This window comes from Lentzea sp. NEAU-D7 (genome assembly GCF_026242055.1).
In the GTDB taxonomy this organism is placed as follows: domain Bacteria; phylum Actinomycetota; class Actinomycetes; order Mycobacteriales; family Pseudonocardiaceae; genus Lentzea.
The window spans coordinates 1-56,321 of the sequence record NZ_JAPJDL010000027.1; the positions used below are offsets into that span (position 1 = coordinate 1).

53 protein-coding genes and 1 riboswitch (1 of these 54 running past the window's edge) are annotated in these 56,321 nt (G+C 70.2%); of the genes, 22 read left to right on the forward strand and 31 right to left on the reverse strand.

Annotated elements, in window-relative coordinates:
• The first annotated feature begins 244 nt into the window (after window positions 1-244).
• Both ORI60_RS37840 and ORI60_RS37845 read left to right on the forward strand, forming a co-directional pair.
• The gene (locus ORI60_RS37840; protein ID WP_266042834.1) at window positions 245-1,792 is read left to right on the forward strand and encodes a DEAD/DEAH box helicase; all 1,548 of its coding nucleotides are present in this window, start codon (window positions 245-247) and stop codon (window positions 1,790-1,792) included.
• Window positions 1,793-2,411: 619 nt separating this feature from the next.
• A complete protein-coding gene (locus tag ORI60_RS37845) occupies window positions 2,412-3,590 on the forward strand; it encodes an MFS transporter (RefSeq protein WP_266042835.1) in 1,179 nt (392 codons plus the stop codon).
• A 34-nt stretch (window positions 3,591-3,624) separates the two neighbouring features.
• On the opposite strand, the gene cobA is transcribed toward ORI60_RS37845, so the two are convergent.
• The 12 genes from cobA to ORI60_RS37905 form a co-directional block, all read right to left on the reverse strand.
• The gene (gene cobA / locus ORI60_RS37850) at window positions 3,625-4,833 is read right to left on the reverse strand and encodes a uroporphyrinogen-III C-methyltransferase (RefSeq protein ID WP_266042836.1); all 1,209 of its coding nucleotides are present in this window, start codon (window positions 4,831-4,833) and stop codon (window positions 3,625-3,627) included.
• A 51-nt stretch (window positions 4,834-4,884) separates the two neighbouring features.
• Window positions 4,885-5,598 carry a PIG-L deacetylase family protein gene (locus tag ORI60_RS37855; protein ID WP_266042837.1) on the reverse strand — a complete coding sequence of 238 codons (714 nt, stop codon included), beginning with the start codon at window positions 5,596-5,598 and terminating at the stop codon, window positions 4,885-4,887.
• Window positions 5,599-5,646: 48 nt separating this feature from the next.
• Window positions 5,647-6,423 carry a S1 family peptidase gene (locus ORI60_RS37860; RefSeq protein ID WP_266042838.1) on the reverse strand — a complete coding sequence of 259 codons (777 nt, stop codon included), beginning with the start codon at window positions 6,421-6,423 and terminating at the stop codon, window positions 5,647-5,649.
• Window positions 6,424-6,547: 124 nt separating this feature from the next.
• On the reverse strand, window positions 6,548-7,924 hold the full coding sequence (locus ORI60_RS37865; protein ID WP_266042839.1) for a M4 family metallopeptidase: 1,377 nt from the start codon (window positions 7,922-7,924) through the stop codon (window positions 6,548-6,550).
• A 101-nt stretch (window positions 7,925-8,025) separates the two neighbouring features.
• A complete protein-coding gene (locus tag ORI60_RS37870; RefSeq protein WP_266042840.1) occupies window positions 8,026-9,282 on the reverse strand; it encodes a cobalamin biosynthesis protein in 1,257 nt (418 codons plus the stop codon).
• Window positions 9,279-10,100 (reverse strand): hypothetical protein, encoded by an 822-nt coding sequence (locus ORI60_RS37875; protein WP_266042841.1) that lies wholly within the window; start codon window positions 10,098-10,100, stop codon window positions 9,279-9,281. The genes ORI60_RS37870 and ORI60_RS37875 overlap by 4 nt, the downstream gene beginning before the upstream one ends.
• Window positions 10,100-11,137, reverse strand: a complete 1,038-nt coding sequence (locus ORI60_RS37880; RefSeq protein WP_266042842.1) for a cobalt-precorrin-4/precorrin-4 C(11)-methyltransferase — start codon at window positions 11,135-11,137, stop codon at window positions 10,100-10,102. The genes ORI60_RS37875 and ORI60_RS37880 overlap by 1 nt, the downstream gene beginning before the upstream one ends.
• A gap of 30 nt (window positions 11,138-11,167) precedes the next feature.
• A complete protein-coding gene (locus ORI60_RS37885) occupies window positions 11,168-12,544 on the reverse strand; it encodes a cobyrinate a,c-diamide synthase (protein ID WP_266042843.1) in 1,377 nt (458 codons plus the stop codon).
• Complete coding sequence (cobO, locus tag ORI60_RS37890) at window positions 12,541-13,155, reverse strand: cob(I)yrinic acid a,c-diamide adenosyltransferase (RefSeq protein WP_266042844.1); 615 nt, start codon at window positions 13,153-13,155, stop codon at window positions 12,541-12,543. The genes ORI60_RS37885 and cobO overlap by 4 nt, the downstream gene beginning before the upstream one ends.
• A 77-nt stretch (window positions 13,156-13,232) precedes the next feature.
• The gene (locus ORI60_RS37895; protein WP_266042845.1) at window positions 13,233-15,155 is read right to left on the reverse strand and encodes a putative cobaltochelatase; all 1,923 of its coding nucleotides are present in this window, start codon (window positions 15,153-15,155) and stop codon (window positions 13,233-13,235) included.
• Between the two features lie 37 nt (window positions 15,156-15,192).
• A riboswitch (cobalamin riboswitch) is annotated at window positions 15,193-15,329 on the reverse strand.
• 30 nt (window positions 15,330-15,359) lie between these two features.
• Complete coding sequence (locus ORI60_RS37900; RefSeq protein WP_266042846.1) at window positions 15,360-16,319, reverse strand: threonine aldolase family protein; 960 nt, start codon at window positions 16,317-16,319, stop codon at window positions 15,360-15,362.
• A gap of 10 nt (window positions 16,320-16,329) precedes the next feature.
• Window positions 16,330-16,836, reverse strand: coding sequence for a helix-turn-helix domain-containing protein (locus ORI60_RS37905; RefSeq protein ID WP_266042847.1), 507 nt, complete (start codon window positions 16,834-16,836; stop codon window positions 16,330-16,332).
• A gap of 83 nt (window positions 16,837-16,919) precedes the next feature.
• On the opposite strand from ORI60_RS37905, the gene ORI60_RS37910 reads away from it, so the two are divergent.
• Complete coding sequence (locus tag ORI60_RS37910) at window positions 16,920-17,753, forward strand: quinone oxidoreductase family protein (protein ID WP_266042848.1); 834 nt, start codon at window positions 16,920-16,922, stop codon at window positions 17,751-17,753.
• Here the strand turns inward: ORI60_RS37910 and ORI60_RS37915 are convergent.
• On the reverse strand, window positions 17,737-18,798 hold the full coding sequence (locus ORI60_RS37915) for a hypothetical protein (protein WP_266042849.1): 1,062 nt from the start codon (window positions 18,796-18,798) through the stop codon (window positions 17,737-17,739). The genes ORI60_RS37910 and ORI60_RS37915 overlap by 17 nt on opposite strands.
• A 43-nt stretch (window positions 18,799-18,841) precedes the next feature.
• Here ORI60_RS37915 and ORI60_RS37920 point away from each other — a divergent pair, with 43 nt between their 5' ends.
• Window positions 18,842-20,035, forward strand: coding sequence for an 8-amino-7-oxononanoate synthase (locus ORI60_RS37920; protein WP_266042850.1), 1,194 nt, complete (start codon window positions 18,842-18,844; stop codon window positions 20,033-20,035).
• Here the strand turns inward: ORI60_RS37920 and ORI60_RS37925 are convergent.
• Both ORI60_RS37925 and ORI60_RS37930 read right to left on the reverse strand, forming a co-directional pair.
• On the reverse strand, window positions 19,989-20,447 hold the full coding sequence (locus tag ORI60_RS37925; protein ID WP_266042851.1) for a GNAT family N-acetyltransferase: 459 nt from the start codon (window positions 20,445-20,447) through the stop codon (window positions 19,989-19,991). The two genes, ORI60_RS37920 and ORI60_RS37925, sit on opposite strands and share 47 nt — an antisense overlap.
• Window positions 20,448-20,460: 13 nt before the next feature.
• Entirely contained in the window at window positions 20,461-21,195 is a 735-nt protein-coding gene (locus ORI60_RS37930; RefSeq protein ID WP_266042852.1) for a serine protease, read from the reverse strand.
• A gap of 148 nt (window positions 21,196-21,343) precedes the next feature.
• Here ORI60_RS37930 and ORI60_RS37935 point away from each other — a divergent pair, with 148 nt between their 5' ends.
• Both ORI60_RS37935 and ORI60_RS37940 read left to right on the forward strand, forming a co-directional pair.
• Entirely contained in the window at window positions 21,344-21,952 is a 609-nt protein-coding gene (locus tag ORI60_RS37935; protein ID WP_266042853.1) for a LysE family translocator, read from the forward strand.
• A 15-nt stretch (window positions 21,953-21,967) separates the two neighbouring features.
• The gene (locus ORI60_RS37940) at window positions 21,968-24,163 is read left to right on the forward strand and encodes an ATP-binding protein (protein WP_266042854.1); all 2,196 of its coding nucleotides are present in this window, start codon (window positions 21,968-21,970) and stop codon (window positions 24,161-24,163) included.
• A gap of 1 nt (window position 24,164) precedes the next feature.
• Here ORI60_RS37940 and ORI60_RS37945 read toward each other — a convergent pair whose 3' ends face one another.
• Both ORI60_RS37945 and ORI60_RS37950 read right to left on the reverse strand, forming a co-directional pair.
• On the reverse strand, window positions 24,165-24,941 hold the full coding sequence (locus ORI60_RS37945) for a S1 family peptidase (protein ID WP_266042855.1): 777 nt from the start codon (window positions 24,939-24,941) through the stop codon (window positions 24,165-24,167).
• Window positions 24,942-24,956: 15 nt separating this feature from the next.
• Window positions 24,957-25,979, reverse strand: a complete 1,023-nt coding sequence (locus ORI60_RS37950) for a M48 family metallopeptidase (RefSeq protein WP_266042856.1) — start codon at window positions 25,977-25,979, stop codon at window positions 24,957-24,959.
• 69 nt (window positions 25,980-26,048) lie between these two features.
• On the opposite strand from ORI60_RS37950, the gene ORI60_RS37955 reads away from it, so the two are divergent.
• From ORI60_RS37955 to ORI60_RS37970, 4 genes are read left to right on the forward strand one after another with little or no spacing between them, the layout of a single operon-like run.
• Window positions 26,049-26,945 carry an alpha/beta hydrolase gene (locus tag ORI60_RS37955; protein ID WP_266042857.1) on the forward strand — a complete coding sequence of 299 codons (897 nt, stop codon included), beginning with the start codon at window positions 26,049-26,051 and terminating at the stop codon, window positions 26,943-26,945.
• Window positions 26,946-26,979: 34 nt separating this feature from the next.
• Entirely contained in the window at window positions 26,980-28,854 is a 1,875-nt protein-coding gene (locus tag ORI60_RS37960) for an ABC transporter ATP-binding protein (protein WP_266042858.1), read from the forward strand.
• Window positions 28,851-29,486, forward strand: coding sequence for a CatB-related O-acetyltransferase (locus ORI60_RS37965; RefSeq protein ID WP_266042859.1), 636 nt, complete (start codon window positions 28,851-28,853; stop codon window positions 29,484-29,486). Before ORI60_RS37960 ends, ORI60_RS37965 begins: the two co-directional genes overlap by 4 nt.
• Window positions 29,483-30,022, forward strand: coding sequence for an AAA family ATPase (locus ORI60_RS37970; RefSeq protein ID WP_266042860.1), 540 nt, complete (start codon window positions 29,483-29,485; stop codon window positions 30,020-30,022). Before ORI60_RS37965 ends, ORI60_RS37970 begins: the two co-directional genes overlap by 4 nt.
• 3 nt (window positions 30,023-30,025) lie before the next feature.
• Here ORI60_RS37970 and ORI60_RS37975 read toward each other — a convergent pair whose 3' ends face one another.
• Window positions 30,026-30,685 (reverse strand): hypothetical protein, encoded by a 660-nt coding sequence (locus tag ORI60_RS37975; RefSeq protein ID WP_266042861.1) that lies wholly within the window; start codon window positions 30,683-30,685, stop codon window positions 30,026-30,028.
• Window positions 30,686-30,780: 95 nt separating this feature from the next.
• Here ORI60_RS37975 and ORI60_RS37980 point away from each other — a divergent pair, with 95 nt between their 5' ends.
• Window positions 30,781-32,661, forward strand: coding sequence for a patatin-like phospholipase family protein (locus ORI60_RS37980; RefSeq protein WP_266042862.1), 1,881 nt, complete (start codon window positions 30,781-30,783; stop codon window positions 32,659-32,661).
• Between the two features lie 107 nt (window positions 32,662-32,768).
• The gene (locus ORI60_RS37985; protein WP_266042863.1) at window positions 32,769-33,812 is read left to right on the forward strand and encodes a hypothetical protein; all 1,044 of its coding nucleotides are present in this window, start codon (window positions 32,769-32,771) and stop codon (window positions 33,810-33,812) included.
• Here ORI60_RS37985 and ORI60_RS37990 read toward each other — a convergent pair.
• Window positions 33,785-34,621, reverse strand: coding sequence for an SAM-dependent methyltransferase (locus ORI60_RS37990; protein WP_266042864.1), 837 nt, complete (start codon window positions 34,619-34,621; stop codon window positions 33,785-33,787). The two genes, ORI60_RS37985 and ORI60_RS37990, sit on opposite strands and share 28 nt — an antisense overlap.
• 46 nt (window positions 34,622-34,667) lie before the next feature.
• On the opposite strand from ORI60_RS37990, the gene ORI60_RS37995 reads away from it, so the two are divergent.
• Both ORI60_RS37995 and lon read left to right on the forward strand, forming a co-directional pair.
• Window positions 34,668-35,378, forward strand: coding sequence for a hypothetical protein (locus ORI60_RS37995; RefSeq protein WP_266042865.1), 711 nt, complete (start codon window positions 34,668-34,670; stop codon window positions 35,376-35,378).
• Between the two features lie 76 nt (window positions 35,379-35,454).
• Entirely contained in the window at window positions 35,455-37,803 is a 2,349-nt protein-coding gene (lon, locus tag ORI60_RS38000) for an endopeptidase La (RefSeq protein ID WP_266042866.1), read from the forward strand.
• A 60-nt stretch (window positions 37,804-37,863) separates the two neighbouring features.
• Here lon and ORI60_RS38005 read toward each other — a convergent pair whose 3' ends face one another.
• From ORI60_RS38005 to ORI60_RS38015, 3 genes are all read right to left on the reverse strand, one after another.
• Window positions 37,864-38,340: a hypothetical protein gene (locus tag ORI60_RS38005; RefSeq protein WP_266042867.1), complete on the reverse strand. Its 477-nt coding sequence runs from the start codon at window positions 38,338-38,340 to the stop codon at window positions 37,864-37,866.
• 110 nt (window positions 38,341-38,450) lie between these two features.
• Window positions 38,451-38,897: a hypothetical protein gene (locus ORI60_RS38010; protein ID WP_266042868.1), complete on the reverse strand. Its 447-nt coding sequence runs from the start codon at window positions 38,895-38,897 to the stop codon at window positions 38,451-38,453.
• Between the two features lie 60 nt (window positions 38,898-38,957).
• Window positions 38,958-39,614, reverse strand: a complete 657-nt coding sequence (locus ORI60_RS38015; protein ID WP_416234558.1) for a polysaccharide deacetylase family protein — start codon at window positions 39,612-39,614, stop codon at window positions 38,958-38,960.
• Window positions 39,615-39,817: 203 nt separating this feature from the next.
• Between ORI60_RS38015 and ORI60_RS38020 the strand changes: the two genes are divergently transcribed.
• The 3 genes from ORI60_RS38020 to ORI60_RS38030 all read left to right on the forward strand — a co-directional run bounded on the left by ORI60_RS38020 (window position 39,818) and on the right by ORI60_RS38030 (window position 42,836).
• Complete coding sequence (locus ORI60_RS38020) at window positions 39,818-40,345, forward strand: YbhB/YbcL family Raf kinase inhibitor-like protein (RefSeq protein ID WP_266042869.1); 528 nt, start codon at window positions 39,818-39,820, stop codon at window positions 40,343-40,345.
• 639 nt (window positions 40,346-40,984) lie between these two features.
• Window positions 40,985-42,358, forward strand: coding sequence for a mycothione reductase (locus tag ORI60_RS38025; protein WP_266042870.1), 1,374 nt, complete (start codon window positions 40,985-40,987; stop codon window positions 42,356-42,358).
• A gap of 64 nt (window positions 42,359-42,422) precedes the next feature.
• Complete coding sequence (locus ORI60_RS38030) at window positions 42,423-42,836, forward strand: hypothetical protein (protein WP_266042871.1); 414 nt, start codon at window positions 42,423-42,425, stop codon at window positions 42,834-42,836.
• Here ORI60_RS38030 and ORI60_RS38035 read toward each other — a convergent pair whose 3' ends face one another.
• Window positions 42,837-43,241 carry a VOC family protein gene (locus ORI60_RS38035; protein WP_266042872.1) on the reverse strand — a complete coding sequence of 135 codons (405 nt, stop codon included), beginning with the start codon at window positions 43,239-43,241 and terminating at the stop codon, window positions 42,837-42,839. It abuts the gene before it with no gap.
• Between the two features lie 56 nt (window positions 43,242-43,297).
• Window positions 43,298-44,473 carry an MFS transporter gene (locus ORI60_RS38040; RefSeq protein ID WP_266042873.1) on the reverse strand — a complete coding sequence of 392 codons (1,176 nt, stop codon included), beginning with the start codon at window positions 44,471-44,473 and terminating at the stop codon, window positions 43,298-43,300.
• A 117-nt stretch (window positions 44,474-44,590) separates the two neighbouring features.
• Between ORI60_RS38040 and ORI60_RS38045 the strand changes: the two genes are divergently transcribed.
• The 3 genes from ORI60_RS38045 to ORI60_RS38055 are packed head-to-tail and all read left to right on the forward strand — an operon-like array spanning window position 44,591 to window position 47,497.
• Window positions 44,591-45,262, forward strand: coding sequence for a FadR/GntR family transcriptional regulator (locus ORI60_RS38045; protein ID WP_266042874.1), 672 nt, complete (start codon window positions 44,591-44,593; stop codon window positions 45,260-45,262).
• Window positions 45,263-45,305: 43 nt separating this feature from the next.
• A complete protein-coding gene (locus ORI60_RS38050) occupies window positions 45,306-46,409 on the forward strand; it encodes an epoxide hydrolase family protein (RefSeq protein ID WP_266042875.1) in 1,104 nt (367 codons plus the stop codon).
• Entirely contained in the window at window positions 46,406-47,497 is a 1,092-nt protein-coding gene (locus ORI60_RS38055; RefSeq protein ID WP_266042876.1) for a winged helix DNA-binding domain-containing protein, read from the forward strand. The genes ORI60_RS38050 and ORI60_RS38055 overlap by 4 nt, the downstream gene beginning before the upstream one ends.
• On the opposite strand, the gene ORI60_RS38060 is transcribed toward ORI60_RS38055, so the two are convergent.
• The gene (locus ORI60_RS38060; protein WP_266042877.1) at window positions 47,494-48,387 is read right to left on the reverse strand and encodes a LysR family transcriptional regulator; all 894 of its coding nucleotides are present in this window, start codon (window positions 48,385-48,387) and stop codon (window positions 47,494-47,496) included. The two genes, ORI60_RS38055 and ORI60_RS38060, sit on opposite strands and share 4 nt — an antisense overlap.
• A 72-nt stretch (window positions 48,388-48,459) precedes the next feature.
• Here ORI60_RS38060 and ORI60_RS38065 point away from each other — a divergent pair, with 72 nt between their 5' ends.
• Window positions 48,460-49,353: an EamA family transporter gene (locus ORI60_RS38065; protein ID WP_266042878.1), complete on the forward strand. Its 894-nt coding sequence runs from the start codon at window positions 48,460-48,462 to the stop codon at window positions 49,351-49,353.
• Here the strand turns inward: ORI60_RS38065 and ORI60_RS38070 are convergent.
• Window positions 49,277-50,776, reverse strand: a complete 1,500-nt coding sequence (locus ORI60_RS38070) for a cobyric acid synthase (protein ID WP_266042951.1) — start codon at window positions 50,774-50,776, stop codon at window positions 49,277-49,279. The genes ORI60_RS38065 and ORI60_RS38070 overlap by 77 nt on opposite strands.
• A gap of 28 nt (window positions 50,777-50,804) precedes the next feature.
• Here ORI60_RS38070 and ORI60_RS38075 point away from each other — a divergent pair, with 28 nt between their 5' ends.
• Complete coding sequence (locus tag ORI60_RS38075; protein WP_266042879.1) at window positions 50,805-51,485, forward strand: alpha/beta fold hydrolase; 681 nt, start codon at window positions 50,805-50,807, stop codon at window positions 51,483-51,485.
• Here the strand turns inward: ORI60_RS38075 and map are convergent.
• The 5 genes from map to ispG all read right to left on the reverse strand — a co-directional run.
• Complete coding sequence (gene map / locus ORI60_RS38080; RefSeq protein ID WP_266042880.1) at window positions 51,472-52,329, reverse strand: type I methionyl aminopeptidase; 858 nt, start codon at window positions 52,327-52,329, stop codon at window positions 51,472-51,474. The genes ORI60_RS38075 and map overlap by 14 nt on opposite strands.
• 10 nt (window positions 52,330-52,339) lie before the next feature.
• Complete coding sequence (locus ORI60_RS38085) at window positions 52,340-52,468, reverse strand: hypothetical protein (protein WP_266042881.1); 129 nt, start codon at window positions 52,466-52,468, stop codon at window positions 52,340-52,342.
• A complete protein-coding gene (locus tag ORI60_RS38090; protein ID WP_266042882.1) occupies window positions 52,468-54,258 on the reverse strand; it encodes a penicillin-binding transpeptidase domain-containing protein in 1,791 nt (596 codons plus the stop codon). Before ORI60_RS38090 ends, ORI60_RS38085 begins: the two co-directional genes overlap by 1 nt.
• 18 nt (window positions 54,259-54,276) lie before the next feature.
• A complete protein-coding gene (locus ORI60_RS38095; protein ID WP_266042883.1) occupies window positions 54,277-55,128 on the reverse strand; it encodes a DUF4081 domain-containing GNAT family N-acetyltransferase in 852 nt (283 codons plus the stop codon).
• A 118-nt stretch (window positions 55,129-55,246) separates the two neighbouring features.
• Window positions 55,247-56,321, reverse strand: the 3' portion of a protein-coding gene (gene ispG / locus ORI60_RS38100) for a flavodoxin-dependent (E)-4-hydroxy-3-methylbut-2-enyl-diphosphate synthase (protein ID WP_266042952.1). The gene runs 56 nt beyond the window's last position; 1,075 of the gene's 1,131 nt are visible here — the last part of the coding sequence; its start codon lies beyond the right edge, outside the window — the gene reads right to left on this strand; the stop codon is at window positions 55,247-55,249.

Here is a 56,321-nt window from a genome sequence, read left to right on the forward strand (position 1 = left end):
GGGGTGAGACGGGGGGCCGCGCGCCGGGCCGTGTCCAACGACACTGCCGGGCGCGCGAGGCTCCTCCATTGATCAGCTAGACTGTGCTGTACACCGATGAAGGCTTGACGGCCGTTGACCGGTGTTTCCACCCACTCATCAGCGGCGTGACCATCACGCCGGGCCCGTCCTTGTGATCGGCACCGCGGTAGCTCGCGGGGCAGCCTCGAGACGTGCCATGTCCCGGAGGTTTGTTTTGCCATCAATGTCCGAAGGCCGTTCCGAGCGTGGGCAAAGCCGCAGGTCACCGCGGCGCCGCTCGGGTCGCCAGGGCAATTCCTCGCGTCCGCAGCAGCGGGTCGAGGAACCGATCGTCGCCGAGCCGTTCGAGAGCACGCTGCCGGAAGGCCCGTTGCCCTCGTTCGCTGAACTCGGCCTTGCCGACGCGCTGATCCGCTCGCTCGTCGCCAACGAAATCACCGAGCCGTTCCCGATCCAGGCGGCCACCCTTCCCGACGCCATGGCCGGCCGCGACATCCTCGGCCGTGGTCAGACCGGCTCCGGCAAGACGCTGGCGTTCGGTCTCGCGATGCTGTCCCGCCTCGCGGGCGGCCGTTCCGTGCCTCACAAGCCGCGTGGCCTGATCCTCGTTCCGACCCGCGAGCTCGCGATGCAGGTGGAGACGGCGCTCATGCCGCACGCCCGCTCGCTGGGCCTGTGGTGCCGCGTCGTCGTCGGCGGCACGTCGTTCCCGCGCCAGATCGATCACCTGCGCCGCGGCGTCGACCTGCTGATCGCCACGCCGGGCCGCCTGTCCGACCACGTCCGCCAGGGCACGTGCGACCTCGGCTCCGTCGAGATCACCGCGCTGGACGAGGCCGACCAGATGGCCGACATGGGCTTCATGCCCCAGGTCCGCGCGATCCTCGACCTGACCCCGCAGGACGGGCAGCGCCTGCTGTTCTCCGCGACGCTCGACGGCGACGTGGACAAGCTGGTCCGCCAGTACCTGCACTCCCCGGTGACGCACTCGGTGGCCCCGGCCACGGCGAGCGTCACGACGATGGAGCACCACCTGCTGCTCGTGTCCGCTGAGGACAAGCAGAACGTGGTGACCGAGGTGGCCGCGCGCGAGGGCCGCACGATCATGTTCGTGCGCACCAAGCACCACGTCGACCGCCTGGCCAAGAAGCTCCGCTCGGTCGGCGTCCACGCCGGCGCGCTGCACGGCGGCAAGGCTCAGAGCGCGCGCACCCGCGTGCTCGGCGAGTTCCGCGAGGGCACCACCCCCGTGCTGATCGCCACCGACGTCGCCGCCCGCGGCATCCACGTCGACGACGTGTCCCTGGTCGTCCACGTCGACCCGCCCGCCGACCCGAAGGACTACCTGCACCGCGCCGGCCGCACGGCCCGCGCCGGTCAGTCCGGCACGGTCGTCACGCTGGTCACGCACGACCAGCGCCGCGCGGTCCAGGGCATGGCCGCGCGAGCGGGCATCCGTCCGGAGAGCACGAAGGTGCGCCCCGGCGACGACGACCTGGCCCGCATCACCGGCGCCCGCACGCCGTCCGGCGAGCCGATCATCGAACGCGAGAAGCCGGCCCGCCGCAGCAGTGGCTCCGGCCGTCGCTTCGGTGCCCCGGCCGCCGCCGGTGCCGCCCGCGGTGAGTACCGCGGTGGCTCCGGCCGTCGCACCGAGGGCGGCGAGTTCCGCGGTGGACCGCGCCGTTCGGAGCGGACCGAGGGTGGTCGCGCGTTCGGGCGGACCGAGCGCGGCGCGGGTCGTCCGCGCCGGGCAGCTCCGCAGCACTGAGCTTGATCTGATCGACGGTGGAGGCCGCTTCCCTTTCGGGAGGCGGCCTTTGCCGTGTCTGAGGCCGAGTTGTCCGCAGGAGGCGGCCTTCGACACCGCTCAACGGTTCCGTGGTCAGCGGCAGAGGCTGCCTTCCTCGTTGTGGGAACGGCCTTCACCACACAGGCCTCCGAGCCACACTCCGAGCCGCCCGCGAACAAGATGCGCGCGTCTCCTCGGCGACGGTTGTCCTGATCGCTGGTCGGGGCTGCCTCCCGCACGGTGGCCTTCGCCGGCGAGGCCGAGTTGTCCACAGATCGGTGAGCGGTGGGTTGACAGGCGCGAATCGTCGCTAGGTTGAGTGGAGGTTGGTGGTCAGCCCCCTGGGTGGGCGGGGCCTGAGCGGCGGTTGGTTTTGTTTGCGCGACGGTTAGTTCGCCAGCGCAGTGGTTGGCTCGCCTGCACAACGGTCGGCTCGCCAGCACAGCGACTAGCTCGCCAGCACAGCGGTTAGCTCGCCAACGCAGCGGTCAGTTCGCCAACGCAGCGGTCAGTTCGCCAACGCAGCGGTCGGCTCGCCAGCACAGCGACTAGCTCGCCAGCACAGCGGTCGGCTCGCCTGCGGCACGTAGGGTGTCGCATGGGGCGGAACTGGTACCTGCTGTGGAGCGGTAGCGCCATCTCGGCGTTGGGGGACGGCATCTTCCTGGCGGCGCTTCCGTTGCTCGCCGCGACCATCACGCAGGATCCGAAGCTGATCGCCGGCGTGAGCTTCTTCGGCGCGCTTCCCTGGCTGCTGGCCGCGCTGCCGGCCGGGGCGGCGGCGGATCGGTATGACGGCAGGCGCCTTCTGCTGGTGGCGTTGTGGGTTCAGTGCGTGCTCATGGGCTTGCTTGCCGCATTCCATAGCCAGCACATCGCGTTTGTGTACGGCATGGCCTTTTTGATCGGTACGGCTGCGAACGTGCCACGGGCCGTGGGGCAGCCGCTCATCAAGGCCACCGTGGAGAACCATCTGCTGGAGCGTGCGAACGGTCGGTTGTTCGCCTCGCAGGCGGTTGCATTGCAGTTCGTGGGGCCGCCGGTGGGTGGGCTGCTGTTCGCGATCGCTGTGCCTGTGCCGTTCTGGGTCAACGCGCTGACGTTCGCTATCGCGGCGTTGCTGGTCACCAGGATGCGTACGGAACGCAAGGAGCCGACGGGTAGACCGCGAGTCAGGGAAGGCTTGCGGTGGTTGGTTAAGCACGAGGCGTTGAGGGTTATCACGGTTGTGTCGGCGACGACGAATCTGTGCATTGCGATGACCATGGCGACGTTGGTGTTGTTCGCGCAGCAACGGCTCGGGGTGACCGGTGCTGGGTTCGGCGTCTTCCTGGCCACGCTGGCGTGCGGCGGTGTTGCGGGCGGGTTGCTCGCCGAGCGGTTGCTCTCGCGGTACCGGAACACGGTCGCGGTCACGGTGGTGCTGATTCCGTTGATGTGGCTGGGAATCGCCACGGTTGCCCGCGACCTCGTGACGGTCGCTGTGTTCGCGGTGGTGAGTTCGTTCTGCACGGCGGTGTGGGGTGTGGCTACAGCCAGCTTCCGGCAGCGGGTGGTGCCCACGGAGCTGCTTGGTCGCGTCAGCAGTGCGCAGACGCTGATCACCTGGGGTGTTCAGCCCGTCGGGGCGCTGCTGGGCGGGCTGACGGCGGACTGGTTCGGGCTGCTGGCGCCCTGGTACGTCGCCGTGGCGCTCCGCACCGCGGTGGGGCTTCTCAGCCTGAAGTCACTGCGCACGCACTGGGCAGCACCGGACCGGTGGACTCATGCGGCATGAGCGCGGAGTCCACCGGTGGCGCGAAGAGAGCTGTCTAGCTGTTCGCGGGAGCGATGTCCGCTACCGGGCCCACCACGATGATCGCCGGCGGACGCACCTCCCAGGCCTTCACGTCCGCGCCCAGGGTGTCCAAAGTGGACCGGTAGACGCGCTGGGACGCCGTGCTGCCCTCCTGGATCACGGCGACAGGCGTCGAGCCGGGGCGGCCTGCCATCAACGCCGTGGCGAACGCACCGGCCCGTTCTACCGCCATCATCAGCACGACGGTGCCTCGAAGGCGTGCGATCGCGGGCCAGTCGACGAGAGAGCGCGGGTCGTCCGGTGCGACGTGACCGGAGACGACGACTACCTCGTGCGCCACGCCTCGGTGCGTCACCGGCACACCTGCCAATGCGGGCACACCGAACGCCGACGTCACGCCCGGCACCACGGTCACCGGGATCCCGGCCTCCGCGCAGGCCAGCAGTTCCTCGAAACCGCGGCCGAAGACGTACGGGTCGCCGCCCTTGAGCCGGACGACGAACTTGCCCTCCTTGGCGCGATCGATCAGCGTCTGGTTGATGAACTCCTGCGTCGCCGCGCGGCCGTAGGGGATCTTCGCCGCGTCCACGACCTCGACGTGCGCGGGCAGGTCCTCCAGCAGCTCACGCGGCGCGAGCCGGTCCGCGACGACCACGTCCGCGTGCGCCAGCAAGCGCTTGCCCTTGACGGTGATCAGCTCGGGGTCACCGGGGCCGCCACCGACCAGGGCGACACCGACAGGCGGCGCGGCCTGGTCCGCGATGCGGCCGTCGCGCAACGCCGCCATGAGTCCGTCCCGCACCGAGGCCGACCGGCGGTGCTCACCACCCGCGAGCACACCGATCAGCATGCCGTCGTGCATGCCGGAGGCCGGTGTGACGGCCGTGCCCTCTACGGCGATGTCCGCGCGCACGCAGAACACACGCTGTGAGAGCGCTTCTTCACCGATCTGCGTGTTCACCTCGATGTCGGACGTGCACGCCACCACGTACCACGCGCCCTCGACGTCACCGGCCTCGAAAAGCCTCTGGTGCCACGTCAGCTCTCCCGCGTCGACCATGCCCTGCACGGCGGGGGTGACGGACGGCGACACGAGCTCGACGACGGCGCCGGAGGCGATCAGGCGAGGTAGACGGCGCTGCGCGACCGTGCCACCGCCGACCACGAGGACGCGCCGGCCCCGGAGGTCGAGGCCGGCCAGGTAGTGCTGTTCAAAGGGCATGCGTAGAAGCATCCACACGGGACACGCCGTGTCCAGCCGAAGGGAACATGGTCACACGGACAGCAGCTCGAAAGAAGTGGCCAGCACGCCTCCGAAGCGCTCGCCGACCGCTTCTGCCATCGAACGGAGGAACGGCTCCGGGTCCGCCATGTCGCCGCTCAACGCCTCCAGGTACGCCTTGTGCGCGCGCAGAGAGGCCACCGAGGCGTCGAACGAGTCGGTGATGTCCACGGCGTGCGTCGCCAACGGCGAGGACGCCGCCGCCACGTACTTCACGCCTTCCCACTTCTCCAGGCCGAGCTCCGGGAAGATCCACCGGTTGCCCGCGTCCCTGACCGCGTCGACGGCGGCGCGGCCGACGGCGATGTGGTCCGCCATGTTCAGGCCACCGCCGGGCCAGGTCTCGCGGTAGTTGCCGGTGATCACGAACTCCGGCCGGTGGCGGCGGATGGCGGCCGCGATGTCACGCCGCAGCGGGATGCCGTACTCGATGGTGCCGTCCGGGTGGTCCAGGAACTCGACCTCGGTCACGCCGACGGCCGCGCAGGAAGCGATCTGCTCCTCGACCCGCAACGGCGCGCAGACGGCCGGTTCCATCGAGTCGATGCCGTTCTCACCACGGCACGCGAGCAGGTACCTGATGTTCTTGCCTTGGGCGGTCCAACGCGCGATGGCGCCCGCACCGCCGTACTCCATGTCATCGGGATGAGCGACGACGACCAGAGCGCTCGACCAGTCTTCGGGCACAGGTTCCAGATCAGCCATGCGTGCAGGGTGCGCGCCGGAGCACGCACCCTGCAACACAAACGCGGCTTACAGCTGAGCGGTGATCACGTCGTAGTAGGTGGCGATGCGGCCGTACACGCCGGGGTAACCGGCGGCGGCGCAGCCACGGCCCCACGAGGTGTCACCGATGAGCTTGCCGCCGAACACCAGCGGGCCACCGGAGTCGCCCTGGCAGGTGTCCACGCCGCCCTGCGGGAAGCCGGCGCACACCATCGAGGAGTTGCTGTACTGCGAGTACGCGGTCTTGCAGGTCGCGTCCGAGGTCAGCGGCACGTTGGCCTTGAGCAGGTAGCGCGAGGCGGAACCACCGGAGGAGGTGGTGCCCCAGCCGAGGATCAGCGCCGAGTTGCCCGCCGCGTAGAGCGCGGTGTCGGACGGCGTGGCCAGCGGCAGGGTGGCCGAGCTGATGTTGCGGTCCAGCGTCAGCACGGCGACGTCGAAGCCGGACGTCGCGGTGCGGTAGCTCGGGTGGACCCAGATGCGGGTGACGCTCGCGACGGTGCCCGCGGTGCTCTGCTTGTCGTCACGTCCGTGCACGACGCGCGTGCTGGAGGCCGAGCGGCCGGACACGCAGTGGGCGGCCGTGACGACCTTGTTGGCCTTCACGAGCGTTCCACCGCAGAACTGCGATCCGGAGGTCGACGCCAGGTAGACGACCCACGGATAGGTCGAGGTGCTCGCCCGCGTGCCACCGACGATCATCGGCGACACGTCCCCGGCGTTGGCCGCGGGGGCGACGAAGAAGATGCTCGCGAGAGCGGACACCACGACGGACACGATCAGGCGATGCAGGGTTTTCGCCATGTTGCCAGTCCTTCCCGATGACACTGTGTGTGCAGGGTGTACAGCGACAGCACACACAGCGTCACGGGCGGAGATTCAGCAGCACAACCGCCTTTTGTCTGTTCAGGGCGGTTTGACTTTTGACTTACTTCTTTTCGATTCCGCGAGCGTCGAAAACAGATCGGACGGATGCTGCGGCCGTGTCACCGTAAAGTTTCCTGGCGGTTTCGACGGTCACCGTGGCGGCCCGCGCGAAGTCCGTCGTGGGCGAGTACGAGAACTGCGCCTCCAGCACGATCTTCGCCGACTTGTCCCGGCCGAACTTCTGGTAGATGTCCCACAGGGCCCGCGACCAGATCTGACCGTCGAAGTGCACCTCGCCCTTGCGGTCGGCGTACTTCAGGTCGGTGTCGGTGCGACGCAGGCAGTGCGGCGTCTCGGTCGTGTAGGACGTGGCGTCCCAGTCCATGATGCACGCCAGCGGGACCGTCGCCGTGTCCTTGGCGTCCGCGGAGGACATGATCAACGCCCACCAGTCGCCGAAGCCCTCGCCGATCGAGCCGCCCTCGACGCTGGAGCCGAAGCCGGGCACCTGGGCGTCCTGGATCGCGTGGCCGAGCTCGTGCCACACCACCTCGACGTCCTCGGCGTCGTCCACCCCGCCCGTGCCGAACGTGATCTGGTCCTTGTTCGGGTCGTAGAACGAGTTGTCCGCGGTCAGGCCGAGCGTGGTGATCTTCTGCGACTCGTTGTTGACGTTCTTGAAGCCGAGGCTCTGGATGTACTTCTGCGACTCCGTGACGCCCCAGTAGGCGTTGACCTGCTCGAAGAGGTCGTTGGAGCGCGTGTACTCGAACTTGTTGCCCTTGTTGTAGGCGAGCTTGCTCTTGGCACCGGTCAGCTGGGCGTAGCTGCCCCTGAGGTAGCCGGAACCGTCCAGGTTGGACAGGGTGACCGACCTGTACGCGGCGGCGGGCACCGCCGAGTCGGCGTCGTCGCCGTCGGTGAGGTTCTGGTTCTGCTGCGACGACACGGGGTTCGGGCTGAACACCTTGCCGGTGCCGTCCGCGTGCTTGACCAGGCTCTCGGTCCTGACGACGGCACCGGACTCCGCGTGCACCAGCGTGCGCTCGGATCCCTTGCCGCTGTCGGAGATCACCTCGTAGACGAGCCCGGTGCCGGGCAGCACCTTCAGGCTCGCGCCTTCGGGAGCACCGGCGGACTTCGCCCTGGCGTCCTCGGCGGACACCGCGGGCGTGACGTCGACCGAGCCGACGGGCAGCCGGCCGTCGTCCACGGTCTTCTCGCCTGTCGACTTGTCCACGTGCTCGACGTAGTACGCGCCCAGCACCGGCTTGCCGTCGTAGGTCTGTTCGTACCAGGTGTGCGTGGCGGTCAGCGAGTCGCGAACTGCCAGCAGCCGCAGGCCTTCCGCGGGCGCGGCGGCCTGGGCGCTGATCGTCAGCAGGGACAGTGCGACGCCGGCGGTGCAGGCGACAGCGACGAGACGACGGGCTCTCATGCCGGTCTCCAGTGCATTCGGGCCCGGGCAGGGTGGGCCGTGTGCATGGCGACGCTAATCGGCAAAACTTCGACGGAGACCCTACGAAAGAAGGAAAAACATCAGCCTTCCAGAACTCCGGGAACAACAATCACGTCGGCTTCGACCGGAATGTCCAGTGTCGGTCCGGCTCCGAAAGCGATGAACGCGACCGCCGCACCACGAGCGGCCAGGTCGAACGCGCCCTCGTGCCCGACCTCGGTGCCGGAGCGCAGCAGCGGGCGCACGGACTCGATCGCCTCGGGCGACCCGATCACGAACGCCGCACGCCGGATCTCCGCCTCCGCGCGAGGCGTGCGCTGCTCGGCCGGACCCGGCCCGAGCCCGACCAGCGCGAGCCGGCCGCGCGGCAGCACCCGCGCCGCGGCCACCGTCACGTTGTCCCGCTTGAACTTCTCGGCCGCCAGCTCGATCGGCCCGCCGAGCCCGACGCTGCGCGCGCCGCGCAACGCGGCCGCCTCCGCGACGCTCGCGGTGCCCATCGAGTTGCGCACCACCGAGCTCGGGTTCGGCACCCCGATCTCGGCGAGCTCGCCTGTCGGGAACGTCAGCAGCTCGGCCGTGTCGCCGTGCCAGAAACCCCAGTCCTCCACCGCGTCCACGATGCCGGGTTCGTCCGCCTTGACGTCCGCCGTCGCGAACGCCTTGATGGCACGCAGGTCCAGGCCGCCCTGAACGTCCAGCTCGGACAGTGCGGCACCCACGCTCGTGGCCGACGCACCGCGCGTCGACCCCACTCCGACGACGAGCGTGCGCGGCACGATCCGCAGCACGTTCTCCTTCGCCGCGGCGGCCCGGTCGTCCACGACGATGACCCACGTCGCGTCCTCACCACCTGCCACGACGTTGGGCGGCAACGCGGGCAGCGGAAAGTTCAGCGGGTTGCGCAGCACGACCTTCTCGCCCGCCTCGATGGCGGCGGTGCAGGCCTCGACGTCGCCGACCGCGGTGGCGTCGAGCTGCTCGACCAGCTCGTCCAGCATCGAGTCGACCAGCGGACCGCTCGTCACCACGGCGGTGCGGTTCAGCACGTCGGCGACGTGGCGGGTGAACACGTCCGCGTCGCCGGCCAGCGCGACGACGAAGTGCTCGTCCACGCACACCACGGCGGGGTCGGATCGCTTGTCCCGCAACAGGGGCGCGACCAGCCGCACGGCGGAGCCCGCGTCCAGGAACAGCACGACGGCGCCCAGGCGGGGCCAGAGGCTGCGGACGGCGGGCTTGACCGGGCCGTCGGGGACGACGGCATCGGCTCCGAGCAGCCCGGCGAGGTCGGCGGCGTCACCGCGCTGCGCCGGGCCGGCGAACACTCCGATCACTTCTTGCTTCCCCACAACACGGTCACCGGGACCGCCGGGGCGAATCCCGAGTCCAGCAGGCGCGAGGCCGTCCAGTGCACGCCCTCGACCTCGTACCCGGCGGCCTGCAACGCGTCGCGCGCGGGCACGATCTCGTCGACGCTCTCCGTCACGACCACGACCCGGCGCGCCGACACCGCCGCCGAGGCCTTGACCGCGCTCAGCTGACCACGGCCGACGAACACCGAGTCCGGGCGCGGCAGCGAAGGCGCGTCCAGCTCGGACTCCTCGACGCGGACGTCGACGCCGTGCGCGGAGGCGTTCGCGATGATCCGCACGCACTCGACGGGGTCCGGCTCGACCGCGATCACGGCGGCACCCAGCCGGGCGCACTCCACACCGACCGCACCGGAACCCGCGAGCACGTCCCACACCAGCACGCCGGGACGCGGGGCGAGGCGGGCCAGCACGAACGCGCGCACCTCGGCGCCGAGCACGTGGGCGCGGCTCGAGAAGGCGTCGTCCGGAAGTGCCCAGCCGTCGTTCGAACGGAGGAACTCGTTGTCCGCCAGGCACAACACGGCGTCCGGGGCGGTCCAGCGGCGCGTCACCGCGTCCCTCGGGTCGACGGCGACCAGCTCACCGGCGTCCTGCACCGTCAGCGTGCGGCGCCAGCCCGCGAGGCCGGCACCGATCTCGGCAGGCCCGATGCCCTCGGCGAGCCTGACGATCACGGCGGAGTGGGCGCGGCACACGTTCAGCGCGGGCCGCAGGCCGTCCTCGACGTCGACGACCTCGACGGGACGGCCCGCTGCCTCGCGCAGCTTCTCCAGCGACATCAGTCAGCAGACCGCTTGGGCTTGCGGGCCGGCTTCTTCCTCGGCGTGGACGTCGAGGCGTTGACCGTCGGCGGCTTCGGCTTCCCCGCCGCGACCACCGTCAGCTTCGGCTTCGGCGCCGGCTCCTCGGCGGGCTTGCGCACGGACTGCTGTATTTCCTCCACCGCCGTCCACGCCGGGTTCGGCTCGGCCGCGGGGGTGGTGGGCACGGCGGGAGCGGGAGCCGGGATCGGCTCGTCCGTGCGCGTCGCGATGCGCGAGGCGGCGCGGCGCGACCAGCGGGTGGGGCGGGCGGCGCGCAGCGGTTCGTCCGCCGAGCCCGTGGCCGTCGCCGAGACACGACGCGTGGGCGCCTTCACCGCGGCACCGACGAGGAACAACGTCGGGCGGTACAGCTTGTGCTGCTTCACGACCGACTCCAGCTCGGCGATCGTGGTGTGCACGACCAGCTCGTCGGCCTGGCTCACCTTGTACGCGACGACGACCGGCGTGGTCTCGGAGTACCCGCCCTGCAGCAGCTTCTCCACGAACTGGCCGGTGCGCGCGCCCGAGACCGTGGCGGCCATCGTGGTCTGCAGCGCGGCGAACTCGCTCACGAGCTCGCTGCTCTCCGGCGAGATCAGCACCGTGGACGACGCCTCGGTCTGCGTGAGCTCGCGGCCGATCTTGGCGGCCGCGGCGGCGACGACGGAGACGCCCGGCACGACCTCGACCTCGAGGCCGAGACGCACGCACAGGTCGTGCTGCTCCTGAACGCCACCACCGGTCGCGGCGTCCCCCGCGTGCAGGCGCACGACGACCTGGCGCGCGGCGGCCGCACGGCGGTACACGTCCGTGATCTCCTCGGGCGTGACGCGCGAGAAGTCGACCAGCTCGGCGTCGGCGCGGGCGTGCTCGCGGACGCACTCGGCGTCCACCGCGCTGGGTGCCCAGACGACCACGTCGGCTTCGGCGATGCGGCGAGCGCCTCGGAGGGTGATGAGGTCGGCGGCACCGGGACCGGCGCCGACGAAGGAGACCCGACCGGTCGTCGTCACGACAGCTCCACAGGGGGTTTGGGAAGAGGCTTAAGCGATGACCGTACCGTCTGCCACTCCGGCCACGAACGGGTGGCAGGCCCGCACGAAACGGGCTACGGCCTCCGGATCACCGGCCGGGTGCGTGTGGAGGTACGACGCGTGCACGCCGCCCGCCACGAAGCCCTCGGCGACCGGCCGCGAGTCGACTCCGCGCCAGTGCCACGCGGGCGGGACGGAGTGCGGTGTGGACAGCTGCGTGCGGTGGAACTCGTGCCCGGTCACGCGGCTGCCCGGCGGGTGCAGCGGCGAACCCGTGGACGCCACCGCGTCACGGTACCCCAGCGTCAGCTTCGGCGTCATGAACCCGTCGGCGTCGAGCACGCCGCACATCGGGTGTCCGTCGAGCGACCTCGCGAGGTACAGCAACCCTCCGCACTCGGCGTGGACCGGCGCACCCGATCGAGCGAACCGCGCCACCGCGTCGCGCAGCTTCACGTTGGCCGACAGCGCTTCCGCGTGCTGCTCGGGAAAACCGCCGGGCAGGACGAGTCCCGCCGTGCCCTCCGGGAGATCTTCGTCGTGCAGCGGGTCGAGCACGGCCACGGCCGCGCCCGCCGCCTTCAGCACCTCCACGTGCTCGGCGTAGCCGAAGGTGAAGGCCGCTCCCCCGGCGACCGCGATCACCGGTTCGTCCTCGACGCGCTCGACCCGGGGTTCCCACGCGGAGACCGCCATCGTGGGCACCGACGACGCCAGCCTGCGCACCGCGTCGAGATCGACGTGCTTGGCCACCGCGGCGGCGATCGCGTCCACCGCGGCCACGGCCTCCGGGCCGTGCTCCGCCGCCGTCACGAGCCCCAGGTGCCGTGAGGGCAAGGAGAACTGCGGATCGCGCGGCAGCACGCCGAGCACGTCGAGGCCGACCTCGTCGCACGCGGACCGGAGCACCTGCTCGTGCCGTTCCGACCCGACCTGGTTGAGGATCACGCCGCCGAGCCGGACCGTCGGGTCGTAGCCGCGGAACCCGTGCAACAGCGCGGCGAGCGACCGGCTCTGCCCGCGGGCGTCCACGACGAACAGCACCGGTGCGTTGATCAGCTTGGCGACGTGCGCGGTGGAGCCGATGCCCGCGGTGTCGATGCGGCCGTCGAACAGCCCCATCACGCCCTCGACCACGGCGATGTCGCAGCCCTTCGAGCCGTGCGCGAACAGGCCGGGGATGCGGTGCTCACCGACCATGACCGGGTCGAGGTTGCGGCCCGGTCTCCCGGTCGCCAGCGAGTGGTAGCCGGGGTCGATGTAGTCGGGCCCCACCTTGAACGGCGCGACCCGCGACCCGGCCGCGCGCAACGCGGCCATCAGCCCCGTCGCGACCGTGGTCTTGCCGCTGCCCGAGGCCGGGGCCGCGACGACCAGCCTGGTCACCACTCGATCCCCCGCTGGCCCTTCTGCCCGGCGTCCATCGGGTGCTTGACCTTGGTCATCTCCACCACGAGGTCGGCGGCGTCGACCAGCTTCTGCGGCGCGTACCGGCCGGTGATGACGACGTGCTGGTGCCCTGGGCGGTTCGTCAGCGTCTCCACGACCTCGTCGACGTCGATCCAGCCCCAGTGCAGCGGGTAGGTGAACTCGTCGAGCACGTAGAAGCCGTGGCGTTCGGCGTTGATCCTGCGCTGGATCTCGTGCCAGCCCTCGAGCGCGGCCGTGGCGTGGTCGTCCTCGGTGCCCTGCTTGCGGGTCCAGGACCAGCCCTCGCCCATCTTGTGCCACTCGACGGCGCCGCCCTCGCCGGTCTCGTCGTGCAGCCGGCCGAGCGCCTTGAACGCGGACTCCTCGCCCACCTTCCACTTGGCGGACTTCACGAACTGGAACACGCCGATGTCCCAGCCCTGGTTCCAGCCGCGCAACGCCATGCCGAAGGCCGACGTCGACTTCCCCTTCATCTCACCGGTGTGCAGCATCAGCAACGGCCTGTTCCGGCGCTGGCGCGTGGTCAGGCCGTCCTTCGGCACCTCGGTGGGTTGTCCTTGAGGCACTGGGTTCTCCTTGCTCGTGGGTCGCTGCTCCGCAGACTCCGGTGAGTTCGCCGGGAAGCTGGTCGTCCGGCGCGAACTCACGCGGCCCGGACGACGCCGGCGAGGTGGTCGGCGCTGAGCTGGTCGAGCTGGACGCAGGTGCCCCGCAGCGCGTCGGCGATCTTCTGGGCGAGGCCGAGGCGGACGTGGCCCTGTTCGCAGTCCACGACCACGACAGCGGTCTTCTCGAGCAGTCCGGCGGCCTTCAACGCGTCCTTCGTCGGGTCGCCGCCCAGGCCGGACGACGTCGCGCGGCCGTCCGTCAGCAGCACCACGAGCGGGCGCTTGCGCGGGTCGCGCATCCGTTCGACCTCCAGGACGCGGTGGGCCTTCAGCAGGCCGTCGGCGAGCGGCGTCCGGCCGCCGGTGCGCATCTTCTTCAGGCGCGTGGCCGCCGCGTCGACCGACGTCGTCGGGGGCAGCGCGAGCTCGGCCTGGCTGCCGCGGAACGTCACCACGCCGACCTTGTCCCGGCGCTGGTAGGCGTCGCGCAGCAGCGAGATCACCGCGCCGCTGACGGCCGACATCCGCTTCTGCGCGGCCATCGAGCCGGAGGCGTCGACGACGAAGAGGACGAGGTTCGACTCCTTGCCCTCCCGGACGGCCTTGCGCAGGTCGGCGGCGGTGAGCAGCAGTCCGGGACCGCTGCGCCCCCGCTCCGCCTGGTGGGGTGCCGCGTTCGTGAGCGTGTCGACCAGGTGCAGGCCGCTGCCGTCCACCTTGGACGAACGGACGATCCGGCCGGTGCGGGCGCGGGCCCGGGAACGCTTGCCGGGCGCGCCTTCGCCGACTCCGGGGACCTCCAGCAGCCGCGCCTTGAACGCGGGCGCGGGCTCCGGTGCCGGACGGTCCTGGGGCGCGTTCCCGTTGCCCTTGGGGCCTTCCTGCGGTTCGGGCAGCTCACCACCGCCGGGACCGTCGTCGTCCGGGCCTTCGTCGTCCGGGCCTTCGTCGTCCGGTTCCCCGGCGTGCTCGGCCGCCTCGCGCATCGCGTCCTCGAGCTGCTGCTCCTCGATGCCGGGCTCGTCGAACGGGTCGCGGCGGCGCCGGTGCGGCAGGGCGAGCCTGACCGCCGCCTCGACGTCCTGCTCCTCGACCTCGGTCGCGCCCCGCCAGGCCGCGTGGGCGGTGGCGGTACGGGCGACGACGAGGTCCGCGCGCATGCCGTCGACCTCGAAAGCCGCGCAGACGGCGGCGATGCGGCGCACCTCACCGTCCGGAAGGGACACGTGGGGCAGCCTGGTGCGCGCGTCGATGATCTGCTGCTTGAGCGCGGCGTCGTGGTCCGACCAGACGGCGGCGAACTCCCCGGGGCTGTTCTCGTAGCCGAGCCGGCGCTTGATCACCTCGTAGCGCGTGGAGACGTCCCGCGACGCCTTGACGGCCACCGTGAGCCCGAACCGGTCGAGCAGCTGCGGCCGCAGCTCGCCCTCCTCCGGGTTCATGGTGCCCACCAGCAGGAACTGCGACGGGTGCGAGACCGAGACGCCCTCGCGCTCGACGTGCGCGCGACCCATCGCGGCGGCGTCGAGCAGCAGGTCGACCAGGTGGTCGTGCAGCAGGTTGACCTCGTCGACGTAGAGCACGCCGCGGTGCGCCGCGGCCAGCAGGCCGGGCTGGAACGCCCGCACGCCCTCGGTCAGGGCCTTCTCCAGGTCGAGCGAGCCGACCAGCCGGTCCTCGGTGGCGCCGACGGGCAGTTCCACGAGCCGGGCCGGGCGCCGTTCGACACCGTCGTGCGGCGCGTCGGGGCAGTCGGTGGTGCCCGGCGCGCAGCCGAAGCGGCAGCCCCGGGACACGTCGAGCTCGGGCAGCAACGCGGCGAGGGCGCGCACGATCGTCGACTTCGCCGTGCCCTTCTCACCGCGGACGAGCACGCCGCCGATGGCGGGGTGCACCGCGTTCAGCAGCAGGGCGAGCCGGAGGTCGTCATGGCCGACGACAGCCGAAAAGGGGTACATGCTCGGCGAAGTCCTTCCTCGGGTGTCCACGCCCGCGGTCGGTGATCAAGAGGGGAACGAGTTCCTGACTCCCGGTTCTCTCACTACCGGTCACAGTCGCGGGACGGCGCCGGATTCGCACCGGCTTCCTCGCACTCCCCTCACAGCCCCGGCATCGTCGCACTTCGCACCGCCAGGTCCAACAGCCAGGTGAGCGACGTCGCCCTAGATCAAGCTCTGGAACTCCGCCCAGGCCTGCCGCACCTCGTCCGCCGTCCACTCCAGGGCGGGCTCGGCGATGGTGATCTCGCTCTTCGCGAGCGTCCCCTCCCGCCAGAAGTTGCCGAGGAACTCACCGCTCACCTCGGTCAGCCGCCGCGGGTCGCCGGGCAGGTGCAGCGCGAACTGGTGGGTGTGCGGCTCGGGCAGCCCCATGGCCGACGCCACGACCTTGGCGTGCTCGACGTACGTGCCGAGCCTTGGCAGCACGGTGTCCAGGCCGTGCAACGCGGACAGCGCCGCCGGCCACTGCTGGAACAGCATGCCGCCGTACCGGTGCCGCCACACCCGTGCCTGGTCGACGAAGTCCTGGGTGCCGGCGAGCGCGGCGCCGGAGATGCCTTCGAGGGACTTGTAGAACGACACGTAGACCGAGTCGAACAGGCCCGCGATCTCCGGCAGCGGCTTGCCCAGGCCGAAGGTGCTCTCCCACAGCCGAGCGCCGTCGAGGTGCACGACCGCGTCCCGTTCACGGGCGGCTTCGACGAGCGAGGTCAGCTCGTCGAAGGAAGGCAGGACGAACCCGGCCTCGCGGTCCGGCACCTCCAGCAGCAGCGTCCCGTACGGCTCAGGGCAGGTCGCGACCTCCGAGTTCGGCACCTTGATCGGCCGCAGGCCGGACAGCACGGTGAGCGCGTCGTCCTCGTGGTTGAGCTGGTGGGCCCGCGGGTGCATCGCCACGATCGGGTTCTGCGTGCGGTCCGCCCAGCACTTGAGGGCGATCTGCTGCGCCATGGTCCCCGTCGGCACGAACAGCGCGGCCTCGGTGCCCAGCAGCTGCGCGACCCGCGTCTCCAGCGCGCCCACCGGGCCGCCGTCGCCGTAGCGGTCGGGGTCGACGTCCGGCACCGGGCCGAGCCTCTCCAGGAGCGTCTTCTTGCGGGTTCCGGAGAGCTGTCGGTTCATCACACCGGCATCAAACCTCAGCGGCGAGCGTGTCGGCGAGCGAGATGACGCCCGCCCGGATCTCGTCGGCCGTCATGCCCTGGGCCAGCAGGAACTCGATGTGCTCGCCGCGCAGCACGGCCAGCAGGGTGTGCGCCCTGAAGGTCGAGCCGACCAGTTCGGCGAGCCGCTCGACGGTGATGCGGAAGTTGCCCTCGCAGCTGCGCACCGTCGTCCGCTCGACGGCGATGACCAGCGGCAACGACGCCAGCACGTGGTCGAACAGGGTGCCCGCGAACTCCCCTGCCGTGCGGCACTCCAGCGACGCGACCTGGATCCACGAGGCGGCCGTCTCGTCGACCACCGCCCGGACCAGTCCCGCCTTGTCGCCGAACCGCCGGAACACCGTGCCCTTGCCGACCCCCGCCGCCGTGGCGACGTCCTCCACCGACACGGTTTCGATACCTCGCTCGCTGATCAGCCGGGTGGCGGCGGCCAGGATCGCGGCACGGTTGCGGGCGGCGTCGGCGCGTTCCACGGGCTCTCCCTCGACACAAGCGGACTGATGGTCCGTATAGTAGCAACCGGACCGACGGTCCGCTTATCCAGGGGAGGACGACGATGAAGGCAGTGCGGTTCCACGAGTTCGGCGGGCCCGAGGTGCTGAGGGTCGAGGAGGTGCCGGACCCGGTCGGCGACACGCTCGTCGACGTCACCGCGATCGGCCTCAACTACGGGGAGACGGTCATCCGCAGGGGCAAGGGCCGCGAGCTGTTCCCGTGGTACCCGGGACCGGGCCTGCCGGCCGTGCTGGGCTCGGAGGTCGTGGGCACCACCGCGGAGGGCCGCCGGGTGATGGGCGTCCCGCGCGACGGCGCGTACGCCACGAAGGCCGTCATCGAGCACCCGGTCGACGTGCCAGACGGCGTGAGCGACCACGAGGCGCTCGCCCTCCTGCTGCAAGGCACCACCGCGGTCGCGGCGGCCAAGGCGGCGCGGATCCAGCCCGGCGACCGGGTGCTGGTCGAGGCGGCGACCGGCGGTGTCGGCAGCCTGCTGGTCCAGCTCGCACAACGGGCGGGGGCGACGGTCCTCGCCGCGTCCAGCAAGGGCGGCATCGGCTACGACTGGGACGACCTCGACCCGGTCGACGTCGTGTTCGAGTCGATCGGCGGCGCCGTCGGAAGACGTGCGTTCGAGCTGCTCAGGGACGGCGCCGGGCGGATGGTCGTGTTCGGGTACGCCAGCGGCGAGCCGCTGGACGTCACCGCGAGCGACATCTTCCGCAAGGGCGTCGCGGTCATGGGCCTTTCGCACGGCACCACGCCCGAAGAGGTGCTCGGCATGGGCCTCAAGCCCGTGCTCGGCGACGTCTACCGGTTCGACGAGATCGCCGAGGCGCACCGCGCACTCGAGGCCCGCACCACGACGGGCAAGCTCATCGCGCGACCGTGACCGACTTCGGCGCGCGGAACGACAGCAGGTTCAGCCACTCCGGCTCCGGCCCCACCAGGTGCAACGACGGCTCGTGCTCGGCGACGGTCCGCAACGTGACGGCGGCCTCCAGCCGGGCCAGCCCCGCCCCGAGGCAGAAGTGCCGGCCGTAGCCGAACGCGAGATGCCGGGGGTCGGTCTCCTTGCCGCTCAACAACAACACGAGCTCCGCACCGGCAGGTACGCGCACACCGGACAGCACGACCTCACGCGCGGTCAGCCGCCGCCACGTCACCACGGGCGTCTCGGTCCGCAGCACGTCCTCGACGAACGACTCGGCGACGCCGGGTTCGGGCAGCCGCGCCCACAGCGAGCGGTCCTGCAACGCACGGCGCAACGCCGTGGACAACAACTGGGTCGTCGTCTCCTGGCCCGCGATCAGCAGGAAGTAGCAGAGACCGGCGGAGTCCTCGGCGGACACTCCGGCGTCGGCCAGCGCGCAGAACAGCTCGCCGTCCCGCGCGTGGTAGCGCTTGACCAGCCACTGGTGGAAGTCGCCGACGTCGTCGACCAGCTCCATCTGCCGTTCGCGGGTGATGTCGCCCCAGAAGAACTCCAGCGAGCCGGTGCTCCAGCGCTTCAGCGTCGGGATGTCGACGTTCGGCAGCCCCAGCAGGTCCATCAGCACGATCGCGGGCAGGTCCCACGCGAGCGAGCGCACGAGATCCGTGCCACCCAGGCGTTCCGAAACCAGGGACCGGATGCGAGGCTCCGCAGCGGCGACACGGGCCGGCGTGAAGAACGAGGCCACGAGCCGCCGCAGGCCGGCGTGCGACGAGGACCCGTTGTTCGCGAGCGTCGGCGGCAACGAGAAGCGGGCCCTCACCAGGGCGCGCAGGGCGGCCGGAGCCACCGGGGTGACGGCGGTCAGCGCGTTGTCGGGCAGGAAGGTGACCGGATCGGCCAGCACGGCGCGCACGTCGTCGTAGGCCGAGACCACCCAGCGGCCGCCGATGAACTGCACCGGCGAGGTGAGTTCGGCGCGCGTGAAGGTGAACAGGTCCACGAGCGGCACGCTAGCGGGCGGATGGGAGACTCGGTCGGTGACCGTGAGCACAACTGAGGTGATTTCCAGCGGTGGTGAGTCGACGCTCGACTGGATCGACGTCCGCTCTGAAGCGAGGGCCAAGGCCGGTCTGAGCCGGCGGCTGCGGCCGCGCACGTCGGACTCGACGGACCTCGACCTCGCGAGCAACGACTACCTGGGCCTCGCCAAGGACAAGCGCGTCGCGGGCGCGGCGGCCGCCGCCACGCTGAAGTGGGGCTCCGGCTCGACGGGATCGCGCCTGGTCACGGGCTCAACGGAGCTGCACGCCGAGCTGGAGTTCGAGCTCGCGAACTTCTGCGGCTCGCAGTCGGCGCTGGTGTTCAGCAGCGGGTACATGGCGAACCTCGCCGCGGTCACGGCGCTGACGGGCCCCGGCACGGCGATCGTCGCCGACCAGCACATCCACGCCTCGCTGATCGACGGCACGCGCCTGTCCAAGGCCGATGTCGTGGTCGCGGACCACTGCGACGTCGGCAAGGTCCGGCACGCGCTGGAGACGCGCGGCAAGCGACGCGCGATCGTCGTCACGGACTCGGTGTTCAGCGTCGACGGCGACATCGCTCCGCTGAACGAACTGCACGACGTCTGCCGCGCCACCGGTGCGGCGCTGGTGGTCGACGACGCGCACGGCCTCGGTGTCGTCGGGCCGGGTGGCCGGGGCGCGGTCGCCGAGGCGGGCATCATCAAGGCGCCGGACGTGATCACCACGCTGACGCTGAGCAAGTCGCTGGGTGCGCAGGGCGGCGCGGTCCTCGGCCCGAGCCGGGTGATCAGGCACCTGATCGACACCGCGCGGCCGTTCATCTTCGACACCGGTCTCGCGCCGAGCAGCGCGGCGGCGGCCCTCACGGCGATCAAGATCCTGCGCGAGGAGCCGGACCGCCCCGAGCGGGCGCTGACCGTGGCGCACGACCTGAGCAACCGCCTGAAGGAGGCCGGTTTCCAGGTCAGCACGCCGACCGCGGCCGTGGTGAGCGTGCGGGCGCCCTCGCCGGAGCAGGCGTTCCAGTGGGCCGAGACGTGCCGCACGAGCGGTGTCGTCGTCGGCTGCTTCCGGCCGCCGTCGGTGCCGGACCAGATCAGCAGGCTGCGGCTCACCGCGCGCGCCGATCTGACCGAGGCCGACATCGAGCGCGCGGTGCGCGTGATCAGGGAGAGCGCCGCATCCGCAGGTGTGGAATCCCGTCCTCGATGAACTCCTCGCCCTCGGCGACGAACCCGAACGACGCGTAGAAGTCGACGACGTACGTCTGCGCGTCGAGCACTGACGGCGCGTTGCCGATGTCCACGAGCGCGGCCTGCATGAGCCGGCGGCTGTAACCGCGGCCGCGGGCCATGCGCGCCGTGGCGACGCGTCCGACGCGGAACGTGCCGTCGGGTTCTTCGAGCAGCCGCAGGTAGGCGAGCGGGTCGAGCGTTCCCTCCGTCTCCAGCCAGAAGTGCCGCGTGCCCTGTTCGAGATCACGGCCGTCCACGTCGGCGTAGACGCAGTTCTGCTCCACGACGAAGACGTCCTGGCGCAGCCGCAGGATCGCGTAGAGCTGGGCGGGGCTCAGATCGAGCCCCCACTGCCTGCGCAGGGTGGCGGGAAACTGTGTGGTTCGCACCTGGTCGTGGATATCAGAAGCCCAGCGTCTGCCGGTAGTTCGCGAGCCGGGTGTAGACACCGGGTTCATCGGGCCGCGCGCAGCCGCGACCGAACGACACGACGCCCGCGAGCCTGCCGCGCACCACGAGCGGACCGCCCGAGTCGCCGGTGCAGGCGTCCCGGCCACCGCGCCCGGCGCACAGCATCGCGCCCTGCCGGTAGTCCGGTTCCTTCTGCAGGCACTCGGAGTCGGGCAGGATCGGCACCGTCACCTTGCGCAGCGACATGGCGGGCGGGGAGTCCTCGGCGGTGCGGCCCCAGCCGAGCACCACGCCGTCGTCACCGGTCTCGCCGAGCGCGATCGTCCGGTACTGGAGGGCCTGGGCCAGCGTCAGGACCGCCACGTCGTCGCCCTTGGTGACCTCGACGTAGTCGGGGTGCCGCCACACGCTCGCGACCGCCGCCTCGACGCCCTCCACCTTGCTCCGGAGGTCCGTGCGGCCGGCGACCACGCGCAGCTGCTCGGCGGGACGCTGGTTCTTGCCCAGCACGCCCTTCGGCACCACGCAGTGCGCGGCGGTCACGACCTTGTCCGGGGCGACGAGCGCGCCACCGCAGATCAGCTGACCGTCCGTGGTGGTGATCGCCACAACCCACGGGGTGTCGGCCACCCGCGCGGGTGTCCCCCCGACGATCGCATCCGCCGACGTCGCACCGCTGACCAGGGCGATCACCGCCACCAGCACGGCAAAACGCTTACCCCTCACGGACCACTCCTCGTTGCGCCAGGTGGACGATCGGTCACCAACGGTAGCGATCGCGCTAGGACGGCGTCAAAACCGGAGATTCTCGTGTTAGTGTCCCATTAGGCCGGAGATTTTGCGGTCAGTGGCGTAGATCACGGGGGTATGTACGGTGTTGTTCGACTTCGGCCAGGTTCCGGCCTTCCTCATCGCGTGCGCGGTCGTCATCGTGACCCCCGGCGTGGACGCGTTCCTGCTCCTGCGCACGTCACTGCGGTCGGGCACCCGCGCGGGCCTGCTCGCGCTGGGCGGTATCCACACGGCCGCGGCGGTCCAGGTCGCACTGGTCATCTCGGGCCTCGGGGTGGTGCTGGCGCAGTACCCGATGGTGCTCGCGGCACTGCGCTGGATCGGCGCCGGCTACCTGCTCTACCTGGCGATCTCCATCACGCGCGGGCTCGTCAAGCGCACCGGGGACGCCCCGGAGGAGGTCATGAGCGCGCGGCCGTTCCGGCAGGGCTTCCTGACCAACATCACGAACCCCAAGATGATCCTGTTCTCGCTGGCGTTCCTGCCGCAGTTCATCGGATCGGGTGAACCGGCACCGCAGCTCGCGATGCTCGCGGTCGTGTTCCTCGGACTCGCGGCGGTGTGGGAGCTGATGATCGTCCTGGCGGCGTCGCGGGTGGCCGGGAAGCTCAAGCGGCCTGGCGTGACGACGGCGCTCGACGCGGTCTGCGCCGCCGTCTTCCTGACCATGTCCGTGGGCCTCGTGCTCTGAGGCACACTCGGTGACGTGGTGGATCGACTGCAGTCACTGCGCGACGCGCTGGCCGCACGTTCCGGCGAGGCCGTGCCGTTCGACGTGCTGACCGCCGAGGTGTGGCCCGACGAGCCGCCGATGCATCCGCGCGCGGCGTTGCGGACGCTGGTCAGCCGGTTGCGCGGCACCGAGCAGGTGATCACCGAACCGACCGGGTACCGGCTCGTGCCGCGGCCTCCCGCTCCGTGCCAGCTGCCCGCCGACCTGCCGGACTTCGTGGGCCGAAGAGAAGAGATCGCGCGGCTGGAGCTCCTCGACGCACCTGTGCGGGCGATCACCGGACTGCCCGGAGTCGGCAAGACCGCGCTCGCGATCAGGGAGGCGCACCGGCTGCGGCCCCAGTTCCCGGACGGGCAGCTCTACGTCGACCTGCGCGGCTTCTCCACCGGGCCGTCGATGACGGTCGAGCAGGCGCTCGCGCGGTTCGTGAAGGCGCTGGGCGGCGGGCCGGACGACGACTACCGCGAGCTCCTGCGCAACCGGCGGGTGCTGGTGGTGCTCGACAACGCGACCGCCGAGGTGGTCGAGCCCCTCCTGCCCGCCACCCCCGGCTGCGCCGCGCTGATCACGAGCCGCCAGGACCTGCCGCGGTTCGCGCAGGTCACCCTGCCCGTGCTGACCGAGCAGGAGGCACGGGAGCTGCTCAAGGGCATGCGGGTCGACGGCGACACGAGCGAGCTGGTCAGGCTGTGCGGACGGCTGCCGCTGGCGTTGCGGATCGCCGGGGCGAACCTCGCCGGGCGGCATCTGCCGGACTACGTCGAGGAGCTGCGCGAGCACCGCCTCGAGGCGCTGGAGATCGACAACGACGACACGGCCGTGCAGGCGACGTTCGACCTGTCGTACCGGAAGCTCTCGCCGCGGGCGCGCCGGACTTTCGACTTCCTCGGCGCGGTGCCCGGCCCGGACGTTCCGCGCGACCTGGCCGGAGCCGGAGCCGACGAGCTGGTCGCGGCGAACCTGGTGCAGCGCGATGGCGACCGCTACCGGCTGCACGACCTGCTGCGCCTCTACGCGCACGAACGGGCGACCGAGCAGGACCGGCGGACCGTGTTCGACTGGTACCTCAGGCGGGCCGACGGAGCCGAAGCCCGGATGCAGATCGGTTTCACCCGCCTGCTCCCGTCCACTCCGGACCCCGTCGCGTTCGCGGACCGCGAGGAGGCGATGGCCTGGTTCGAGGTGGAACGGCCGAACCTCGTCGCGCTCGCCGCCGACCGCGCGGACGCGGCGCTGGTCGTGGCCATCAGGCCGTACCTGCTGCTCACCGGCCAGTACGCCGACCTGCGCACGGTCGCGCGCGCCGCGCTGGACGGCGGCGAGACCGGGCAGCGCGCGGCGGCGATGCGGGTGTGCCTCGCGCACCTCGACTGGCGGTCCGGCGAGCACCGGACGGCGATCGAGCACAGCGAGCGGGCCATCGCCGAGTACCGCGCCGCCGGCTCGCAGGCCCCGGAGGCCGCCGCGCTCAACACCCTCGCCGGGATCTACCACGACCTCGGTGAGCTGGACCGCGCCCGCGAGCACCTCGCGTCGGCGATCGAGCTCTACGGACCCAACGGCATGCGGGCACAGCTGATCGGCGGTCTCGGCAACCTCGGGCTGGTCGACCTGGAGCTCGGCAGGCTCTCCTCCGCCGAGGACGCGCTGCGCCGGTCCGTCGAGCTGGCCAGGGAGATCGACGACTGGCAGCACCTCGCGAACGGCCTCAGCAACCTCGGCGTCGTGCTCGCCGCCCGGCAGCGGCACGCGGACTCGGAGGCCGCCTTCAGCGAGTCCCTCGACCTGGCGCGCCGGCACGGGCTGCGACCGGTCGAGATGTCCGCGCGGGTCGAGCACGCGGAGCTGCTCATCGCCACCGGTCGCCGCGAACAAGCTCGTGACCAGGCGGAACGCGCACTGGAACTGGCAGGGGACGACGACCTCTTCATCGAGGTCGACGCCTGCCTGGTGCTCGCGGAGGTCAACCGCTCTGCCGCCGAGTACGACGAGGTGCTGCGCCGCGCGACGGACGCCGGGTTCCGCATCATCGAGGTGCGCGCCCTGGCGGGCAAAGCCGCGCTGACGCGGGACGAGGCGTTGTACGACAAGGCGATCGAACGAGCGGAGAGCGCCGGACTGCGCTACCGCGCCGACCTGGTCAGGAAGCTCCGCTCAGCTACGTCGTGACCTACGGGTCGACAACCGCCGGCGGCGAAGCGTCGACGACCGAGTGGAGCTCCTCGGCGTAGCGGGAGATCCGGACGTACACGCCCGGCTTGTTCCTGCGCGCGCAGCCCTCGCCCCACGACGTGACGCCGACGAGCTTGCCGCCCACCACGATCGGGCCGCCCGAGTCGCCCTGGCAGGTGTCGACCTTGCCGCCCTCGTACCCGGCGCAGAACATGTCCGCCTTCACGAACTGCGGGTAGGTGTCCACGCAGAACTCGTCCGGCAGCACCGGCAGGCTGGCCTGCATCAGGAAGCGGGACGTCTTGCCGTTCTCGGACGTGCGCCCCCAGCCGAGCGCGCGCAGCATCGTGCCGGGCTCGTACAGCGCCTGGTCGGACGGTTCGGCGAACGGCAGCGGCTCGTACGGCAGCGGCTCCTGCAGGGTCAGGACGGCGACGTCCTCGCCCTCGTCCGCGGAGACGTACTGCTGGTGGATCCAGATCTTCGCGACACCGGCCACCACCCCGGCCCTGCGGTCCTGCTTGTCCTCGCGACCGGCGACGACCTGCAGTTCCCTCGGCGAGCGGCCGAGCGCGCAGTGGGCGGCGGTGAGCACCTTCGACGGTGCGACGATCGTGCCGCCGCAGAACTGGGCGCCGCGGGCGTCGACCAGGTAGACGGCCCACGGGTTGGCCTTGATGGACGCCCGCTCGCCGCCGACGATCCGTTCGTCGGCGGCGGCGGTGCCCGTTGCGGCGAGCATTGTGGAGAGAACCAACACCAGGAGTCGTCTCATGACTCCAGATGGTAGCTACTCAGCTGAGCCATTTGGAGCAACCTTGCTCCAGAGTTTTCCGGCAGCGCCCATGACCGACTCGCCGATGTCGTTGATCGTCTTGATCAACGGGTCGGCGGAGTTGCTCATGGACTCCTTGTACGACCGGGCCGCGCCCTTGATGTCGTCGGTGAGGTTGGTCGTCGGCCGGTCGTCCTCGCGGCGCGCGTACGTGCCGGTCAGGATCTCGCGGTACTCCTCACTCGCCGACCAGCGCTGCAGCTCGGCGGCCCGCACCACGACCAGCGGGTGCGTGCGGTGCTCGGTGTGCAGGAGCTTGAGGAGGCTGTCGCGGATGTCCTCGACCTCCTCGTACTCCTTGGCCTGGGCGAGGAACGACGCGATGTCGACCTGGCCACCGAGGTCACCGGCCAGCGCGAGGTGCGTGCGCAGCGCGGCCTGCGGGTCCTGGCAGGCGAGCAGCCCGGCCCGGTCGCAGGAGAGCTCGGTCTTGCGCTGCCACTCGCGCAACGCCGCGATGACCGCGCGCATCGCGATCGCGCCCGCGGGCACCCACGCGAAGGACGTGGTCAGGTCGATCAGCCGGCGCAGCAGCGTGTTGTACAGCGCGTGGCCCGACATCGCGTGGCCCATCTCGTGACCGATCAGGAAGCGCAGCGACTCGTTGTCGAGCAGGTCGACCGAGCCGGTGCTGATCACGATGAACGGCTTGTCGATGCCGTAGGTGTAGCCGTACGCCTGGGCGTTGCGCTCGACGAAGAGCTCGGGCACCTCGGCCAGGTCGAACGTGGCCGCGACCTCGTTGCGGATGCGGTCGAGCTGCGGGTACTGCTTGGGGCCGACCCGGACGGAGGACGCCACCTGGAGCAGGCGCTCACCCCGCTCGGTGAAGGCTCCGGCGACCGCCTTGAGGATCGGTGCCACGGCGGGCACCGCCCTCAGCACCGCGAGGGCGCCTCGGTCGGCAGGGTGCTCATAGGCGCGCGGGCTGATGCCCGGGAACCGCACTCTCGATGACTGCTCAATGTCCCCCGTCATTCCCCCAGGTTAGACACGATCCGGACAAGCCTGCAGGGAATCGGCGTCAGACCGTTGCAAACTTGCCCGGTGAGCAGCGACGAAGACACCACAGTTCTGCCGTTGCGCGGCGGAGCCTCCGCGACCCTGGTCCGCCGGCGCGCCGCGGCCAACGACCGGGGCGCGATCCTCTACGTGCACGGTTTCGCGGACTACTTCTTCCAGGAGCACGTGGCCGAGCACTACACGGCCCAGGGGTACGACTTCTACGCCGTCGACCTGCGGGGATACGGCCGGTCGCTGCGCGACGGCGAGGTGCCCAACTACACGACCGACATGGCCGTGTACTTCGAGGAGATCGACGCGGCGATCGCCGTCATCCGTGAAGAGCACTCGCGGGTGGTCCTCATGGGCCACTCGACCGGTGGCCTCACCACGTCGTTGTGGGCGCATGAACGGCGCTCCAGCGACCTCATCGACGCGTTGGTGCTCAACAGCCCGTGGCTGGACGTCGTCGAGCCACCGCTCATGCGGCGGGTCGTGAAGCTCATCGGCGGCATCGCGCCGAAGGTGAAGATCCGCGCGAACCTCGGTGACGCGTACGGAGCCGCGATCCACAACTCGCGCAACGGGGAGTGGGACTTCGACCTGAAGTGGAAGCCGCTCGCGGGCTTCCCCGTGCTGGCCGGGTGGATCCGCGCGGTGCTGCTGGCGCAGGAGAAGGTCCACAAGGGACTCGACGTGCGGGTGCCGGTGCTGGTGCTGCACTCCGACAGGAGCATGTTGAACGCTCGTGAGTGGAGCGAGGACGTCTCGAAGGCGGACGCCGTGCTCGACGTCGAGGGAATGCGCAAGTGGGGTCCGAAGATCGGATCATCGGTCAAGGTCGTGGAGATCAAGGCCGGCATGCACGACCTGTTCCTGTCGCCCGAGCCGGTGCGTGCGGCGGCCCTGGCCGAGGTCGACGAGTTCCTGAAAACAGCTTGACCTCGTTGTAGGTCGAGGTTCGAGACTGGTCGTCATGAACATCGACTTCAACGCCTGGTACGCGCTCGAAAGCGCGATGCAGGACGAGCAGAGCCGTCGCGTGAGCCGGGCGACGTTGAAGCGTGTCGCCCGGTTCGCCCACCCGCAGCGCCGTGCCGTGTACGCGTTGCTCGCCACCAGCGCGGTCGCGGCCGTGCTCGCGGTCGCCTCCCCCGTGCTGGCCGGACGGGTCGTCGACACCATCATCGGCGGCCGCGACTTCGGTCTGGTCGTGTGGCTCGCGCTGGCGATCGCCGGCGTCGCGGTGCTGGAGGCCGGGTTCTCGCTGGCCGAGCGGTGGCAGTCGTCGCGGGTGGGTGAGGACCTGATCCTGCGGCTGCGCCAGGCCGTCTTCGACCACGTGCAACGGATGCCGATCGCGTTCTTCACCCGCACGCGCACCGGTGCGCTGGTGTCGCGGCTGAACAACGACGTGATCGCGGCGCAGCGGGCGTTCTCCGAGACGATCTCCGGCGTCGTCACGAACGTGATCGCGCTGGTCCTGACCCTGGTCGTGATGCTGACGCTGTCGTGGCAGGTCACGCTGCTCGCGATGGTGCTGCTGCCGATCTTCCTGATCCCGGCGCGGCGGATGGGCAAGCGTTTGGCGTCCATGCACCGCGAGGCCGCGAACCTCGACTCGGCGATGACCACGCAGATGACCGAGCGGTTCTCCGCTCCGGGCGCGACGTTGATCAAGCTGTTCGGGCGGCCGTCGCTGGAGAGCGCCGAGTTCGGCGCGCGGGCGCGGCGGGTGCGCGACATCGGCGTGCGGACCGCGGTGGCGCAGTGGCTGTTCCTGGTGGCGCTGACGCTGGTGTCGTCGCTGGCACTGGCGCTGGTCTACGGCCTGGGCGGGTACTTCGTGTTCGCCGGGGAGATGGCTCCCGGCACGATCGTGACGCTCGCGCTGCTGCTGACGAGGCTGTACGCGCCGTTGACGGCGCTGGCCGGCGCACGGGTGGACGTGATGACGGCGCTGGTGTCGTTCGAGCGGGTCTTCGAGGTGCTGGACCTGCCGCCGCTGATCAAGGAGAAGCCCTCGCCGGTGTCCGTGCCCGACGGGCCGGTGTCCGTCGAGTTCTCCGACGTGAAGTTCGCCTACCCGTCCGCGGACAAGGTGTCGCTGGCCTCGCTGGAGGAGGTGGCGACGCTCGACACCCGCGGCGGCGAGGAGATCCTGGGCGGGGTGTCGTTCGTCGCCGAGCCCGGTTCGCTGATCGCGCTGGTCGGCGCGTCGGGCGCGGGCAAGTCGACGATCGCGTCGCTGGTGCCCCGCCTGTACGACGCGGACTCCGGCGCCGTGCGGCTGTCCGGTGTGGACGTCCGCGACCTGTCGTTCGACTCGATCCGCGAGACCGTGGGCATGGTGACGCAGGACGGGCACCTGTTCCACGAGTCGATCGGCGCGAACCTGCGGCTCGCCGCCCCCGCGGCCACCGACGAGGAGATCTGGGACGCGCTGACCCGCGCCCGGCTCGCGGACCTGGTGTCGTCGCTGCCGGATCAGTTGGACACCGTCGTCGGCGAACGCGGCTACCGTCTTTCGGGTGGCGAACGGCAACGGCTGACCATCGCGCGGTTGCTGCTGGCCAAGCCCCGCGTGGTGATCCTGGACGAGGCGACCGCGCACCTGGACTCGCGATCGGAGGCCGCCGTGCAGGAGGCGCTGGTCGAGGCGCTCGCCGGCCGGACGTCGCTGGTGATCGCGCACCGGCTCTCGACCATCCGGGCGGCCGACCAGATCCTGGTCGTGGACAAGGGGCAGATCGTCGAACGTGGTACGCATGAAGCGTTGCTGGCCCTGGAGGGCCACTACGCCAAGCTGTACCGCACTCAGTTCAGCGAAGAGCCGATCGGAGCACCGTGACCATCCCCTCGCCCGACAACCTCTACCCGTTGCCGGACTACGCGCGCACGGTGCTGCTCAAGCCGTTGGTGAAGAACCCGCAGATCGAGATCGGCGAGTACACCTACTACGACGACCCGCACCACGCCACGGAGTTCGAGCAGCGCAACGTGCTCTACAACTACGGCGCGGAAAAGCTGGTCATCGGACGCTACTGCGCGCTGGCGGAGGGCGTGCGGTTCATCATGTCCGGCGCCAACCACAGCATGGCGGGCGTGTCGACGTTCCCGTTCACGATCTTCGGCGGCGTCTGGGGCGAGAAGACGCTCGACATCGCGCTGGGAGCACCGAGCCGCGGCGACACGGTGGTGGGCAACGACGTCTGGATCGGCTACAACGCGGTGATCATGCCGGGCGTGCGGATCGGCAACGGCGCGATCATCGCCGCCGGTTCGGTGGTCGTGTCGGACGTCCCGGCGTACGGCATCGTGGGCGGCAACCCGGCCGGGTTGATCAAGAGGCGGTACAGCGACTCGGACGTCGAGCTGCTGGAACGCATCGCGTGGTGGGACTGGCCGGTGGAGAAGGTGACGGAACACGTCCGCGTGATCATGGCAGGCACGCCCGCCGAGCTCGCGGAGATCGCCGGGTGAAGGCCCTGCTGATCACCGGTCCCGTCGGCGTGGGCAAGACGACGATCGCCGAGGCCGTCGGCGCGCGGCTGGCCGAGGCGGAGGTCCCGCACGCGTTGATCGACCTCGACTGGCTGTCGTCGTGCTGGCCCGCGCCGGCGGACGACCCGTTCCACTTCTCCTTGCAGCTGCGGAACCTCCGGGCCGTGGTGCGCAACTACGTCGACGCCGGCGTGCACCGCGTCGTGCTCGCGGGCGTCGTGGAGAGCCGGGCCGACCGCGAGCGGTACGCCGAGGCCATCGGCGCGAAGCTCAACGTCTGCCGGCTGAAGGCGGACCTGTCCGTCCTGCACCGGCGGCTCGCGCGGCGGCACCACGACGAGGCGGATCTGCGGTGGCACCTGAACCGGGCCGAGGAGCTGGAGATGCTCTTCGCGGCATCCTGGATCGAGGACTTCGTGGTCGACGCCGACCAGCCGGTGGCCGAGGTGGCGCAGGACGTGGTCACCGGGTGGCTGGCCGCGGAACGGCTCCCGATCGAGTCGGCGTCCGACTGAACGTCAGATCGGGTAACCGGTCGCGATGACTTCGTCGGCGACGGCGGCCAGGGTGGTGGCGGGGTTGAGCGCGGTCACGACGTCCGCGGTCAGCGGCAGCCCGGCGTAGAAGTGCCGCACCGCGCCGAGATCGACCGGCATCTCGTAGTAGTCCTGCGCCCAGTCCTGGAACGCCTCGGGCGTGCCGTCGGTCAGCAGGGCGAACAGCCAGTCGGCCCCGTCATCGCCGTCGTCGGGGAAGGCGATGTCCCCATGCCGCCAGGCAGTGTCGCCGTGTTCACGCCACAGGCACACCGTGAGGTACGGCATGTCGAACTCATCAGTGAACGCCGGTTCCTCGACGCACGCCCGAAACACGTCGGGCACGGTGTCGAGCACACCGGGCCACGGCTCGTCGTCATCGGTGGCGTAGGGACTCATGGGCGACTCGTGGTCGAAGCCGCGCACGAACGCCCCCGCGGCCGTGAACACGATGTCGTACTCGTTGCCCGCTCCGTCCCGCTTGGACGCCAGCTCCTCACCGGGCGCCCAAGCGGTGCCGTAGAGGTGGTGCCGGTCATCGCTGTCAGGGCTGAGCACGACGTCCAGCGCGGCCTGCGCACGGCACAGCGCGCGCAGTTCCGGGATGGCGGGCAGGCGCCGAGCGACGTCGTACACGGTCATACCCGGCATCCAAGCAGGCAGTGCACGACACCTGTTCACCGTGGCGTCCGAGTGATTTTTCCGACGGACCGCGTTGATCGCGCGATCATGGGCACATGGAGTACGACCGCTACTGCGACCTGACCATGCGGGGCGGCACGACCAGCGGAGTCGTGTACCCCCTCGCGGTCGCCTCGCTGGCCCGCCACTACGAGTTCAAGCAGATCGGTGGCGCGTCCGCCGGAGCGATCGCCGCGGGGTTCACGGCGGCGGCCGAACGCGGCCGCGCCTCGGGTGGCTTCGAGAAGCTGGCCGGGCTGATCGACTGGTTCACGTCCGGGTCGGGCGCCGAGCGGTGGCGGATGGCGCAGCTGTTCCAGCCCGGCGAGAAGACGCGTGCGCTGTACCGGATCGTGGTCGCGTCCATGCAGAAGCGGGAGACGACGGGGCGCAGCGCGATCTCGTGCCTGTTCTTCGCGCTGCTCGGCGCCGTCGGGTGGCGCGCGAAGTCCGTGCTGGCGCTGATGGCGTTGCTGTGGCTGGGCGGTCCCGTGCTGTTCTCGGCGTACCTCGCCCCCGCGGCTTATCCGGGCTGGCTCGCGGCGGTCGTCGTCCTGGTGGCGCTGGCGTGCCTGGTGATCGTGCTGTGGCCGTTGCGGTCGAGTCTGCCCTGGCCAGCCTGGGTGTTCGTGGCGGTGCCGCTCGTGCTGGGGCTGGCGTTCTCCCGGCATTACGCGACCGCGGCGATCGTGTTGCTGGTGTGGCTCGTGCTGTCGCTGGCGGCCGTCAGCGCACTGATCGTCACGTACGGGTACGCGATGCAGCGGTTCCTGGCGAACCACGCGCGGTCCATCCACTTCGGACTCGTGCCCGGCACCGGCGACTTCAGGCCGTCGTGGCTCGACCGGCTGGCCGGGGTGCCGAAGTCGACGGGCGTGCCGCCACTGGCGGACTGGGTCACGGACCAGCTCGACGACATCGCGGGAACGTCCGAGGCGTTGACGTTCGGCGACCTCGGCGACATCAACCTCGTGCTGATGACGACCGACCTGTCCGAGGGACGGCCGTACCGGTTGCCGTTCAAGGAGGAGTGGCAGTACTGCGACGAGTGTCTCGGCCACGTGCTGCCGCGCCGGGTGGTCGAGCAGCTCAACGGTCCCGAGACGGCTTCGAAGTGCCCGCTGCACGAGTACATGCCGTTGCGGGAACTGCCTGCACGCGACCAGCTGCCGGTCGTGCTCGCCGTGCGGATGTCGCTGTCGTTCCCCGGCCTGATCGCCGCCGTGCCGCTGTGCCGGGACGGGCGCGTGCACTGGTTCTCCGACGGTGGCATCACCAGCAACTTCCCGATCCACTTCTTCGACGCGCTGCTGCCGCGCTGGCCCACGTTCGGCCTGAGCCTGCAGCCCTTCCCGAACGGCGACACGAACGAGGTGTGGCTGCCGGAACAGGACGCGTCGGCCTCGGGCACGCCCTACTCGTCGATCGGTTCCGTGCCGCGGTTCCTCGTGTCCATCCTGGACACCTTCCTGGACTGGCGCGACACCATGCAGTCGGCGCTGCCCGGCTACCGGGGCCGCATCGCGCACGTGCGCCAGTCGGCCGACGAGGGCGGCTCGAACCTGTTCATGCCGCCGGCCACGATCCGCAAGCTCGCGCTGCGCGGCCAGCGGGCAGGCGACCTGCTGCGCGAACGCTTCCAGCAGCAGCGCAACACCGACCGCTACCGCTGGATCCGGCTGCGGATCGCCCTGCGCGAGTACCACGACCTCGGCGCGCAGGCGGCCGACCGCGACGCGCTGTACGAGGAGCTGTTGCGGCGGTTCGAGATCCCCGAGGAGCTGCACGACTGGTTCCGCACTCCCCCTGTCGACGGTGATCCGTTCCGGGACGGGATCGAGGTCGCGCTGGACCACGTCGGGCGGCTCGAGAACGACGGGCCGTTCGACGGGGTGCCGCCGGTCGACCCGGATTTGCGGCTGACGCCGCCCGAGTAGGCGCGCTAGCCTGGTCCCGTGACGCGATTTAGCCACCCCCGACCCGCGTGGGTGGCGCGCGCCTGAAATTCCCGTTGGTCGGGGGACTTCCGCACCCACTCGACCAGATGAACGGGAAACCCATGTACCGCACCGAAGAACTCGTGCACGCCCTGAACGTCCGCGACCTCACCGATCCCGCGCAGGGCCCGCACGCGATGCAGCTCCTGATCGGCGACCTCGCGGCCGTGCTGGACCGCCCGAGGGAAGTCCGCCACCACCCGCTCGTCCCGGTGGAGCACAACTACGAGCACCTCGGCTACCCGCGCGACGCGATCACCCGCGACGCCCGGTACACCAGGTACGTCAGCGAGACGTGCATGCTGCGCAGCCACACCACGGCGATGATCCCGCCCGCGCTCAGGACCGCGTCCCCGGACGTGACGCTGCTCTGCCCCGGCCTCGTCTACCGCCGCGACACGGTCGACCGCCTGCACACCGGCACACCGCACCAGCTCGACGTCTGGCGGATCAGCACCGCTCCCGAACCGCTCGACGACCTGATCCACGCGGTCGTCACGACCCTGTTGCCCGGCAGGCGTTATCGCACGACCGACGCCGAACACCCGTACACCACGCACGGCAAGCAGATCGACGTCGAGCACGACGGCCGGTGGGTCGAGGTCGGCGAGTGCGGACGGGCCGCGCGGCACGTGCTGAAACACCACCCGCACGGCCTGGCGATGGGACTCGGCCTGGACCGGATCCTGATGCTGCGCAAGGGAATCCCGGACATCCGCCTGCTGCGCAACCCGGACCGGCGCATCAGCGCGCAGATGCTGGACCTCACCGAGTACCGGCCGATCTCCCGGCACCCGGCCGCGATCAGGGACATCTCGATCGTCGCGAACGCCGACGAAGACGCCGAGACGCTGGGCGACCGGATCCGCGCGCTGGTGCCCGAGGACGTCGTCGAGGAGATCGAGATCCTCAGCGAAACGCCGTCGGAACAGCTGCCGGCGCACGTCCAGGAGAGGCTGGAAGCGAAACCGGGCCAGAAGAACGTGCTCATCCGCGTGACGATGAGGGCGCCGGAGCGCACCCTCACCGACCGCGAGACCAACGAGATCAGGGACAGGCTGCTTCAGGGCTTGCGGGCGACGGCGCCGTAGATGCCCACGTGGGCTTCGTCGAAGGAGTCCGGGCGCCAGTCGTTGACCGCGACGACGCCCGGCTCCAGCATCTCCATGCCGTCGAAGAACCGCGTCACCTCGGCGTGCGTGCGCATCGTGAGCTTGTTGTCCGAGTTGCTGTAGATCTTGGCGACCTCACGTGCCTCGGCGAGCTCCTCGTCGGACAGCGTGTCCCAGGTGGCGTGGGTGATGGCGAGGTACGAACCGGACGGCAGGTCGGCCATGTACTGGGCGATGGCCTCGTACGGGCTGTCGGTGTCCGGGACGAAGTGCAGCGCGGCGATCACGAGCACGCCGACCGGGCGGGAGAAGTCGAGCGTCTCGCGGGCGCCGGCGAGGACCGTGGAGGTCGCGCGGAGGTCGGCGAGGATCGCGTTGGCGTTGGGGTTGTCGGCCAGCAGGGCGTTGCTGTGCGAGACGGCGACCGGCTCGAAGTCGACGTAGACGACGCGGGCGTCCGGGTTGTCGTGCTGGGCGATCTCGTGGACGTTGCCCACGGTCGGGATGCCCGATCCGAGGTCGAGGAACTGGTCGACGCCCTCCGCCATCAGGTGGCGGACGACGCGGCGCAGGAACGAGCGGTTCGCCTGCGCGCTCTGGGCGACGCCGGGGAAGATCTGCTCCACCTGCTTGGCGGCGGCGCGGTCGGCTTCGAAGTTGTGCGAGCCACCCAGGTAGTAGTCGTACATCCGAGCCACGCTCGGACGCGTGACGTCGACCGTGGACGGGACCCACTTCAGCTCTTCCATCACGTGCGCATCCTCCGTCGTCGCCGCACGGGTGTCCACCGCCACACCACCGAACCGAGATGGTTTCGGTCACGTGTGGAGAACCATGCACTCCAGCACCGCTGAACGCCACGCGAGGTTCCGCCTTCTCAGGGAACGCTCGCCGGTGCACTTCGACGCCGATATCGGCGGGTGGTGCATCACCCGTTACGACGACGTGCTCACAGTGCTCGGCATCGATTCCGGTGATCCGGAACCGCTACCCAAAAGGGTGATCGCGCACGCCGTGAAGCTCGCCCGGCCGGTGATCACCCTGAGCACGCTCGAAATGCTCGACGCCGACGACTGCCTGTTCGCGCGGTCGGTCGCGGCGACGGCGGCGGAGGCGTTCACGCTCGCGCACGGCGTGGAGGCGTTCGCGGCCAGCGCCTTGGCCACCACCCAGGCGTTCCTGGTCAACGCGTTGCGCGCACTGCGCGACCACCCCGGTCAGGCCGAGCTGCTCAGGACCTCCCCGGAGCTCGCCAGGGACGCCACGGAGGAGCTGCTGCGGTTCGACACCCCGATCCCCGTCGCTCCCGCGCGCCGCACACCCCACCCGGTCGTGCTGAGCGGGCGTACGGTCGAGGCAGGTGAGGTGCTCGTGCCGGTCGTCGCGGCGGCCAACCGGTGTTCGGTGAGGTTTCCCGGTGGCGACCGCCTCGACCTGCGCCGCAGGCCCGTCGGTGTGCTGGCCGCATGTCCCACGAGCACCGCGCTCGCCCGCGTGACCGGCGAGATCGCGCTGGTCAGACGCCTCCGGGCAGCCGCTCGCTGACAGCGAACACGGCAGGGGAACACCAACCCGCTCCATTTGGTTGAGCGATACAGACTCAACTTTGGAGGGTGACGAGATGGGCGAGACTCTGGCCCTGCCGGTTCTGCCGCTGGACGACGTCGTGGTGCTGCCCGGCATGGTGGTGCCGATCCGCATCTCCGGTGCGGACGCGAGCGCCGAGGCCCGTGCGGCCGTAGACGCGGCTACGACGGCGGCGAATCATCAAGTGCTGCTCGTCCCCCGGCTGGACGGGAAGTACGCAGCAGTAGGCACACTGGCCGAGATCGAACAGGTGGGCCGCCTGCCCGGTGGCGAACGCGCCGCCGTCGTGCGCGGCACCAAGCGCGTGCGCATCGGCACGGGCACCACGGGGCCGGGTGCGGCGCTGTGGGTCAACGCGACGATCGCGGACGACTCCCCGATCACCGACCGGACCCGGGAGCTCGCGAAGCAGTACCGCGCTCTCGTGACCAACATCCTGCAGACGCGTGGCGCGTGGCAGATGGTCGACTCGGTGCAGCAGATCAGCGACCCGTCCGCGCTGGCCGACCTCGCGGGCTACGCCTCCTACCTCGACGACCAGCAGAAGATCTGGCTGCTGGAGACGAGTGACGTCACCACCCGGCTGGAGAAGCTGGTGGAGTGGGGTCAGGCGCACCTGACCGAGCTCGACGTCAACGAGACGATCGCGAAGGACGTCAAGGAAGGCGTCGAGAAGCAGCAGCGGGAGTTCCTGCTGCGCCAGCAGATGGCCGCGATCCGCAAGGAGCTGGCCGAGCTCGACGGCAAGCCGGCGACCGAGCAGGAGGACTACCGCGCCCGCGTCGAGGCGGCGGACCTGCCGGAGAAGGTCGCGAAGGCCGCGCTGGCCGAGGTCGACAAGCTGGAGCGCACCTCCGAGCAGTCGCCCGAGGTGGGCTGGATCCGGACGTGGCTCGACACCGTCCTCGAGATGCCGTGGAACGAACGGACCGAGGACTCCTACGACATCAAGGCGGCGCGCGAGATCCTCGACGCCGACCACGCGGGCCTCGACGACGTGAAGCAGCGCATCACCGAGTACCTGGCCGTGCGCAAGCGCCGTGCCGACCGCGGCATGGGCGTCGTGGGCGGCCGTCGTTCCGGCGCCGTGCTCGCGCTGACGGGCCCTCCCGGCGTCGGCAAGACGTCGCTCGGCGAGTCCGTGGCACGGGCGATGGGCCGCAAGTTCGTGCGTGTCGCCCTGGGCGGCGTGCGCGACGAGGCCGAGATCCGCGGCCACCGCCGGACGTACGTCGGCGCGTTGCCGGGCCGGATCGTCCGCGCGATCAGCGAGGCCGGTTCGATGAACCCGGTCGTGCTGCTCGACGAGATCGACAAGGTCGGTTCCGACTACCGCGGCGACCCGACTGCGGCATTGCTGGAGGTGCTGGACCCGGCGCAGAACCACACGTTCCGCGACCACTACCTGGAGGTCGAGCTCGACCTCTCGGACGTGGTGTTCCTCGCGACCGCGAACGTGCTGGAGTCGATCCCGGCGCCGCTGCTCGACCGCATGGAGCTCGTGCAGCTCGACGGCTACACCGAGGACGAGAAGGTCACGATCGCCAGCGGTCACCTGCTGCCGCGCCAGATCGAACGCGCCGGCCTCACGCCCGAGGACGTCACGTTCACCAAGCCGGCGCTGCACCAGCTCGCGGGCGAGTACACGCGGGAAGCCGGTGTGCGGCAACTGGAACGGGCTCTCTCGCGCATCCTGCGCAAGGTGACCGCGAAGGTCGCCCTGGGCGAGGAGGAACTGCCGATCACGGTCGACCAGCCGTCGCTGAGGTCGTACCTGGGCAGCCCGAAGAACACGCCCGAGTCGGCGGAGCGCACCTCCGTCCCAGGCGTGGCGACGGGTCTGGCCGTCACGGGTGTCGGCGGCGACGTGCTGTTCATCGAGGCCTCGCTGGCCCCGAAGGACACCGGCGCGTCCGGCGTGACGCTGACCGGTCAGCTGGGCGACGTGATGAAGGAGTCCGCGCAGATCGCGTTGTCCTACCTGCGTTCGCACGACCAGAAGGCCGCGGCGCTGGCAGACCGGGGAGTGCACATCCACGTCCCGGCGGGCGCGGTGCCGAAGGACGGTCCGTCCGCGGGCGTCACGATGACGACGGCACTGGCGTCGCTGCTCTCGGGCCGCCCGGTGCGCTCCGACGTGGCGATGACGGGCGAGATCTCGCTGACCGGCCGGGTGTTGCCGATCGGTGGCGTGAAGCAGAAGCTGCTGGCCGCTCACCGCGCGGGCATCACGACCGTGCTGCTGCCGCAGCGCAACGAGCCGGACCTGGAGGACGTGCCTGAGTCGGTGCGCGAGCAGCTGACGGTGCACTTCGTCTCGGACGTGGCCCAGGTGCTGGAGCACGCGCTCTCGACGGAGACCGTCGCGACCGCGGCGGCGTAACGGAAGAGACCCCTCGTGGGGCAGCAGCGGCGACTGCTGCCCCACGAGGCTTTGCTCTGTCTACAGGCCGACGTCGATGACGAGCCGGTTCGGGCTGGTCAGCGTGAACACCCGGTGCCACGAGTAGGGATTGCCGTACCCGACGGCGATCCCGAGCGTGGCCTCGAAGTCGCACGTGAGCGCGACTCCGCGGATGTGGCTCAGGCCAGGCGTCGCGAAGTTCTGCGACCCCGTGTAGGTCAGGTTCCCGTTGTCGTCGTGCGCGGCCGCGCCGATCAACGTGACCGACAGGATCTCGTTGATCCCGGGCCCCGCAACGGTGATCGGGTTCCCGGACGCGCAGTGCGACACGCTGGTGACCTCGCTGACCCGGTGCTCCGTCGGCAGCCCGGACAGGTCCAGCACCACGCGGCTGAAGCCGGCGTGCTGCCCGGTCCGGATGTTCGACAGAGTGGGCGTGCTCTGCGCCGACGCGTTCGGGACGAACGTGAAGACCGCCAGTACCGCCACCATCAGTGCGACAAGACGTTTGCTCATCTTCGGCCCCCTCTCAGGGCTCGCTCGATGTCTTCAGGACGTGTGACTCAGGCCACAGTTGCGTCAGAACGGGTAAGCGAGGAGCCGGTCCTCATTCGTCCCGCTCGGCGTCAGTGGTCGATGTCGACGACGACACGGGTCGGGTTGTCGAGGAACGAGACCCGGTAGGCCCGTCCCGCACCCGCGTACCCGATCGCGAAGCCCAGGTGCGCCTCGAAGTCGCACGTGTTCGTGACGCTCCGGACGTTCAGGAGCCCAGGCGTGTCGAACGAGCGCGGCCCGGTGTAGCCGTGGGCGTCGGCGGGCCACATGGTGACTTCCAGGAACTCGTCACCCTTGGCCGTGATCGGCTTGCCGGACCCGCAGTGGTACGGCTCGGACGTCCGCCCCGCCACCACCTCGGGCCGAGGCCCGCTGAAGTCGAACACGACCCGGTCGAACCCGGCGTGCCGCCCGGTCCGGATGTTCGCGAGCTCGGTTCCCTCGGCCGCCGACGCGGCCGGCACGACGCTCATCGCCATCCCCAAGGCGACGAGCACGACAACGATGCGCTTCATCTCTCCCCCTCCCGAAAGACCCCCACGTTCACACGCCGGACGAGCCCCCGGGGTTGCCCGCTACCCGAGGAAGTCCTCCAGCGGCACCGGCGTCAGCCCGTCCTGCTTCGCCCGGTTCAGGAAGGCCGTGAAGTCCTCGACGAACGTCGTGCGGAAGTGCATGAGCACGATGTCTCCAGGGGTGAGCTTGTCCCCCTGCTGGAACTGCACCCGCCCGTCGTTGACAGCGGCAGTCCAGTTCACCAGCGCCTTGAACCCGCAACTGGCCGCCGCCTGGCGGGTCGTCGCGTCGTAGTTCCCGAACGGCGGCCGGAACAACGCAGGCCGCTTCCCGTAGTCCCCGGCGAGGAAGTCGGCGTTGCCGCAGATCTCGTTCTTCTGGAACTCGAACCCCTTCCCCAGAAGGTTCGGGTGATTCGACGTGTGGCTGTGCACCGTCACGGGCAACCGCTTGAAGTAGTCCTTGTGCCCCTCGGCGTACTTCGTGTTCAGGAACACCGACGGCCACACCCCGGCCTGGATCATCAGCTCACGAGCCTTGGGGTGCTGCACAGCTCCGTCGTCGATCGTGATGAACACGTACGGCTTGTCCGTCTGGATCCGCGTGACGACGGGCACCATCCCGTCCACGACAGCAGGCGCCTTGGCCTGCACGGTCCCATAAGGATAAGGCGGCTCGAACATCCTCTTGGGCCGCTCCTGCACGCTGGTCGTCACCGGCGGAGAAGACGTCGTCAACACCGGCCCGCCGGTCTGGGTCCCAGGCGCGTCCCCACACGCCACAACCCCGGCAACCAGCAAAAAGGCAGCGAAAAGCCGCAACATGGACATCAGGAATCCCCCTCCACGCGAAAGACGTCGCGCAGGCCCTCATGGTTGCACGGGACTAGGGTCGAAGTGATCACAAAAGGAGGACCCCCATGAGCCTCGAGCGCCCAGTCGCTCCCGACCCCTACGAGCTGCTGCCGCAGGTCGGCACCTTCACCGTCACCTCGACGGACGTGCGCGACGGCGAGCAACTCCCCGACGCCCAGGTCTTCGAGGGCGGCAACACCTCCCCCCACCTGGCCTGGTCGGGCTTCCCCGAGGAGACCCGCAGCTTCGTGGTCACCTGCTTCGACCCGGACGCCCCCACCCCGTCGGGCTTCTGGCACTGGGTGGCCGTGAACATCCCGGCAACGACAACCCACCTGGACACCGGCGCAGGCGCCGAAGACGCCACACTCCCAGGTGACGCCTTCCACGTCCGCTCCGACTACAGCACCCGAGCCTTCGGCGGCGCGGCCCCACCGAAGGGCGACCACCCGCACCGCTACTACTTCGTGGTGCACGCGGTGGACGTCGAAAAGCTGGACGTGGACGAGAACGCCTCACCAGCGGTGGTGAGCTTCAACCTGGCGTTCCACACCCTGGCAAGGGCCATCATCACCCCCACCTACCAGCACTAACGCCAAAACCCGAGCCGCCCACCCAAGCGAAGCCGAAGGCGAGCCGTCTTTCCATACGGGCTGGGCGGTGGGGTCCCATCACGAGTCGCGCCACAGCACTTGCTGCACCTGAGGAGGGGTGTCAAGCGGACACGCTTTTCGTCCGTTTGACACCCCTCCTCAGGTGTGGCCCGCTCCTGGTGCGGCTCGTGATGGGACCCCACCGCCAACGCAACCCACGAAGCAACAGGCAGCCGCCCAACTCAACAGGCGTGCCATCTACCTACGGGCGGCGTGGCCCCCTGATCAGATTGCCGGGGGTCTGGGGGCAGCGCCCCCAGGGGAAGCACGCAACCCAAGCCGCCGCCCGCAAGGCGACCACCCACAAAGCCGCGGCAGGCAAAGGCGACCACCCGCCAGGTCGCCGCCCGCAAAGTGACCACCCGCAAGCCGCCCACCCGCACGGTCGCCGCCCGCACGGTCGCTGCTCGCACGGTCGCTGCTCGCACGGTCACCACCCACCAGGCCGCCACCATCAGTCCCGCAGCCCACACCCCACCCACCCACCCACCCACGTCACCGCCCCCAAGCCCCCCGCGTAAGCCCCCCGTAACCCCCAACCGGGGAACACCCCCCACCCCGAAATGGTTGGATCCACACGTGAGGCACTTCGACCTGGTCATCATCGGCACCGGCTCCGGCAACAGCATCCCGACGGAAGCCATGGCAGGCTGGCAGATCGCCATCCTGGAAAAGGGCACCTTCGGCGGCACCTGCCTGAACGTGGGCTGCATCCCGACAAAGATGTTCGTCCACACCGCGGACCAGGCAGCAGCCCCGGCCAACGCCAAGAAGCTGGGCGTGGACGCCACCCTGGACGCGGTCCACTGGCCGGAGATCCGGGACCGGATCTTCAACAGGATCGACCCGATCGCCGAGGGCGGCCGCAACTGGCGCGCCAACGAGAACGCGAACGTGACGGTCTACGAGGGCACGGCGCACTTCATCGACGCGCACACGATCGACACCGGTACGGGCGAGACGATCACCGCCGACCGGATCGTGGTGGCCGCGGGCAGCCGTCCGACCGTCCCGGACATCGCGGACCTGGACACCACGGGCTTCCACACGAGCGACACCGTCATGCGCCTCGACGAGCTCCCCGAGAGCATGATCATCGTCGGTAGCGGTTTCATCGCTTCGGAGTTCGCGCACGTCTTCAGCAGCTTCGGCGTCGACGTCACGCTGATCGCCCGGTCGAACCTCCTGCTCCGCCACGAGGACCTGGAGATCGCCCAGCGCTTCACCGAGGTCGCCAAGGGCAAGTGGAACGTCCTGCTCAACCGCAAGACGACCCGCGCCGAGAAGACCGCGACCGGTGTGAAGCTCCACCTCGAGGGTCCCAACGGCGAGGAAACCGTTGAGGCGCAACAGCTCCTCGTCGCGGTCGGCCGGCAGCCCAACAGCGACCTGCTCCAGGTCCAGAACGCCGGTCTCGAGCAGCACCGGGACGGTCGCGTCAAGGTCGACGAGTTCCAGCGCACGAGCCAGCCGCACATCTACGCCCTGGGCGACATCAGCTCCGACTACCAGCTCAAGCACGTCGCCAACCACGAGGCCAAGGTCGTCCAGCACAACCTGCTGCACCCCGACGACCAGATCAGGAGCGACCACCGGTTCGTCCCGGCCGCCGTCTTCTCCAGCCCGCAGATCGCGAGCGTCGGCCTGACCGAGGAACAGGCCAAGGAGAAGGGCATCCGCTACGTCACCGCCAGCCAGGCCTACGCCTCCATCGCGTACGGCTGGGCCATGGAGGACACGACCGGCTTCGCGAAGCTGATCGCGGACCCGGCCACGGGGCAGCTCCTCGGCGCGCACATCATCGGCCCGCAGGCTTCGTCGGTGATCCAGCCGCTGATCCAGGCGATGAGCTTCGGACTGGACGCGAAGTCCATGGCACGTGGCCAGTACTGGATCCACCCGGCGATGCCCGAGCTGGTCGAGAACGCGCTGCTGAACCTGCCGCTGGACTGAAAGGCCTGAAAGACGGGGACTTCCGCCGCTGCCCAAAAGCAGCGGCACCGGCGACGATGCAGCGATGACAGACAGAGTCCTCGTCGCCCACACGTCGAAAATCGCCGCCACGGACGAAATCGCCGAGATCATCGGCACCGAACTCGCGGGCTGCGGGCTGAGAGTCACCGTGCTCCCGGTCGCCGCGGCCGAGTCGCTCTACGGGTTCGGTGCCGTGATCATGGGCGACGCGGCGACCCGTGACGCGCATCGGTTCGTGAAGCGGCACAGGGTTTCCCTCAAGCACACGCCCATCTGGTTGTTCCACCGCGGCACGCCGCCCGTGCCGAACGACGTCATGCGCATGGTCCGCAAGCTCGGTGCCGGCGCGCCGATCAGCTTCGGCGGCGCGGCACCCGACTGGGACCGCGCCCACGCCTGGGCCCGCTACCTCGCCGACCGGCTCGCGGTGCTGCACCGCGGTTTCGTCTCCAACTAGCTAGGCCTGCTGGATGCGGACGGTGTTGCCGGCCGGGTCGCGGAACACGCAGTCCCGCGCGCCCCACGGCTGATCCGCCGGCTCCTGCACGACGTCCGCGCCACCGGCCTGAAGCTTCTCGAACGCGCCGTCGAGATCCGACGTGGCGAGGTTGATGAACGCGTACGACCCGTTCTCGATCATCTCGGCGATCGCGGTGCGCTGACCGTCCGTCAGCCCTTCGGCCATGGCCGGCGGTTCCAGGACGACGGCGGAGCCGCCCCCGGCGGGCGCGACGGTGATCCAGCGCATCGTGCCCTGGCCGACGTCGGCACGGACCTCCCAGCCGAGCAGATCGCGGTAGAACGCGAGCGAGGCCTCGGGGTCGGTGTGCGGGAGGAACGTGGCGTGAATGGTGATGTCCATGCCCGCAACGCTAGGACCAGCGCGAACGCGAAGCTTCTCGATTCCTGACCGACTGGCTAGACGTAGCGGGGACGCCCGGCGATCATGCCGAGCACGGTCAGCGCGGCCAGCAGCACCAGCTGCAGCGTGAGCGACGTGGTCCACGTCCCGGTGGCCTCGCGCAGCACGCCGAACGCGAACGGCCCGGAGGCCGCGATCAGGTAGCCGATGCTCTGCGCCATCGCCGACAGCCGGGCGGTGTCCGAAGTGGACTTGGTCCGCAGCGACATCACCAGCAGCGCCAGCGGGAACATGCCCATGCCGAACCCGATCAGCACCACCCAGAGCCCGGGAGCGGCCGCGGGCGCCACCAGCACGCCCAGGATCCCGGCGAACGACAGCACGCCCAGCACCAGGACCATCGGCCCCTGGCTCGAGAACCGGGCGGCGATCGGCGGCACGAACAGGCTCACCGGAACGCTCAGCAGCATCGAGACCGCGAGCAGCATGCCGGCGGTGTTCCGGTCGACGCCGGAGTCGACGAGCATCGCGGGCAGCCAGCCCATGACGGTGTAGGCGAACAACGACTGCAGCCCGAAGAACACCGTGATCACCCACGCCAGCGGGCTGCGCAGCAACGACCGCTTCTCCACCGGCGCGACCGAGCGCACCACGGTCGACGCGGCCCCGTGCCGGGCGCCGGCGAACCACATGACCAGAGCACCGGCCGACAGCAGCGCCCACGCGCCGACGGCCAGGCGCCACGAGCCGAGCCAGTCCTCCAGGCGGGGCGTCAGCGCGGCGGCCAGGGCCGCGCCCGCGGCGAGCGTTCCCGTGTACACACCGGTGAGCAGCCCGACCTTGTTCGGGAAGGACGCCTTCACCACCACCGGGATCAGCACGTTGGACACCGCGATGCCCGCGCACGCGATGAAGGTGCCGCCCAGCACGACCCACGGACCGTCGATCACGCGCAGCACGAGGCCGAGCGTGAGCACCCCCAGTGAAAGTCCGATCGCGCGAGCCATGCCGAGGCGGCGACCCAGCCAGGGGGCCGCGAACGCCGCGAAGCCGAAACAAAGCGCCGGAACGGCCGTCAGCGCGCTGGTCCATGCGGCCGAAACCCCAAGGGCGGCGCGGACATCACCGAGCACCGAGGCCAGACTGGTCACCGCAGGGCGGAGATTCGCGGCAGCGAGGGCGACCCCGATCGCGAGCAGCGTGGACCCGACCAGCGGAACGTGACGATTCATGACGACCGTCACCCTGCGACCTGGATCGGTGGCAGTCTGTGCGGCAAGAGTCGTCTGCTTCATCGTCACGCGCACCACTATCGCAGACGTAGGATGTTCGGATGAAAGGATGACGCTGTGCCGTTGGCCACTACCCGACGGGCGGGCCTCGTCGACCAGGTGATCGAGCAGATGCGCGGCGCGATCACGTCTGGTGAATGGCCCGTCGGGCAGCGCATCCCGCCCGAACCCGAGCTGGTCACCGCGCTCGGGGTGGGGCGGAACACGGTCAGAGAGGCCGTGCGCGCGCTCTCCCACGCCGGACTGCTGGAGGTGCGGCAGGGCGATGGCACGTTCGTCCGCGCGACCAGCGAGATCTCCGGTGCGGTCCGCCGCATGTGCGGGACCGAACTCAAGGAAGTGCTCCAGGTCCGCCGCACCCTCGAGATGGAGGGCGCGCGCCTGGCCGCCAAGCACCGCACGGACGCCGAGCTGGCGCGCCTCACCGAGTTGCTGCACAAGCGCGACGCGGCGATGGAGAGCGAGCAGTGGGCCGAGGTGATCGAGCACGACACCGCGTTCCACGTGCTGCTCGTGCAGTGCTCGCACAACACGCTTCTAGCCGAGCTCTACCAGGGCTTGACCGAGGCGGTCAAAGCTTCGGTGGCGGCCTCTGTCGACACCAGCCAGCCCGGCCAGGACCAGGTGTCGCACACCGGGCTGCTGCACGCGGTCCGGGACGGTGACCAGGAGAAGGCGGCGATCGAGGCGGGCGGTTTCTTCGAGGAGCTGATCGAGAAGTTCTGCTAATCGCGGACAAGGGCTGTCCGCATGAGCTCATAGCGTGGGGGCCATGGAGATCACGCCGTTCCGCATCGAGATCCCGCAGGCGGAGATCGACGACCTCCGCTCCCGCCTGGCCCGCACGCGCTGGCCGGAGGAGGACCTGCCGGGCGTCGGCTGGTCCTACGGCATCCCGCTGAGCTACCTGCGCCCGCTGGCTGAGTACTGGCGCGACGGGTTCGACTGGCGCGCGCAGGAAGAGCGGCTCAACTCCTACCCCCAGTTCACGACCGAGATCAGCGGGCAGCGCATCCACTTCCTGCACGTCCGCTCGAAGAACCCGGACGCGACACCGCTGCTGCTCGTCCACGGCTGGCCCGGCTCGGTCGTCGAGTTCCTCAACGTCGTCGAGCCGCTGTCCGAGGACTTCCACCTCGTCATCCCGTCGATCCCCGGCTTCGGCTTCTCCGGCCCCGTCCGCAAGCCCGGCTGGAACGTCCTGCGCGTCTCGTGGGCGTTCGCGAAGCTGATGGAGGGCCTGGGCTACGACCGCTACGGCACGCAGGGCGGCGACTGGGGTTCGGGCATCGCGCAGGAGATCGGCCGGGTGTTCCCCGAGCAGGTCATCGGCGTGCACGTGAACATGCTGCAGACCTTCCGGCCGCAGGGCGTCAACGACCTGTCGGACGAGGAGATGCGGGCGCTGGAATCGCTCGACCACTACCAGAAGGAGCTCTCCGGCTACATGCACCTGCAGCGCAGCCGGCCGCGCACGCTGTCGTACGCGCTGACGGACTCGCCCGTCGGCCAGCTCGCGTGGATCGCGGAGAAGTTCCACGACTGGACGGACAACGAGGGCGTGCCCGAGGACGCGGTGGACCGCGACCAGATGCTGACCAACGTGTCCGTCTACTGGTTCACCGGCACGGCGGGCTCCTCGGCGGCGCTGTACAAGGAGCAGTCGGCGTCCTGGGGCCAGCAACAGCCCTCGACGGTGCCGACGGGCGTCGCGATCTTCCCGCACGACCTGAGCCTGCCGGTGCGGTCGCTGGCGGAGAAGACGATCCCGTCGATCGTGCACTGGACCGAGTTCGACCGCGGCGGTCACTTCGCCGCGATGGAGGAGCCGGACCTGCTGGTCCAAGACATCAGGAAGTTCTTCGAATCGCTGTGAGCACAACACTCTCGAACCGCACCCTCAACCGGACCCTCCTGGCGCGGCAACTGCTCCTGGAGCGGACGTCCATGCCGATCGTGGAGGCCGTCGAGCACCTCGGCGGCCTGCAGGCCCAGGCACCGATTCCTCCGTATCTCGCGCTGTGGACGCGGCTGAAGCCGTACAAGGTCGACGCGCTGAGCAAGCTCATCATCGACCGTTCGCTGGTGCGGATGACGTTGTGGCGCGGCACCCTGCACCTGATCTCGGCCGATGACGTGTACCTGATGCGCACGGCGTTGCAGCCGGAGCTCAACAAGTGGGCGAAGATCGTGATGCCACCCGCCACCCGCGTCGAGATCGACCTCGACAAGCTGGCCCGCATCACGCGCGAGTACATCGACGCCGAACCGCGCACGGTAGCGGAGATCGGCGCGCACCTGGAGGAGCACTTCCCCGAGGCCAAGGCGCGCGAGATGTCCACGCAGGCGCAGATGCTGGTGCCGATGATCCAGGTGCCGCCGCGCGGGATCTGGGGCGTGGGCGGCGTTCCGCAGAACGTCGCGATGGCGACGTGGCTCGGGCGCGAGCTTCCCGAGCGGGCCGCGGTGCCGGAGCTGATCAAGCGGTACCTGCGGGCGTTCGGACCGGCGACGCTCGCGGACATGCAGGCCTGGTCCCGGTTGATCGGGCTCAAGGCGCACGCGGCGGACCTCGACCTGGTGGAGTACAAGAACGAGGACGGCAAGGTGCTGCTCGACGTGCCGGACGGCGTGATCGTGTCCGAGGACGTGCCCGCGCCCGCACGGCTGCTGCCCGCTTTCGACAACGTGTTGCTCGGGCACGCGGACCGAAAGCGGATCATGAGCGAGGACGCGCGGTCGCGCTGGGGCGCGGTGCGCAACGGCGTCTTCCCGCCGACGTTCCTGGTGGACGGGTTCCTGCGCGGCACGTGGAACGTGGTGGAGAACAAGGACGCGGCGACGCTGACGATCGAGCCGTACTTCAGGACCACCAAGAAGGACATGGCCGGGGTGATCCGCGAGGCCAAGGCGGTGCTGAAGGTGATGGCACCCAAGAAACCGCACGTGATCGTCGCCCCTTAGAGCGCCATCTGCTTGATCACGTCGAGGGTCGCGGTGATGGCGGGCCTGCGCGAGGCCTGCGTCCGCCACACCGCGTACAGCCGCCGCGTGGGCGTGGGCCGCAAGGGCACGGCCTTGACGCCGTCCGGCACCTCTCCCCTGCCCAGCCGCGGGATCAGCGCCACCCCGATCCCCTTGGCCAGCAACGCCATCTGCGTTCGGTACTCGCTGATCCGGTACGCCACCACGGGTTCGATGCCCGCGCCGTGGAACGTCCGCTCCAGCCAGTCGAAGCAGATCGACCCCTCGGTCTGGCAGATCCACCGCTCGCCGGCGAGGTCGACCGGTTCGAGGAACTCCCTGCGCGACAACGGGTTCGTGACCGGGATCAGCACCTCGGCGACGTCGTTGACGATGAACGTGCGCGACAGCGACGCCGGCACGGGCAGTGGCGTGTTCGCCCAGTCGTGCACGATCGCCATGTCGAGCTCACCGCGTGCGACGGCCTCGGTGGCGTAGGGCGGGTCGATCTCCGTGAGCCGCACGTCGAGGGCCGGGTGCTGCTCGGTCAGCCTCACGAGGACGTCGGGCAGGAGGCCGCGCGCGGCCGTGGCGAACGAGCCGATGCAGAGACGGCCGATCGCGGCGCCTCTCTGCTCCTCCAGCGCCACCTCGGCCTCCTCGACGAGCTTGAGGACCTGGCTCGCGGTGTCGGCGAGCAGGCGCGCGGCGTCGGTGAGGCGGACGCCGCGGCCACTGCGTTCCAGCAGCGTGGTGCGGGTCTCGCGTTCGAGCTTGGCGATCTGCTGCGACACCGCGGACGGCGTGTAGCCGAGCACGTCCGCTGCCGCCCCGACCGTGCCGTGCACGGCGACGGCGTGCAGAGCCTTCAGCCTTCCGAGATCGAGCATGTAGCAATACTAAACTCAGCACCTTAGCAATCGGAACTAGTGCTAAATAGTTGTCACGCGCAAGCTTGAGGCATGAGTCCCCGTCACGTCCTGCTCGCTGTGCTGGTTGCCGCCATCTGGGGCTTCAACTTCGTCGTGCTCAAGGTCGGCCTGGACGAGTTCCCGCCGATCCTGTTCTCCGCGCTGCGGTTCCTCGCGGCGGCGGTGCCCGCGCTGTTCTTCGTCGGCCGCCCGTCGGTGGCGTGGCGCTGGGTCGTCGCGGTCGGTCTGGTGCTGGGCGTCGCGAAGTTCAGCTTCCTGTTCATCGGCCTCCAGGCGGGCATGCCGGCGGGGCTGTCGAGCCTGGTGCTGCAGAGCCAGGTCATCTTCACGGCGGTGTTCGCGGCGGTCGTGCTGCGCGAACGGCCGAAGCCCGTGCAGATCACCGGCATCGCGCTGGCCCTCGCGGGGATCGGCGTGATCGCGTGGGACTACGGCCTCTCGTCGCCGCTGCTCGGGTTCGCGCTGCTCATCGCGGCGGCGGCCTGCTGGGGCGTGTCGAACGTGCTGATGCGGTACGCGCGGCCGGCGGACACGCTGCGGTTCATGGTGTGGGTGAGCGCCGTCGCGGTGCTTCCGCTGTTCGCCCTGTCGGCGCTGACCGAGGACATGAGCGCGCTCGGCCGCCTCGACTGGGCCGGTGTGGGCGCGATCGGGTACGTCGCGTGGATCTCGACGTTGCTCGGGTTCGGCATCTGGGGATTCCTGCTGCGCCAGTACGAGTCGTCCGTCGTGGCGCCGTTCTCGTTGCTGGTGCCGGTGTTCGGGATGTTCTCGGCATGGGCGTTCCTCGGTGAGGACCTGAGCGGGCTGCAGGCCGTCGCCGGTGGCGTGGTGCTGGTCGGGCTGGCTATTCCGCAGCTGCTGGGGCGCCGGGCGGCACGAACGGAAGTCCTGCCGGAGCCCCTCGTTCCAGCAGGTCGATGACGGCCTTGGTGTCGAGGTGGTCGGCCACCAGGTCGCCCAGCAGGTCCAGCTGGGCTTCGCGGGCGGCCTGGAAGCTCACCTCGCCCGGTTCGAAGTCGCGGCCCGCGCGGTCGGCCGCCCAGCGCAGGAACCTGCGGCGGAACGCGTCGTTCTCCAGCAGGCCGTGCCAGTGGGTGCCGAGCACGCGGTCGGTCTGGGCACCTTCGTCACCGATGAGCGGGGTCTCGCCGCTGCGGACGACCTGGCCGTGGTGGATCTCGTAGCCGGTGACGGGCTCGTCCCACGCGGTGCCCGACGGCGTGGCGAGCGTCTTGCGCGGCTGGAAGCGGATGTCGACGTCGAGCAGGCCGATGCCGTCGACCGTGCCGCGGCCCGATTCCACGTCGTCCTCGATGCGCCTGGACAGCATCTGGAACCCGCCGCAGATGCCGAGCACCGGGCCGTCGAAGCGCTGGATCGCCCGCGCCAGGCCGGTTTCCCGCAGCCAGGCGAGGTCGGAGACGGTCGCCTTCGAACCGGGCAGCACGACCAGGTCCGCGTCGGCCAGCCGGGACGGCTCGGTCACGAACCGCACCGAGACGCCGGGCTCGCAGGCCAGCGCCTCGACGTCGGTGGCGTTCGACACGCGCGGCAACCGGATCACGGCGACCCGCAGCCAGTCGCGCTTGGGCGGCGACGGCCTGCCGATCACGCCGTCCGCGTTGTAGGACAACGAGTCCTCGGCGTCGAGCCACAGTTCCTCGCTCCACGGCAGCACACCGAGCACCGGGCGGCCGGTGAGCTGCTTCAGCTGCCTCAGGCCCGGCTCGAGCAGGCGCTGGTCGCCGCGGAACTTGTTGACGACGAAGCCGGAGACCAACGCCTGGTCCGCGGCGTCGAGCACCGCGACCGTGCCGAAGAGGTGTGCGAACACGCCCCCGCGGTCGATGTCGCCGACGACGAGCACCGGCAGGTTCGCGTTGACGGCCAGGCCCATGTTCGCGATGTCGTTGGCGCGCAGGTTGATCTCGGCCGGCGAGCCCGCGCCCTCGCAGATCACGACCTCGTGGTCGCGCCTGAGGCCGTCCAAAGTGGACAACACGGTGCCGAGCAGCTGCTGCTTGTGGTCGCGGTAGCTCAGCGCGGAGACCTCGCCGACCGCCTGGCCGAGCACGACGACCTGGGACGTGCGGTCGCTGCCGGGCTTGAGCAGCACCGGGTTGAACCTGACGCTGGGCTCCTTGAACGCCGCCCGCGCCTGCACCGCCTGAGCGCGCCCGATCTCCCCGCCGTCGAGTGTGACGAACGAGTTGTTCGACATGTTCTGCGCCTTGAACGGCACGACGTCGACGCCCTGGCGTGCCAGAAAGCGGCACAGACCGGCCACCAAGACGCTCTTGCCCGCGTCCGAGGTCGTCCCACAGATCAACATCGCGCCCCGCATGGACGCCAATGCTGCCATCATCACCCCCATGCTCACCGTCGTGCTCATGCACAGCCCGTTCCTCGGCCCGTCGAGCATGCGCCCGCTCGCCGACGAACTGGCCTCCGACGGGGTGGCCGTCCTGCTGGTCGACCTGCAGATGAGGATCAACGAGGCGCCCGTGCACCAGCGGCTGATCGGCGCCTTCGCCGACGCCCTGGAGGACGCGGGCGTCGGCGGCCCGCTCGTGCTGGTGGGTCACAGCGGCGCGGGTCCGCTGCTGCCGGCCTTCGCCGACGCCCTCGAACTGGACGTGGCCGGTCTGGTGTTCCTCGACTCCGACCTGCCGACGCCGGGCAGGGCGTGGCGCGAGACCGTCGATCCGGCGCTCGTGAGCCAGCTCAAGGCGTCCGTGCGGGACGGCAGGCTGCCGCGCTGGGACCGCTGGTTCGACTCGGACCCGCTGAAGCTCGTGCCCGCCGGCCTGCGCGAGGAGATGCGCGACGAGGCGCCCGAGGTGCCGTGGGAGTTCCTGAAGGAGCAGCGCCCGACCGTCGAGTGGTCCGGCGCGTGCGGGTACGTGCTGCTGTCGTCGTTCTACGAGGACGCGGCAGCGCGGGCCGCGGAACTCGGCTGGCCCGTGGAGCGCCTGGAGTCGCACCACCTGGCGGCCGCGACGTCGCCGTCGGCTGTCGCGGCCGCGCTGAAGGCCGTCGTCAGCAGACTGTGAGGATCTCCGAGCCCGTCTCGGTCACGACGATCGTGTGCTCGAACTGAGCGGTCCAGCTCTTGTCCTTCGTGGTGACGGTCCAGCCGTCGTCCCACATCTCGCCCTCGTAGTTCCCGAGCGTGATCATCGGCTCGATCGTGAACGTCATGCCGGGCTCCAGCACCGTCTTCACCGACGGCTCGTCGTAGTGCAGGACCACGAGCCCGCTGTGGAAGGTGCGGCCGATGCCGTGGCCGGTGAAGTCGCGCACGACGCCGTAGCCGAACCGGTTCGCGTACGCCTCGATGACGCGGCCGACGACGTTGAGCTCGCGGCCGGGCTTCACGGCCTTGATGGCGCGCATCGTCGCCTCGTGCGTGCGCTCGACGAGGAGCTTGGCCTCCTCGGAGACGTTGCCCGCGAGGAAGGTGGCGTTCGTGTCGCCGTGCACGCCACCGATGAACGCGGTGACGTCGATGTTCACGATGTCGCCGTCCTCGACGACGGTGCTGTCCGGGATGCCGTGGCAGATGACCTCGTTGAGCGAGGTGCAGCACGACTTCGGGAAGCCGCGGTAGCCCAGCGTCGACGGGTACGCGCCGTTGTCACACAGGAACTCGTGCGCCACCGCGTCGATCTCGTCCGTCGTGACGCCGGGCACGACGACCTTGCCGGCCTCCTGCAGCGCCTGGGCGGCGAGGCGCCCGGCGATCCGCATGGCTTCGATGATCTCCGGCGTCTGCACCCACGGGTCGGTGCCGCGCGTCGGCGCGGGCTTGCCCACGTACTCGGGACGCACGATGCGCGAGGGCACCTGACGCCGCGGAGATTGCACACCGGGTTGCAGCGGAGCACGAACAGACATGCTCTCCAGATTAGCCTTGTGCGCGTCGCACGCCCTGAGCCTGGTCCTCCGCCCTGGGCTCGGGCAGCCTGGGCGCCGGCAGGAGGATGCCGGCGCGGATCAGCCGTTCACGCGTGGTCAGGTCCTTGGTCTTGCTCATCAGGGCACCGCCTTGAGGAAACTCGCCGCCACCTCCACGGCTGGTGTCGAAGTCTCCCCGCTGAGCACCAGGGTCGCGAACGCGAGATCGCCCCGGTAGCCCATGAACCACCCGTGTGAGTGCACGCCGTCACCGAACTGCGCCGTACCAGTCTTGCCCCGCACGTCTCCGTACGGCTTGAGTTGCGGTGCAGTGCCCGACTCGACGACCTCGCGCATCATGGCGCGCACCGGCTCCAGCGCGGCCGCGGGCGGGGCGGCGGGCTGCTTGTCCGCCTTGGTCTCCTTGCCCCGCACCAGCTGCGGCACCGGCACCGAGCCCTTCACGATCGACGCAGAGACGAGCGCCATGCCGAACGGCGAGGCCAGCACCTTGCCCTGGCCGAACGCGTCCTCGGCCCGTTCCACGACGTCGGTCGCGGGCGGCACGGACCCGGTGATCGTGGTGAGGCCCGCGATGTCGAAGTCGACGCCGAGGCCCAGCGACAGCGCGGCACCCGGCAGCAGGTCCGGCGGCATGTCGACGGCCAGCTGAGCGAACGAGGTGTTGCAGGAGAACGCGAACGCCGAGCGCAGCGGGATCGTGCCCTTGTCGAACTCGTTCGAGTTCGGCACGATCCGCCGCCCGTCGATGGTGGTCTTGCCGGGGCACGGCACCGGGGTGTCGGCGGTGACCTTGCCGGACTGGATCGCGGCCAGCGCCGAGACCGCCTTCATCGTCGAGCCGGGCGGGAACCGGCCGGTCAGCGCGAGCGCGCCCTGGGCGTCGGCCGGGTCGTTCTGCGCGACGGCCAGGATGTCGCCGGTGGACGGCTGGATGGCCACCAGGATCGTGGGCTGCGTGAGCGGCTCGACGGCGTCCTCCGCGGCGGCCTGGACCGCCCGCGACAGCGCGATGTTCACGGCCTTGGCGGGCTCGGCGGCCTTCGAGTGCAGTTCCTCGACCTCGGTGCCCTGCGCGTCGACCGTGCTGACGCGGAACCCCGCGTTGCCGGCGATGTCGTTCTCGACGAGCTTGCGCACCGCGGGCAACACCTGGGAGCCGAAGTTGCGGCTCGGCGCCAGCAACGACGTCTGCGAGCTGAACCGCACGCCGGGCAGGTCGTAGATCTTCGGCTTCACCGACTGGTAGTCGGCGTCCCGCAGCGCCGCCACCTGGTAGGCCTGGCCCTCCGGGGTCTTGGCCACGCCGTCGGTGATCGTCTGCTGGGTGATGGCCTTGTCGAGCGGGTTCAGCGCGTCCGCGAGGGACTTCGTCACGGCCGCGACGTCACCGGCCTCCTTGCCGACGAGCAGCACCGAGACGACGCGTTCGGGGGCGAGCAGCGGTGTGCCGTCGCGGTCGAGCACCGGCGCCGGGTCCGGCGTGAGCTCGGTGAGCTTGACCGTCTGCTGCGGTGCGAGCTTCGGGTGCGCCACCGAGGACGCCCAGTGCACCTTCCACGTGTCGCCGTCCTGGCGCACGTCGAACTTGGTGGGGTACGTCCAGTGGCGGTTCTTGCCGAGGTTCCAGTCGAGCGTGACGGACGCTTCGGACGCCAGCTCGCCGTTCTTGCGGATCTGGTCGACCTTGGTGCTCAGGCCCTCCGGCTTGAGCGCTCCACGGAACTTCTCGAGGGTGTCCTTGGCGTCGTTGGGGTTGTCCGTCATCGCGGCGGCGCCCTGCACGTCACCGGACGCGAGCTTGGCCAGGAAGTCGTTGGTGATCTCCGGTGCCCCTGGTTCGGACTCGAACAGCCCACAGCCGCTCACCGTCAGCAGGACCACCGTGATCGTCGCGAGAAGGCGCACTCGCGCGAGTATGCCCGTTCAGAAGAGGACAGTGGCGTATTGCCCGACTTGTTCGAATCCGATTCGCCGGTAGGCGGCCTGCGCCACGTGGTTGTAGCCGTTGACGTAGAGGCTCGCGGTCCTGTTGAGAACCCTGGTCAGCCGGTCGGCCACCGCCGCCGTGCCCGCGGTGCCGATGCCCTCGCCGCGGCGGTCCGGGCGGACCCAGACGCCCTGGATCTGGCCGACCTTGCTGGACATGGCACCGATCTCGGCCTTGAAGACGACCTCGCCGTGCTCGAACCTGGCGAACGCCCTGCCCGCGGCGATCAGCTCGGACACCCGCGCGCGGTAGCCGGCGCCACCGTCCTCGGCGCACGGGTCGATGCCGACCTCTTCGACGAACATCGAGATGGCGGCGGGGAGGTAGCGGTTCAGCTCGCTCGGGCGGACCTGGCGGACCTGCGGGTCCGGCGTGATCTTCGGGGCCGTCGAGAGGGCCATCAGCGGCTGGTCCCCGCGAACCTCCCTGGCCGGGCCCCAGTCGGGCTGGAGCTCGTCCCAGAGGGTCAGGACCTGCTCGGCCGGGCCGACGAGACTGGAGCACATGCGGCCCCGGCGGCGGGCGCGGTCGGCGAACATGCGCATGGCCGTCGCGCCGCCCTTGAGCGGGATCAGGTTCGGGCCGGAGAAGCAGAGACCCTCGACCTTGCCCCTGATCGGCTTGGAGTCGGAGCCCCACATCTCGCCGCCCAGGCGCCACGGGTCGAGACCCGCCACTTCCACCCGTGCCGCGACCATGCACGCCGCCACGGGGTCGCTGTCGAAGACCCCGCGCACGTCGATCAGGTCGCGCTCGTCGAGAACGCGCGCTCCGGCAAGCCTCAGCACGTCACCTAGCGTGCCAGATGGACCGTGTGTGTGGCATCAGCCAACAGTGCCTTGTGCCTGGACACACGGTGAGGGGCGCCTCACGGCCATGAGGCGCCCCTTCAGTTCGTACGTGCTGCTAGCCGACCGTGACGGCCGGGGACTCGCCCTCGACCGGTTCCATCTCCTCGGCGAGGCGCATGGCCTCCTCGATGAGGGTCTCCACGATCGCGTGCTCGGGCACGGTCTTGATGACCTTGCCCTTGACGAAGATCTGGCCCTTGCCGTTGCCGGAGGCGACACCCAGGTCGGCCTCGCGGGCCTCACCGGGGCCGTTCACGACGCAGCCCATGACCGCGACGCGCAGCGGCACCTCCATGCCCTCCAGACCGGCCGTGACCTGCTCGGCGAGCGTGTACACGTCGACCTGGGCGCGACCGCACGACGGGCAGGAGACGATCTCCAGCTTGCGCGGGCGCAGGTTGAGCGACTGGAGGATCTGGTGGCCGACCTTGATCTCCTCGACCGGCGGGGCGGACAACGACACCCGGATGGTGTCGCCGATGCCCTGGCGCAGGAGCGCGCCGAACGCCACGGCCGACTTGATGGTGCCCTGGAAGGCGGGGCCGGCCTCCGTGACGCCCAGGTGCAGCGGGTAGTCGCACTGCTCGGCCAGCAGTTCGTACGCGCGCACCATGACCACGGGGTCGTTGTGCTTGACGGAGATCTTGATGTCGTGGAAGTCGTGCTCCGCGAAGAGGGACGCCTCCCACATGGCCGACTCGGCCAGCGCCTCGGGCGTGGCCTTGCCGTACTTGGCGAGCAACCTGGGGTCCAGGGACCCCGCGTTGACGCCGATGCGGATCGGGGTGCCGTGGTCCTTCGCGGCGGCCGCGATCTCCTTGACCTGGTCGTCGAACTTGCGGATGTTGCCGGGGTTCACCCGGACCGCGGCACAACCAGCCTCGATGGCGGCGAAGACGTACTTCGGCTGGAAGTGGATGTCGGCGATCACCGGGATCTGGGACTTCTTGGCGATCGCCGGCAGCGCGTCCGCGTCGTCCTGCGAGGGGCAGGCGACCCGGACGATGTCGCAGCCGGCCGCGGTGAGTTCCGCGATCTGCTGCAACGTCGCGTTGACGTCCGACGTGAGGGTCGTCGTCATCGACTGGACGGAGACGGGGAACTCGCTGCCGACACCGACGTTGCCGACC

What these genes read in the sequence shown, in the direction of transcription:
- ORI60_RS37840 (WP_266042834.1), top strand. Translation starts at nt 245, where the DNA reads ATGTCCGAAGGCCGTTCCGAGCGTGGGCAAAGCCGCAGGTCACCGCGG.
- ORI60_RS37845 (WP_266042835.1), top strand. Translation starts at nt 2,412, where the DNA reads ATGGGGCGGAACTGGTACCTGCTGTGGAGCGGTAGCGCCATCTCGGCG.
- cobA (WP_266042836.1), bottom strand. Translation starts at nt 4,833, where the DNA reads ATGCCCTTTGAACAGCACTACCTGGCCGGCCTCGACCTCCGGGGCCGG.
- ORI60_RS37855 (WP_266042837.1), bottom strand. Translation starts at nt 5,598, where the DNA reads ATGGCTGATCTGGAACCTGTGCCCGAAGACTGGTCGAGCGCTCTGGTC.
- ORI60_RS37860 (WP_266042838.1), bottom strand. Translation starts at nt 6,423, where the DNA reads ATGGCGAAAACCCTGCATCGCCTGATCGTGTCCGTCGTGGTGTCCGCT.
- ORI60_RS37865 (WP_266042839.1), bottom strand. Translation starts at nt 7,924, where the DNA reads ATGAGAGCCCGTCGTCTCGTCGCTGTCGCCTGCACCGCCGGCGTCGCA.
- ORI60_RS37875 (WP_266042841.1), bottom strand. Translation starts at nt 10,100, where the DNA reads ATGTCGCTGGAGAAGCTGCGCGAGGCAGCGGGCCGTCCCGTCGAGGTC.
- ORI60_RS37895 (WP_266042845.1), bottom strand. Translation starts at nt 15,155, where the DNA reads ATGTACCCCTTTTCGGCTGTCGTCGGCCATGACGACCTCCGGCTCGCC.
- ORI60_RS37900 (WP_266042846.1), bottom strand. Translation starts at nt 16,319, where the DNA reads ATGAACCGACAGCTCTCCGGAACCCGCAAGAAGACGCTCCTGGAGAGG.
- ORI60_RS37910 (WP_266042848.1), top strand. Translation starts at nt 16,920, where the DNA reads ATGAAGGCAGTGCGGTTCCACGAGTTCGGCGGGCCCGAGGTGCTGAGG.
- ORI60_RS37945 (WP_266042855.1), bottom strand. Translation starts at nt 24,941, where the DNA reads ATGAGACGACTCCTGGTGTTGGTTCTCTCCACAATGCTCGCCGCAACG.
- ORI60_RS37950 (WP_266042856.1), bottom strand. Translation starts at nt 25,979, where the DNA reads ATGACGGGGGACATTGAGCAGTCATCGAGAGTGCGGTTCCCGGGCATC.
- ORI60_RS37960 (WP_266042858.1), top strand. Translation starts at nt 26,980, where the DNA reads ATGAACATCGACTTCAACGCCTGGTACGCGCTCGAAAGCGCGATGCAG.
- ORI60_RS37975 (WP_266042861.1), bottom strand. Translation starts at nt 30,685, where the DNA reads ATGACCGTGTACGACGTCGCTCGGCGCCTGCCCGCCATCCCGGAACTG.
- ORI60_RS37980 (WP_266042862.1), top strand. Translation starts at nt 30,781, where the DNA reads ATGGAGTACGACCGCTACTGCGACCTGACCATGCGGGGCGGCACGACC.
- ORI60_RS37985 (WP_266042863.1), top strand. Translation starts at nt 32,769, where the DNA reads ATGAACGGGAAACCCATGTACCGCACCGAAGAACTCGTGCACGCCCTG.
- ORI60_RS37995 (WP_266042865.1), top strand. Translation starts at nt 34,668, where the DNA reads ATGCACTCCAGCACCGCTGAACGCCACGCGAGGTTCCGCCTTCTCAGG.
- lon (WP_266042866.1), top strand. Translation starts at nt 35,455, where the DNA reads ATGGGCGAGACTCTGGCCCTGCCGGTTCTGCCGCTGGACGACGTCGTG.
- ORI60_RS38005 (WP_266042867.1), bottom strand. Translation starts at nt 38,340, where the DNA reads ATGAGCAAACGTCTTGTCGCACTGATGGTGGCGGTACTGGCGGTCTTC.
- ORI60_RS38010 (WP_266042868.1), bottom strand. Translation starts at nt 38,897, where the DNA reads ATGAAGCGCATCGTTGTCGTGCTCGTCGCCTTGGGGATGGCGATGAGC.
- ORI60_RS38020 (WP_266042869.1), top strand. Translation starts at nt 39,818, where the DNA reads ATGAGCCTCGAGCGCCCAGTCGCTCCCGACCCCTACGAGCTGCTGCCG.
- ORI60_RS38030 (WP_266042871.1), top strand. Translation starts at nt 42,423, where the DNA reads ATGACAGACAGAGTCCTCGTCGCCCACACGTCGAAAATCGCCGCCACG.
- ORI60_RS38035 (WP_266042872.1), bottom strand. Translation starts at nt 43,241, where the DNA reads ATGGACATCACCATTCACGCCACGTTCCTCCCGCACACCGACCCCGAG.
- ORI60_RS38040 (WP_266042873.1), bottom strand. Translation starts at nt 44,473, where the DNA reads ATGAATCGTCACGTTCCGCTGGTCGGGTCCACGCTGCTCGCGATCGGG.
- ORI60_RS38050 (WP_266042875.1), top strand. Translation starts at nt 45,306, where the DNA reads ATGGAGATCACGCCGTTCCGCATCGAGATCCCGCAGGCGGAGATCGAC.
- ORI60_RS38060 (WP_266042877.1), bottom strand. Translation starts at nt 48,387, where the DNA reads ATGCTCGATCTCGGAAGGCTGAAGGCTCTGCACGCCGTCGCCGTGCAC.
- ORI60_RS38065 (WP_266042878.1), top strand. Translation starts at nt 48,460, where the DNA reads ATGAGTCCCCGTCACGTCCTGCTCGCTGTGCTGGTTGCCGCCATCTGG.
- ORI60_RS38070 (WP_266042951.1), bottom strand. Translation starts at nt 50,776, where the DNA reads ATGCGGGGCGCGATGTTGATCTGTGGGACGACCTCGGACGCGGGCAAG.
- ORI60_RS38075 (WP_266042879.1), top strand. Translation starts at nt 50,805, where the DNA reads ATGCTCACCGTCGTGCTCATGCACAGCCCGTTCCTCGGCCCGTCGAGC.
- map (WP_266042880.1), bottom strand. Translation starts at nt 52,329, where the DNA reads ATGTCTGTTCGTGCTCCGCTGCAACCCGGTGTGCAATCTCCGCGGCGT.
- ORI60_RS38085 (WP_266042881.1), bottom strand. Translation starts at nt 52,468, where the DNA reads ATGAGCAAGACCAAGGACCTGACCACGCGTGAACGGCTGATCCGCGCC.